Source organism: Streptomyces sp. NBC_01803, assembly GCF_035917415.1.
GTDB lineage: Bacteria > Actinomycetota > Actinomycetes > Streptomycetales > Streptomycetaceae > Streptomyces.
In genome coordinates this window covers 2,323,182-2,380,022 of record NZ_CP109073.1, presented here as the reverse complement: position 1 = coordinate 2,380,022, position 56,841 = coordinate 2,323,182, and the positions used below count along the sequence as shown (strand labels likewise).

Genomic DNA, 56,841 nt, shown 5'->3' with positions numbered 1-56,841 from the left:
ACGCGGGGGCGGCCGGCGCGCGAGCTGACGGTCAGTCCGCCTTGATCGCCGCCAGCATGTTGAGCCTGGCGGCGCGGCGGGCCGGCCAGAGGGCGGCGAGGACGCCGACCAGGGCGGCCAGGCCCAGGAAGATGACCATCCGGGTCCAGGGCACGACCAGCTCGAAGGACGGGATGCTCGAACCGAGCATCTCCCCGACCGCCCAGCCGAAGAACGTGCCCAGGCCGACGCCCAGCACGCCGCCGAACAGCGCGATCACCACGGACTCCAGCCGCACCATCCGCTTCGTCGACCTCCGCTCCAGGCCGATCGCCCGCAGCATGCCGATCTCCTGGCGGCGCTCGAACACCGACATCGCCAGGGTGTTGATGACGCCGAGGACGGCCACGATCACCGCCATCGCCAGTAGCCCGTAGACCATGTTCAGCAGCAGCGTGAAGAAGTAGGCGATGTCCTCGGAGATGTCGTCCTTGTCCTGCACCTGGATCGCCGGGTTGTCGCCCAGCAGCCGCTCCAGGCGCTCCTTCGTCGCGTCGCTCGCCCCATCCGCCGTGCGCAGCATGACCTGCACGTCCTCGACGCGCTCCATGTGCGGGTCGAGCGTGGCGCTGTCGATCATGATGCCGCTGATCATGAGGTTGCCCTCGTAGAGGCCGGACACGGTCAGCTCGCCGGTCTCGCCGTCCTCGAAGGTGACCGGGAACGTGGACCCCAGCCGCCAGCCGTGGTCCTCGGCGGTGTCGGTGTCCATCACCGCGTTCCCGCCGCTGAGGCCGTCGAAGGAGCCCTCGGTGAAGTCGAGGTCGGTCAGCTCGCCGATCGTCGCGCCGTTGACGCCCGTCAGGTCGACCGCGTCCGGGTCGTCCGCGACCAGCGCGGGGGACATCCGCAGCCCGGTGATCGCGGTGACCTCGGGCTGCTCGGACAGCGTCCGCTCGACTTCGGGGGAGAGCGGCCCGAAGTTGGCCAGCGACACCACGTAGTCCGAACGCAGCGACTCGGTGGCCATGTTGTCGATGGTCTTGGCCATCGAGTCGGCTATCACCGTGATGCCGGTGATCAGGGTCAGCCCGATCATCAGCGCCGAGGCGGTGGCGGCGGTGCGGCGCGGGTTGCGGACCGCGTTGAGCCTGGCGAGCCGGCCGGAGACGCCGAACAGGCGCAGCAGCGGGCTCGCCGCGGCGATGACCGGGCGGGACAGCAGCGGGGTGAGCACGAAGACGCCGATGACCAGCAGCCCGGCGCCGAGCCCCATGGTGGCGCCCTGGTCGTCGGTGCCGGTGCCGGCCACGACGAGGACGGCGCCCGCGGCGGCGAAGAGCGCTCCGATGGAGTTCCGCACGAGCATGCCGCGGGCGGTGGGGGCGGCGTGCATGCTGCTCATGGCCGCGACGGGCGGGATCTTCGCCCCCCGGCGGGCGGGCAGATAGGCGGCGAGCGTCGTCACCACGACGCCGACGAGCAGCGACGACACCACGGCCGGGGCCGAGATGATCAGTGGGCCGTCCGGGATGGTGAGGTCGAACGAGGTCATCAGCCCGCGCAGGCCCACCGCGATTCCGATGCCCGCCGCGAAGCCGGCGAGGCCCGCGACCGTGCCGACGGCCAGCGCCTCGACGAGCACCGACCGCGTCACCTGGGCGCGGCTGGCGCCGACCGCCCGCATCAACGCCAGCTCGCGGGTGCGCTGCGCGACGAGCATGGTGAACGTGTTGGCGATGATGAAGATGCCGACGAACAGGGCTATCCCGGCGAAGGCGAGCAGCGCGGTGCGCAGGCCGCTGGTGGCCTGCTCGATCTGGTCGGCCTGGTCCTCGGCGAGCTGCTCACCGGTGATGGCCTCGGCGTCGGCGGGCAGCAGCGGGGTGACGGCGTCCCGCAGCTCCCGCTGGGTGGTGCCGGACGCGGCCTCCAGCGTGATCTGCGTGTACTCGCCGGGCGCCGTGTACAGCTCCTGCGCGGTGGCCGTGTCGAACAGCAGCAGCGAGCCGCCCGCCGCCACCGCGCCGTCGTCGGTGGTGAAGACGCCGGTGATGGTCTCCTCGCGGACCGGGCCGTCCACCGAGACCCGGGCGGTGTCGCCCACCTCGTAGTCCGCGCGGTCGGCGGTCTTGGCGTCCACGGCGATCTCGCCGGCCCGCTCGGGGGCGCGGCCTTCGGTCATCGGGTACCGCTCGGCGTCGCCGTCGCTCTCCGCGTAGTAGTTGGCGCCGCTGGTGTCCCAGCCCGCGCCGACCAGGTCGCCGTCCTTGTCGGCCAGCGCGGCGAAGCCGGAGACCCGGCCGGTGGCCGTGGCGACGCCGGGCAGGACGGCGACCTGGTCCAGCAGCTCCTGGCGCAGGTCGGCGGCGTCGCCGGGGGCCGCCTCGGCGGCCTCGCTGTCGTCGTCCGGCTGGACGGCCAGGTCCACGTCGGTCAGGCCCTCCTCCGAGCTGTTCCGGAAGGCGTCGGAGAGGGTGGAGGTGAAGACGAGGGTGCCGGACACGAAGGCGACGCCGAGCAGCACGGCCAGGGTGGTCATCATCAGCCTGGCCTTGTGCGCGAGCACGTTGCGCAGGGCGGTTTTGAGCATGGCGGATCCAGACGGTGGGGGTGGGCGGAACGGAGGCGGGAGAAGTGGCGGCGATCGTGCGGACTAGCTCGTACGCCCGCCGACGTCGAACCGCTTCATGTGCTCCAGCACGCGCTCGGCGGTCGGCTCCGGCATGTCGTCCACGACGCGGCCGTCGGCGAGGAAGACGACGCGGTCGGCATAGGAGGCGGCGACCGGATCGTGGGTGACCATCACGACGGTCTGGCCCAGCTCGCGCACCGAGTTGCGCAGGAAGCCGAGGATCTCGGCGCCGGCCCGGGAGTCGAGATTGCCCGTGGGCTCGTCGCCGAAGATGATGTCGGGCCGCCCGGCGAGCGCTCGCGCGACGGCGACCCGCTGCTGCTGACCGCCGGAGAGCTCGGCGGGCCGGTGCTTGAGGCGGTCGGCGAGACCCACGGTCGAGATCACCGTGTCCAGCCACTCGGCGTCGGGCTTGCGGCCGGCTATGTCCATGGGCAGCCGGATGTTTTCGATGGCGCTGAGCGTGGGCAGCAGGTTGAACGCCTGGAAGATGAAGCCGATCCGGTCCCGGCGCAGCTTCGTCAGCTTCTTGTCGCTCAGGCCGGTCAGCTCGGTGTCGCCGATGCGCGCCGAGCCGCCGGAGACGGAGTCGAGACCGGCCATGCAGTGCATCAGCGTGGACTTGCCCGATCCCGAGGGGCCCATGATCGCCGTGAACTCGGACTGCCGGAACTCGACCGAGACCTGGTCGAGCGCGACGACCCGTGTCTCGCCCTCTCCATACACCTTGGTCAGGTCCGTGGCCTTGGCGGCGAATGTGGTGGAGGGGGCGGAGAGGGACACCGGTGAGCTCCTTTTTGTCGGGACGGTGAAGTACGTTCCCATCCTCAGCCAGCGTCCCGTCGCGGGGGATCCCTCCAGGTGCGGGTTCCGGGGAGTTCTTCAGGGGTACGGGTGGATGCCGCCCGTCATACCTGAGGATGAGGTCACCCCTGAGTGCCCGTGAGGCTGCGGAGGGTTGATTTGCGTCATTCCTCGGCCACGCCCCCGCGGCGGCCCGCCGCATGAAGCGGCCCGTGACAGGGCAGTAGCCACCTGATGAGTCGTCAGCGGCTCATAAAATCAGACAACGTCGGCTTGGGGTACCGCTGTTCGGCCGAATCGGCCGGATAAGCTCGTGAGTCGACACGGCGCGCCTGTGCGCCCGGCACGGCTTGGGATCTGTGCCCGGATGGTGGAAAGCAGACACGGCGAGCTTAAAACTCGCTGGCCTTCGGGCCGTGCCGGTTCAAGTCCGGCTCCGGGCACCCGAACCCCCAAGCCCCTGACCAGCGGCTTTGGTCGTTCTGAGGCGGCCCCTGGCCCGCTCGTGGGAGCAAAACGGGAGCAGATCTGCGCTAGCTTGCACACATGGCGTACGTAACCACGCTTAGAGACCAAAAGGGGCATGTCACTAGCTATCGGGTGAAGTGGCGTCTCGGAGGCGGCAGCGGCCCGGAGCATCCGCAGCAGGTGGAACGGTTCGACCCCGACGACGAGGGCAAGCGGGCCGCCGACCTCTTCTGTGAGGCGGTCAACGCTGCCGGGCAACAGTGGCCGCCCGGCTGGGTCAAGGGGCGCGGGCTCATCGAACCCGGACGCCGGCACCGACGGGCAGTACATCTTCCGGAACTTCGCGACCACGGCCATCAAGCATCGCACTGGCATCTCGGCGCAGTACCGGCACGACTGTCTGCGCGACCTCGCGCGGTACCTCCTGCCGACGTTCGCGAACTGCGACCTGAGCCGGCGCTGGGCCGAGACGAACGGCGATGCTGGCGCAGAGCCGTTCGACGACGTAGGAGGGCGGCGCCCTCCGTACAGCTCGACTGTCCACTCCAGCAGTTCGACGAGGACACGGTCCGGCAGCCGCAACCCCGCGTCGACGACCGTCGCGCCCTCCAGGTCGGCGGCGTGACGGTGCGCGAACTCGGGGTCCCCGAAGGTGGCTACGATTTCCCCGCCCAGAGCGACATTCCAGCGCGCGAACCGCTCGGCGGACTCCGGCAGCATGAGCTGTGCCAGGAACACACGGAGCGCCCCGACGGTTTGCCGCAGCCGGTCCGGATCTACGTTGGCGAGGTCGTCCACCTCAACGCCCAGGCCGCGCTGGGTCTCCTTCAACCGCTCATAGGCATCCAGAAACTCGTCGCCCATGACTTCGGGTTGGAACAACAGCTCAACGTTGTCACCGATCTCGGCGACGTGCGGCTCGGTACGGATCGCGAACGTTTTCCTCACGGGCGTGCCCTTGTCTCCCGCGCTTCGCCCGGCCCACAACCAGCGGCGTACCGGCAGGGTATCGGTGGCCAACGATCAGCAGCACCAAGGCACAGGACGGCGCCAAGAGCCTCAGTCGTCGAGGCGGTGGCCCGGAAGCCGATTGGTTCCGCGCGCCGGTTGGCGCGCGGTGGTAGTCGGTGGGCGGGCTGGGTCAGCGTTTGACGCGGGCACGGATGGCGAGGACTGCCAGGCCGAGGAGGACGGGTTCGACTAGGCGGGAGGTCATCTCCACGTACGTGCCTGCGGTGGTGAGGTCTTGGCCGCTGCTGCGGAAGACGGTGCTGTTGATCACCGTCCGCAGGGATTTCTCGAATCGATCGGTGCTGAGCCGCTGGTGGAGCGGGCCGATGGGGTTGACCGGGGCAGGTGTGTCGGTGGTCAAGGCGAGGCGTTGACCGGCCTCGACCTGGCGGCCGGTGGTCGTCGGCTTGGGGTCGTCGGCGGGGAGGCCCCACAGCATCATCACCGCCACAGTGACCGTCATGGCTGCACCCAGCCAGGCCAGGGCGCGCGAGGCGCGCAGGCCATAGCCGGAGACGGCCCAGTACAGGTGAAGCAGAAGACGTTCGGGCAGCGGAGTGCTGCCGTCGGGGTCGCGGTCATGGCGGCGCATCTCCATCTCGCCGTAGTAGAAGTCGGCGGCCCCGGGTTCGTTCTTCCCGTCCTCCAGCGCCTTGCGCAACTGCCGGTACAGCGCGGCGATCGACTCCGGCCCCGGGGTGCGTTGCAGGTCCGGGTGGTGTTCCCCGCTGCGCCACAGCCGGTCCGAGGACAAGCCGACGTTGGCACTCTGGCCGGAGACGGCCGCACGCCAGTGGTGCTCCTCGGCCAGGGTGCGGCGCCGCGACCAGCGCGCCGGCCACAGTCCCCGGCGGTGCCAGCCGACCGGCGGGCGGGCAAAACGGACTCGGCCGTCCAGTCGGAGCTGATCCAGATGCACCGCGCCGGCGAAATGGCACCCGGACAGGTCCACATCGGTCAGCGCCAAGTGCGCCGCGTCCACCCCGCTCAGCGAAGCGATCCGCACCCCCGGGTCTCTCCCCAGCAGCAGGTCCTCCGAGATCTCTTCAGTGCCTCGGCTGTTACTCGGGGGCGCGGGCTCGGCGGCCAGGGTTAGCGGGTACTCCAGCACCGCCCCGGCGAGGTCGACTTCCGCGTAGCGCAGCCGCAACGCCGCGGTGGACTCCCACCGTGTCCGCCGCAGCGACACATGACTTACGGCGATCTCCACCGTCACCGGCGCCCCGAACACCGCACCGTCCAAATTTACCGTCCCCCTGCACACCACCGGCCCAACCCGCTGAGCCACCTCAAACCGCGCTTGCCTGAACCGGGCGTCGCCGGAGAAAATCACCCCCCCGAACCCGGCGACGCCGGGGAAAATCACCCCCTCGAACCCGGCGCCGCCGGAGAAAGTCGCCCCCTCGAACCCGGCGCCGCCGGAGAAAGTCGCCCCCTCGAACCGGGCGTCGCCGGAGAAAATCACCCCCCCGAACCCGGCGTCGCCGGAGAAAGTCGCTGCCAAAAAAACGGCGCCGCCGGAGAAAATCACCTGCAAAAACGGGGCGCCGCCGGAGAAAGTCGCCCCATCGAACCGGGCGTCGCCGGAGAAAGTCACTGCCAAAAACCCGGCGCCGCCGGAGAAAATCACCCTATTGAACCAAGCGTCGCCGGAGAAAGTCACTACCGCAAACCCGGCGCCGCTGGAGAAAGTCGCCCCCTCGAACCGGGCGTCGCCGGAGAAAATCACCCCCTCGAACCCGGCAACGCCGGAGAAAGTCGCCCCATCGAACCGGGCGTCGCCGGAGAAAGTCACCTCCACAAACTCGGCGTCGCCCAAGAAAGTCGCCCCCTCGAACTTGCTGACACCGAGGTGGGGTCGGCCGGTGGCGGGGTCGCGAACCGCAGTAAGTAACTGGTCAAGGAGGTGGTCGGTGAAGGGCGTGCTGCGGTGGTCGATCTCGGCGCCCGGAGTGAGGCCGCCCAGGTAGGCGATACGGTCGGGCTCGTCCAGGTGGGCCAGGCAGGCGGTGTGGCCGGGCACGCGGACGCCTCGGCAGCCGATGAGATCGTCTGCGGTAGCCCCGTCGCCGCAGGGCGGCCACGGCGGCGGCGTGATCGGGAGGCCAGGGGTCGGGGAGGTCATGCCTCAAGGACGACTGAGCACCGGCCCGAGTTGCCCCGGGCGGCTCAGCGGTCGCGAGGACTCCCCTGCATGCTGCTGAAGGCCCCCGGCTGCTCGGGCCAGCAGCGTTGACCTACGCAAGAGCTGGGCGCCAGTGGTAGAAGGGCGCATGGACCTGATCTCCACCAACGTTGCCACCTCCGGGATGAGAGCGGCCAGCAGCGCGGCCCGGGTTCTCGCCAGCCGCTACCGACCCGTGGGCGTTCCCCGGATAGGCAGTAAGGAGGACCGGGCGGAGGCATACCGGCTGATGCTGGACGCCTCCACCCGGGCCTGGCAGACCGCCTACTTCGTGGCCGCGATGCGGACCCAGGGGCGGGCCGCCGAGCGGTTCGCCGTGGCCCGGCTTCCCCAGGCGTTCGACGCAGCCACGGAGCTGGTCTGCGCGCTCGGCCGCGTCCGGCTATGCGGCACAGTCCCGGTGATCCACGCGGCCGAGGAACTCGTCAAGGCGACCAGCGACCTCGACATGAACGCCCGCGGTGCCGCGTTCCAGGAGAAGTCCGACGTCGTCGTGGCCCGCCATCAGGCATTCGTGGACGCGTGCCGTGCCGACCTCGCGTACCGCGCCCGGAAGTGGTGGTGGCCCAGAAAGTCCAAGGAGCGCCAGAACAGGCGGCAACCCGCCCCGGAAGTGGCCGGATCACGGTGATCACCTGTGGTGGTCGACACATGACGTTACGGTGACCGCCATGGTCGAAGATTCTGATCTGCCGGACCGCCTGGAAGAGGCGGACCTGCCGGCTGTGCTGGGCCTGGTATTGACGCGCGCGGCGGAGGGTGGGGCGACGGTGATCCTCCGGGACGGGCAGCCGATCGCCGCAGTCATGTCCATGAACGACTTCGAGGCCGCGGAGGCGGAAGTCGACAGGCGGTTCGAGGCGCGGACCTACCCGCCCGACGACGGGACGCGGTACTCGCTGGAGGAACTGCTCGCCGAGCACGCCGAGGACGGCGAGTGAGTTACAAGGTCGAGATGACGTCCGGCGCCCGCCGCGATCTGAAGCGGCTGGACAAAAAGGCCCAGGGACAGATCCTCAACGCCATCGACGCGCTGGGCCGCGACCCCTTCGGCGCTGGCAACGACGTCAAGAAGATGGCCGGCACCTCCTCGACCTACCGGCTGCGCGTGGGGAACTTCCGCGTGATCTACGAGCTGAGCCAGCGGCACGTGAAGATCACAGTCATCGAGGTCGCGCACCGCCGCGAGGCATACCGCTGACCGAACCCCCGCTCAGCCTCAGCACAGTCCCGCTCTACGAACCGTCCCGCCCCGCCCCCGCGCGGAGCCCTGAACCCGGAGAGACGCCGTGAGACGGCACGATTCGAACCGGCCCTACCGCCGGGGACGGGCACCGATCCTCACCGGCATGAGGACTTCGAGGCGCCCTCCGACTTCTCCGGCCCGACGGACCGTCCGGTGGACTACCCGTTGCTGGGCCGACTGGTCGGCACGGCCTTCGACGGGTGCACCTCGTGCCAGGACCCGCTGCTCACGCTGCTGGTCGAGGATTCCGGAGCGGCTTCCCGGGGCGAGGAGAGTAGTTCGGCGAGAGCGGCAGTGCAGGTGGCCCGAGAGAGTGCGCACCGCGGTGAAGGGGACGGCGCGGGCGAGGAGGGGTGGGTGGGTGGCGCCGGCACCGGGCTATGGGCGCGGGAGGCGGTGACGGCCGCTACCGGCCGAGGCGCAGGGCCCGCGTCAGGAAGGGGTTGGGCCGGGTACCGGGATGGCGGACGTAGGCGGCGAAGACCGTGCGCCCGCCGACTTCAAACCGCAACGCCTGGCGCCGCCGGGGGCGGATGACGTGCGGTCGAGTGCCGTCCAGCACGTAGCGGGTCGCCGGGTGGTCGCAGACGATGATGCCGGTCAGGCCGGTAGGCCCTTCCTCCACCCGCCACGAGACGAAGGCGCCCATCCGGCCCGGAGCCTCGGCCTCGGCGATCCGCGCGGTGCGCTGCGTCCGCTCCCCCAGCCGACGGGCCGCGGCGCCGTTGCGCAGACGCAGAGCCCTCACGATCCGACCGGGGTCGATCCGTACCTCGACGCTCAAGGCGACCCCCAGGGACAGCGCCCGCCCCCGGGCAGGGCCACGGTCACGCGCTGCTCCAGACCGACACAGCCGCCGTCCGGGCCGACCGTGCGCTGCGCACCCATCACGAACCGGCGACCTCGCCGCCGGTTCGGCGCCGTGCCCGGCAGACAACACAACTGCGCGTTGTAGACCGGACCATGTCGATGTGGAGGACCTGCGCCGCCACCGACAGGTCGGTGCAGGAAGGCGGGCAGCCCTGTTCGGTGACCGTCGGGGTGCACCGCAGCAGCGTGACAACCATCTCCAGCGCGGTGATCGGCGGCGACATACAGCCGCGTTCGCCCTGCACGATCCGCGCCTCCGCAGGGAACTCGGCGTCCGTCGAGGCGTAGATCCGCGCCACCGACACCGTGAGCTGGCCGCCAGCCGCCTCGTCGCTGCACGGGTCGTCGCAGGTGTCCCACGCCGGCAGTCCGGGCACGACGCAGGCCCGGCAGGACGGGCAGCCAGGCTGGCCGGGGATCTCGACCGCGGTACGGTCCAGCGCGACGCACACGCAGCCCAGCACAGCTTCGGCCAGATCGTGAATCGCCAGCGGGGTCAGGGCCATTGCTGCACTCTCGGCCGCCGGAAATCCGGTGAGTAGACGCGGCTCGGGCTGGTCAGCCGGTACGGGTTCACCATCGCCAGCCACATGTCTGCCATGGGAAGCCCGGTGCGGCCCTCGCTGTAGATCAGCGTCGGGTCGGGCAACTCCATCTCCACGCCCTGGCGTACGAGACGGGTCAGGTTCCCGTTCGCCTTGCAGCCGCACGACGAGCCCGGCGAGCAGCCGCGCAACAGGTGACACGTCAGCTCGGACACGGCGGCGATGGCCGCCTCGTCGAGCGGCAGCCCCCACCGGTACGTCACCCCGAACGTCACCGGCTCGCTGGTCGGCGCTGTCATGTCCTGGCAGTCCGGCCAGCACTCGCCGTCGGTGCGCACCAACCAGCCCGGCACGTCGACCCGGTACTGCTCGGGCAGAAGAGTCTCGCCGTCAACCAGGACCTCCACGACGTCGTACACCGGGCGTGGCAGGGAGACCTCACACAGCTCGCCACACGAGCAGTCGCTCGCGCAGCCGCACACCGAGGCGTTTCGCCACGCCCCGTCAACGCCGATGTACGGGACCCACGGCCCGTTGGTCACCGGCCTGGAAGCTGACCACCGTGGACTCCAGGCAGGAGCGGCGGCACGGCCGCACGGTCACCGGGCACGGGCCCCAGCGGCGCCCGGACAGCCCCCATAGGGTGATCGACGCGACAAGCGTCCACCGTTCGACGTCGGCCGGTTCCACCCCTCGGGAACCTCGCAGCACAGCGAGGTGGGCCACGCCTCGCACGGCCCGAGCTGTAGTGGCATCAGCGCCTCCCGGGCAGCTCGTAGCGGCACGGCTCCGGGAACGACTTCCGGATGAACGCCCCGACATGCCCGTTGGCGAACGAGTCGGGCATCGTCGACAAGAACGGCGAGTCGATCGGGAACCTCGGCGCGCGGTGCAGAACTTGCACGTCCTCGATCCGTTCCCCACCCAGGCCCGAGAGGACGCCGTAGGGGCTGAGATCCTGGATGCGGCGGTAGACGGCTTCCTCGGCCAGGGGATCGAGGGCGGAGGTCGGCTCGTCGCAGATCGGGACCGGCGCGTTGCAGCCTCCGGCCGGGAGGTGCCCCCACCGGCCGGCTGCTGTGGGCCTCACCCGCGCTGGCGCGGAGCGGTCCACGACATCCGCGCCGTCCGCACCCACCGCATCATCGAGGCGCTGGCCAGCGTGAACCTCCGTGCTGGGCCGACAAGGCTTGTCGCGGAGCCGGCGGTACCGTCCGCGTGCCCTACTGGGGGCGGTGGGAAAGGCTTGTCAGCCGGACAGCAAGCCCACAACCGCTCCCACGCGAAGATCCGCGCACTGGGAGAACAAGCCGTCGCCACGCCGAAGTCCTGGCACCTCCTGCTGAAGCTGCGGTGCAGCACGCCCCGCATCACCGAGCTGATCAAAGCCGTCCTCACCCTCCACCTGATGACGACAGCCTGAGGCTGGAAAGAGTCAATATCTGATATGGGTCCGGGGCGGGGATAAATCCGTAAGTTCCTGGCGGCTTGCTCCACTCCGCTGACGCGCATGCGCCACACCGGCCACGCACTGAGCTGGTCGAAATAGCGACGGCGACACCAGGGCACCGCCCAATGCGGTCACTACCGCCGCCGCAGGCTGTCCTCGACCTCTCAGCCGTAGTACTTCGTGATTTTCGTGGGCGCCGCGTCTTCTTTGAGCCATGCGCGCCGAATATTGCCAGAAACCAGCGCGAACTCCTCCCAGCTCATCTCTGCACTCTCGTCTGCGGCTCCGTCCGCAGAGGGCTGCATCTCACCGTCCCGGAGGGAAAGCCGCAAGCCACCCGAAGGGTCACCTGTCGAATTTGCCGAGACGATAAACCCGTCGTCCGTATCAAGAACCATGAAGGCGAACCTCTCCCCGCCGTCCATGATAATTCGGTAAAGGTGGGCGTCTTCGGTGCTGCTGAGCAACTGAGCGTGGAACGACATCATCATCGCTAGGGCCTCCTCTTCATCGGCGCCGCTGGAACCCGGTCCCCTCGCGGGAGGGGGCCTCCCCATCCCAAGCGAGACCAGCGTCAATGGTCGCCGCGTGGGCTTCAGCATAGCTGGGGTTGCCTGTATCTCGCATATAGTTCGATTCGTACAATTCGTGCCTCAGTAAGGTGATGTCCTCGGGGTGCGGGTTTCCTTCTCGGAGGCGAAGCCACGCCTCGGCCATTCTGGGATTGGACTCAAACCTGGCCATTTCCGCCGGGATGCCATAGTCGACGTAGCTGTCCAATAGATGTTCCTCTTCGAATACGTGCGATTTGATTTGCGCTATCTCGTCACGCGTGAAACCGTACTCTGCCGCATGGGTGGCGATATCATCCACGTCGTCCGTCGAACGGATGGAGTCGTATGCCTCGTCGGCCCATGCTTCGTCGAAGTCATCCGCGTTACGCGGGGGACGGATTTCACCTCCGGTCTGCCGCCCCGGCACGAACGCGTCGTCGGCACCTCGGCGGAGGGCGTTGGCCATATCCCCGAGCCCGCCCCTCGCGAGTCCTCGGAGTCCTGCCGCGAGGCCGCCCAAGGTGGTCAGCCCCTTGGTGCCCGGAATGCAGTCGAGGGCTGCCTATCTGCGGCCGTACAGTATTTATATGAGGGAAATTCAGAATGAAGAAGCCGCGATTTACTGCCGCATCTCGAAGGCCGACGACGAAGACCAGACAGGCGTGGACAGGCAGGAAGAACTCTGCCGCGAAGTCGCGCAAAGGCTTGGTTTGCGCGTGGTGGACGTGTTCAAGGACAACAATCGTTCCGCGTGGCAGCGGAACCGTAAGCGACCGCGTTGGGAAAAGCTCCTCGCCGACATGGCAGAGGGCAAATACCGGCACGTGATCGTCTATCACCCCGACCGGCTGATGAGGCAGCCGCGCGACCTTGAGGAGCTGCTGTCCGTCGCGGACAACCAGCACATCACGCTGCACGGCCAGGCCAACCGCAGGGATCTGTCAGACCCCGATGACCGGTTCATCCTGCGTATCGAGGTGGCCCACGCCTGCCGTTCCTCAGACGACACCTCCCGCCGCGTGAAGGACGCCTACGCCGAGCGCCGCAGGGAGGGAAAGCCCCACACGGGAAGGCGCCAGTACGGATACACCCCCGACGGAATGACCATCATGGAGCACGAGGCGGAGATCATCCGGGATATCTTCCGCCTGTATCTCGACGGGAAGACCGCCACGGCGATATCCCGCATCCTGCACGAGCGGGGCGAGGTCACCGCCGAGGGGAAAGACTGGCAGCCATCGACCGTGCGCAACATGCTGGATTCCCGCCGTCTCGCGGGCATCATCAGCAAGCCCGGTGAACCCATCCGCATGGGAACGTGGCCGCCCGTCGTGGATATCGGCGTGTGGCAGGAAGCCCAGGAAAGGCGCGCCCACCGGGGACGGCAGGAAAAGCAGCGCTGCACCCGGAAGTACTTCTACACCCTGCGCGGAATCGTCACGTGCACCTGTGGTTCCCGCATGGGCGGCAGCAGCAGCACCCGCGACACGCACATCTACCGATGCGCCCGCTCGCACCGCAACGGCACCCAGCGCTGCCCGGTCACCGTGTCGGCCGAAGCGCTCGAACGGCTCATGCGCGATCTGGCGATCAGGGTTCTTGAAGGTCTGGACGTCTCCGGCCGCCCGATGTCCGTCACGCCCGTATCCAGGCTGGACGCCGACGCCGACGCGGCCGATCAGCAGCAGCTCACCGAGCTTGACGAGATGTGGACCGCCAAGGAGATCAGCACCCCGGAGTACCGGGCGATGCGCCGCACGATCAGCGACCGCATCAAGGCCCGCCAGCGCGTGACGATCACCCGCCCCGTCGTCGTCCTGGACGGCATCACCGGCCCCAACGCCCGCGCCGCATGGCAGGCCCTTGAAGACGCCGGAGACCACGAGCGGATCAACGCGATCTTCCAGCACCTGTACGCCGCCGTGATCATCAAGCCGCGCACCCGCATGGGCCGGGGACTTGACCTGAGGCGGATCGAGGTGGAACCGAACAACCTGCATCTCGCCGCCTGACTAACCGTCCGGACCACGGCCGAGGAGCCGCGCGAGCTGTTCCGCGCTCCTCGGTCCCAGGCGCTTCACGAACCGCGCCGCCTGCCAGTCCAGCCACTCATCCCGCGTCTGCGGAACAGGCTCCGCGCCCTCTTGATCGTCTTGCTGCTGTTGCTCATCCATGGCCGGGGCGCCCCGCCCGCCCACCCGCACACGGGTCCGCTCCGCTTACCGCCGCCCCGGATCTGCACCCTTCAGTTCGAGCCGCCCGCATGGTGGAGCCCTCGCAGAACCCGAAGACGCAGACATCACCGCTCCTCTCCGCACCCCGGACCCGGCCGGGAACCACGACCACGAACCGTCACGGCCGGCACGCCCCCACCATCACCGTCCGCAACCACAGCCACCAGCCCCCACGTCCGGGCGGACCACCACCCGCACAACGGCCAACTACCACAATGCGCCGCCATAACCGGCCAAACAACCGAATTCCCGAGCAGCCACCCCACACCAGCCCACCAGCCCGCCGGGCCATCGCTCAGCCGATCCGCCTTGTGTCCGCTCACCGCGCCAGGCCCTCACCGCCACCGGCCACCCCGCTCCACACCCGGCACGCAACCCGTCGAAGCCCAGGGCGGTCCAAAGTTTCTTTACTTACTCAAGGGCGCGTCCACCGACGCGCCGGGCGGCCCCCGTGCCGCCCTCGGCCGGGCATGCGGACCTTCGGCCGTTCCCGGCCGAGCGGCCCCGGGCCACCCCACACCAGACGCGCCCACCCCGCAGAACCCCAGACCGGCCACCCACGACGATCCAGCCGGACCAACCGCCACGGCCGACCCACACCCGGGCCACGCTCCCGCTCCCCGCCGACACGCCCCGCTCAACCCCGCGCCCCGACACACGCAAAGAGGCCCCGTCCATCCGGCGAGAGGAATGAAGCCCGGATGGACGGAGCCATGATGGTGTCCTCACCGCGCAACGCGCGGCACCCCAGTTAAGGGGCGGACCGGGGCGGGAGCACCCAAGCGCGTCCGCTCAGGCTGTGACACGTCTGCCACTACTCGGGGCTTGTCCGGTCGGGAACACCACCAGCCCGTGCGGCCAGAGGGGCCGTCAAGAACCTCTGTTCGGCCGCGCGGGAGTCGAGGAAACAGGCGACCGGCCACGGCCCGCGTCGGCACCGGCCGTCAGCCCCGGCAGCAACCGCGCCGACACCGCCACCACCCAGCCGACCGCCAACCGCACCACCCGCACCAGCAGCCCCCGCACACCCCCACGCGGCCGGGCATGAGCCCGAGGCGGGCGCTCGCCAGCAGGACGCCCCGCATCACCAGCCGGGACCACCGGGTCAACCCGCCAGTGCCGCTGCGACGTCACCAGGAACTGACCGTGATCTAACCCAAGCCGCAGCGCGTGATCCAGCGCCCACATCCCCACCGGCTTCTGATCGTTGTCCACCAGCGGCGAGGCTTCACCACACCACAGACACTCGGCACCATAGATGCCATCCGGCGCACCCTCCGCCCGCTCAGCACTCAGCACCCACTCAGCACCCCGGATCACCGCATGGCTCACGACAGCTCACCATCCGCAAGCCGCCCGCCCCGACTCTCCGCCACCCGCAACACAGTGCACAGGCACCGAGCGAGCTGCTTCGCCGCAAACCGCAGATCCTCCGCCGACGCCGCCGGATCATCCAGCTTCGGCCGGAAGTAACCCAGCACCTCGGCACCCGCCGCAAGCTGGACGGCCTCCGTCTGGTCGGCCAAAGACGCCAGCTCCCCGCCCTCACCCTCGGGTGAGAGATAGCAGGGACCGCCGTCCTCACCCGGCCACGGCAACAACCGCGCTCGGTTCGTCATGTCCCGTAGCTGTCCGAGGTGCGGACATGACTGCTGTTCAAAGCTGTCAGATGGCTGCATATCAGCCATGCCGCACTCCCGGCATGCCGATCACGGTCAGGGCGGAGCGCAGCGGCTCGGGATCGGTCAGGCAGTCGCCCACCGGGGCAAGCAGCCAGCGCGGCAGCGGCGCCGCCGTACTGTTCGCGGGCGGAACAGCGATGTGGCTGCCGATGCCCAGCACGGCCATGGCGGGAAGGTTCCAGTCGTCACCCAAGCCCGGCCCGATGAGCCAGAACCAGTTCACCGGCCCCTGAATCACAGGACCGGAAGCCCGGTTGAGCCGGGCCAGGACGAACGGCCCGTTCCGCTGCGGCACCCGCACCGCATCGAACCACTTCCCGCACGGCACCGCCTGCGTACCCTCCTCAGCCGAGGGCAGCCACTCGGGTGGCTCTGCGGCTGCGTGGTCCTTGCCGTTACTGTGATCCATGTCGGCGCTCCTTGTGGCGTTGGCCATTCCCCGGGCCGTCCCACCGGCTGCGGGGTCCACTTAGCGTGGCGGCTCGACTGCGGTAAGCGCGACGTCGTTCAAGGCGTCATTCCGGCGACATCAATGACGTCATTCCGGTGACATTTCTCCCACTAGGCGTCTACTGTGCCTTCCATGAGCGCAACACCCAACTCCTCACTCAGGGCCGTCCGCATGGGCCTGCTCATGAGTCAAGACGACTTCGCCAAGGCACTACGCGAGGCAGGCATCCCCGGAGCCTCCAAGCGCCTCGTGCAACGCTGGGAAGCGGGGACGACGTGCAACCCCCGCCCGGTCCACGCCCGCGCGCTGGAGCAAGTGACCGGTATCCCCATCGAAGCCCTCGGCTTCACAACCCCCGTCCCACTGGCCCGGGTAACCGACGACGAACACGGAGGACACGACGTCGAGACATCACCAGACGGCATCCCCGCCGCCACGCCACCAACCCCGGTAGCACAGCCCTCCGCCGCACCGCGCACCCACACCAACTACTCCGGCATCTGGCTCTCTCGCTACGAATACTTCAGCTCCGGACGCGACGAGAAGCACACCGGATTGCACCACGTGGTGATCCTCCAGCACGGCGACAAACTGACGGTCCGCAGCCTTCCCGGCTCCTCCGACTCCTCCCTGACGATCGACCTGCAAGTCGACGGCAAGGTCGCGACCGGCACTTGGTCAGAGCAGACCGCCACCGACGGCTACTACCAGGGCGCCCGCTACCACGGCGCCATACAGCTCGTGATTGAGCTGACCGATCGGAGGATGTCCGGCAAGTGGGTCGGCTTCGGCAAGGAATTCGACATCAACACCGGACCGTGGGAACTCGTCTTCCAGGACGCTTCAACTTCCAAGGTGGCGATGCAGAAGTACAACCGACCTCCCGCGGACTGACTCCTCCCGACACAACAAGCAGGAACGGAAAGGGCGTGCCGGGGCGGGCGGCCTCCGAGACTTTAGGCAGCCACCGGGGGGCGAGCCTCGAAGAGCGGGGGGCCCATCGGGCACAACACCGGGCAGGCCAAGGCTGCCCGATCCGCTGGCAAGCGTACGGCCCCCCGCTCTCTCGCCCCCCGGCAGCTCCCGCCCAAAGTCTCTCCGGCCACCCGCGTGACCACGCGCACGCCGATCCACCACACGGCCGCACCCCCTCTGACCAGCAGCGGAATCACTGTACGAAGAGGCATTGACAGCGGCGAAGGCGACGTCGAGGAGGGTGGCTTGTCCTCTGGCGTATTTGACGAGGGTGTCGGCCAGGACGATGAGGGCTGCGGCGAGGACGACCCAGGCGAGGGGGCCGCCGATGATCATCACGACGACGCCCAGGACGGCGACGACCAGCTTGCAGACCTCGACGATGGTGTCCCAGTTGTCGCGGACCCAGTCGATCGCCTGCTCCCACCAGCGCCGGTTGTGAATGCCGGCATCGGAGGCCGCGTCGATGTCACGGGCGCACTCCCGCGCGGCATCTTCGCGCATCTCCTGTGCCTGCCGGGCCAGTTCCTGCGCGGCCGACAGGGCCTCCTCCGCTGCGGACACCCGGTCCTGCGCCGCAGTGACAGCCGCCTGAGCGGCCTGATGGTCCCGTACCGCGCTACGGACATCCGACTCCGAGGGCGGCTCGGGCGTGCTCTCGCGCCGGGCCTGGTCCTGAAGCCGCTCGGCCTCGTCTCCCGCGCGGGACACCCAATCCTCGCCGTCGATCAACTGTGCCTGCGCGGCCCGCAGATCCGTCTGCGCGGCGATCGCCTGCTCCAGTGCCCGGTCGGCCAGGGCCTGGGCGTTCTCCAGCGTCGGCCAGTACCGTGCCAGTGCCTCGGCGGCCATATCGTAGGAGGTTTGAAATTTGGTCAGGTTTTCCGATACGCCGTCGAATTCGGTACGGAACGCATCTGCGGTCAGTCCGGCCCAGTCCAGTACTGCCCGGTCCGAGGCCATTCCCCGGATCTTCCCCAGCGCCTCACCGACATCGTCGGCGAACTCCTGTAACTCGTCCGCCAGTTCGCGAACTTCTTCCGGACGTCCAGGCGTCGGGTCCGCGTCCATGTCGACCGGCGACCAGTCGGAAGCACGCGCCACCTTCGCCCCCCGGCGTGATCAACTGACTACTCATCCGGGATAATACTCCTCCAGCGACGCGGAGAAGATGGTCGACAACTCGGTCGCCGCTGAGGTTCAACTGCCAGTATCGGCCTGAGCGTTCATCGAGGAGAATCATCCCGTCGGTAGTGTCGCAAGTGGTGACGTCACGGCGCAGCTTCACGCTGATGCTCTTTCAGGTGGCTGGGGTGGGGTGGGCTTCGAGGGCGCGCAGCCACTCCTCGACGGCCAGGGTGTACGCCAACTCGGGAACACCGCCGTTGAGCAGCGCGGGTGCGAGCAGGGCGCGGCGCAGCGGCGCGGGATCGATGAGACCCATGTTGGCCAGCCGGAAGTCCTCGGCCCAGCCGGCGAAGGTGCGACGCTGGGCGGCCAGCCCCGCGTGCCACTCGTCGCTGGAGCCGTCCTTGGTGGTGCGCGTCAGGATTCCCCGCTCAAGTCAGAGCTTGTACTGGTAGTGAATCCCGTCGGGGACGAACCCGCCATTCCCCATCGTCTCGTCGGCGAACCCGCCGACCTCGGCCAGCACCGGAGGCTCGTAGACCTCCGGCTCCTCGATACGCGGTTCCTGCTCCATGACAGCCACTCCCCTCGGGGGTGGACTACGGTATGCGTTGGAATGATTCCCCTGGGTAGTCGACTCCAAGCGTAAAGTAACTTATGTGAGTTATGGGTGAATCGTCGGCCAAGGTCCGAGCCAGAGCACCGGTTCACCCCCGCGGGCGCCGCGCCAGCCGCACCTCTGGTCCTGAGGAGGACTCAGGCGCCCACAGTTCGGTCGTCCCTCGAAGCCGAATCCCGGTGGCCACACGCGGCTGAACCAGCACGTGGTCGAGGGCGAGGGGCGGCGACGCATCGGCAGGGAGGGGGGACTTCCCGCCGGGGTGGCGCCGGGCCCCGCGCGTTCCTGTCGTCGCGGCCGGGGGAGCAGGAGAGCTGGGCAGACCACACCGCGCACCGACCCCGAACGGGCTTGAGTCGCGTAGTCCCTGGCCGCGGAAGATCACCCGGCGGTTACAGCCCTCCGGGTTTCGGGAGCTTTCGAGCCTCAAAACTCACCCCCGCCATGCTGATCTCTCAGCGAACCAGCGGCCTGCGAAACGCGCGGGCCCAGAGGGACGAGGCCCCAACAGGCTGTTGACAATCAACGTTAACTTGGTCGACAATCGACCAAACTGATTGGCCGCCCTCACTGCACTAGGAGGACTTGTGGGTATCGACATCAAGCCGAAGTTCGTCTCGTTCGACATGAACGGCACGCTGATCCAGTACCGGCAGGACGAGACGATCCGGAAGGTCCTCGGCGACCGGCTCCCGGCCGAGATCGTCGACGACTTCGAGCTCGCCGGGGAGCAGATCCGGTTCGACGAGTGCATGGGTGACTGGCGTCCCATGCACAAGGTCATCGAGGCAGCGCTGCGCCGCACCATGGCGAAGTTCGGCCTGGAGTACCGCGAGGGCGACGCACGCGCGGTCTACGACCAGATTCCCACGTGGGGGCCGTACCCGGGCGTGAGCGAGGCTTTGAGGCGCTTGGCGGAGGCGTACCCCCTGGTGATCTTGACCAACACCGACGACGCGCAGGCGCCGTCCCTCGTGGAGAACCTCCAAGCGCCGATCGAGGTCGTGATCACTTCCGAGCAGGCTCAGGCCTACAAGCCCAGGCTCCGTGCGTTTGAGTACATGCTGGACAAGCTGGGGGTGGCGCCCGACGAGATCGTGCACGTCTCCGCGAGTCCGCAGTATGACCACCGGGCGGCGTTCGACGCGGGCATCAAGAACAAGGTGTACCTGGACCGCGGATGGGAGCCGGACCAGCCGTGGCTGAGCTACACCCGGATCACCGACATCGCCGAGCTGCCGGTGCTCTTCGGCCTCCAACGTCCGTAACGGGGCCGAGGCGCTTGATCGTTCGGGCATGACCCAGAAATCAACCGTTCGGGATCCGCTCGCCGGCGTGTCGGCAGAGAGAGAAGGAAGTCGCTGTCGATCGCGCTGATGGCCTACAACGACCAGCCCGAGCTCGCCACGTCGCAGCCGTGATCCAGGACCAGGTGCGGCAGCTCGGCATCGAGGTCACGATCCGGGGCGGCGAGTACGCCGCACTGGAGCCCGACATGCTGTCGGGCAACTTCGACGCCGCGCTGCTGCGGACGGTTGCTCCAGTGTCTACGTGGCGGGTCAGCTGCTCTGCCAAGGACGGCAAGCTCCTCGGTCAGGGCACCCTGGGCCGGGACGTCGACCTTGAGACCGCGCGACGCCGGCGCGCCAGGCGGCCCCGAACGCGCTCGCTGTCGCCGCGGATGCGGTGGGCGGTCTGGACCGGTCCGGTCCGGATCGTGCAGATGCTGGTCAGCATCGCGTACCAGCCGTCGACGGCGGCCTCGGCATTCAGGACGTCCTGGTCGACGTGCCAGGCCAGGGCGGGGGCGTCGTGCTCGTCGGTGGTGATGGTCCAGCGCAGGCAGGCGGTGACGCGCCGCTTGGCGGCGGTGACCCCGGCCGGGGCCGTGACCCTCTCGCGGGTCTTGTCGTGCCGGCCGCCCGCCGACCGGCGAGCTTGTCCATCGCCTCCCTGGCCCGGGCCAGACGCTTCTCGCGGCTCTGAGCCGGCCCGCCGCGACGGCGGTGGAGTGGACCAGGATCCGGCGCACCCGGTGCACGGGATCTCGCGTGCGGGGCCCGGCCAGGGTGTGGACGTCCTCCAGTACCCGGTAGACCTCCGAGCGGCCTTGGACCACTTCACGGAGGCGGCATGACCTCATGCATGCCGGGGCGTGCGTTCCCCTTGATCTCCCGTCTGGGCTCGCAGCGCCGATTGGAAATGGGCAGCCAGTTCCTGGCGGAACGCGTCGGTGTCGCCTTCCAGGGCAACCGCGGCCAACCTCTCGTGCTCGACGGCCAATTCACGCGGGTCGCTGTAAGTGCGGTGATCGACGCTGAGGTAGAGGCGCAGCTTGGTCTCCCAACCATTCCAGAGACTCTGCAGGATGCCGTGCTCCGAGAGGTCGTAGAAGAGCCTGTGGAAGCGAAGGTGTGCGTCGATGCTGGCCGGGATGTCGTTCTTCTCAGTCGCCCGGTGGAGATCCTCGACGGTTTGCATCAACTGCGGCCGCTCAGGACCGCGCAGTGCTTCGGCTGAGAGCTCAGCGGCGTACGGCTCGACACGTAGACGGACTGAGGCGATTTCGGCGACCTCACGAGCGCTCACCTCTACGACGAACGCCCCACGGAAGGGGATCTTTACGATGAGCCCTTCCTCCTCCAGCTTGGTCAGCGCCTCGCGCAGCGGGGACCGGCTGATCCCGAGATCCGCGGCGATGTGTGCCTCGCGCAGCTGTCCACCAGGAGGTACGATCCCGTCGAGGATGGCGGCACGCAGTACGCGGTGGACGCCGTCCGGCGTCGTCCTCCGGTGCTCCAGCCACTCGAACTTGTGGTCCACCCCGTCGCCCTCCCTTGGTCGTTTGTCGACTATACCTCCGGGATGTCTGTCAGCACCTGGCGGTCCGTGGCTTGGCGGTGCCCAGGTGGTGTGGCGCGGCACCTTCGCGCCTCCGGGCGCCGACTGTTCGGCCTTCTTCGTCCAGTCGTACCAGGTCTTGCCGGAGACGCCGAACACCTGGCAGATCGGTGACGTCTCCGATCCTGGCGGCGTGCTCGATGAGCCACACCCGGCGGTCGTCCACCCCGTCCTCGTGGGTCACGGGATGGCTTGCTTTCCCTGGATCTCAGCGATCCAGAGACCGCCTCCGTGATCCACACCCGCACGGAGGCCGGTCGGGCCGGGTATCACCCAAGCCGTGATCCCCGAGCCCTGGACAACGTGGTGTCGGGCGACACGTCACGGGCGCGGCAGGCCGAGAAGGACGGGGAGGTCGGCGATGTCGGTGATCCGCTTGTAGCCGAGCCACGGGTGGTCCGGCTCGAAGCCGCGGTCCATGTACACCGTGTTCTTGATGCCCATGTCGGCCGCGGAGCGGAGGTCGTACTGCGGGCTCGCCGAGACGTGCACGATGTCGTCGGGTGCGACGCCGAGCTTGTCCAGCGTGTATTCAAACGCACGGAGCCGTGGCTTGTAGACGCCCATCTCCTCGGCGGTGATCACGACCTCGAAAGGGGCCTGGAGATTCTCCGCGAGGCGCTTCGCATGCACGTCGTCGGAGTTCGTCACGATCACCAGTGGGTACTCCTCAGCCAAGCGCCGCAGCGCCTCGCTGACGCCGGGGTACGGGCCCCACGTGGGGATCTCCTCGTACACCGCCTGACCATCGCCCTCACGGTATTCCAGGCCGAACCTGCGCATGGTCCGTTCCAGCGCGTTGGCGACGATCTGGTGGAACGGCTTGTACTCGCCCAGGCACTCGTCCATCCGGTACTGGGTGCCGGTCCGCAGGACCTCGTCGGCGAGCTCGGCCGGGAGCCGGTGGCCCAGGACCCGACGGATCACCTCATTGATACGGAAGTGGATCAGCGTCCCGTTCATGTCGAACGTGACGAACCTCGGCTTGTTCTCCCATTCCACGGTTCCTCCAGGTGCTGATCGAAGGCGGTCAGTCGCTGTCACTTGTCGATTGTCGACCATATGAATATAGTCGACGAGTGTCAACAGGCCCCGAACCTCCCCTCAGGGCCGCTCCGCCGGACATCAAGAAGGTTGTGAACGGTGTCCGGGGGGCGGCGAGCACACGTCCGACGGCGGACCTCGAAAGGGCCTGACCCACGTGCGTTCACAGCGGACGGCACCGGCAGGAGAGAGCAGCGACATGAAGTTCACCCCCTACTGGCTCGACACCGCTCCCGAGGGTCCGGACCGGTCCCGGACCGAGATCGGTGGGCATGTCGACGTGGCGATCATCGGGGCCGGCCTGACCGGCCTCTCCGCGGCACTGCACCTGGCGCGCAAGGGCGCGAACGTGCACGTCTTCGAGAAGGAGACGGTGGGATTCGGCGCATCGGGCCGCAACGGCGGCATGGCCACCATGGGCCTGTCGATCGGGATCCGGGACGCGGTCTCCCGCTACGGGTTCGACACCGCGAAGGCGTATCTGCTGGCTTACCATGACGCGGTCGACACCATCGAGAAGCTCGTCAACGACGAGGGTATCGACTGCGACTTCGCTCGTACGGGCAAGCTGATCCTGGCCTCCAAGCCGGCTCACGTCGAGGGTCTGCGCAAGACCCACGCCATCATGTCCGGCCGCCTCGGGGTCGAGACCCGGCTCATAGCCAAGAGCGAGATCCACTCGGAGATCGGCTCCGACCGCTTCCACGGCGGGATGGTCGACGCCAGGAGCGCAGGGCTGCATGTCGGCAAGTTCACCAAGGGGCTCGCCGAGGCGGCCGCGCGGATCGGCGTCATCATTCATGAGAAGGCAATGGTCGAGAAGGTCAGTCGACTGGACGGTACGCGGCACGAGCTGGTCACTCCGCGAGGGACCGTCCAGGCCGACCAGGTGCTGGTCGCGACCAGCGGCTACACCAGCAGGCCGTTCCGCTGGCATCAGGTCAGGATCGCGCCCCTCGGCAGCTTCATCATCGTGACCGAACCGCTGGGCAAGGACGTCTGCGACATGCTGCTGCCGAATCGGCGGATGGCATCGAACACCTTGAACCTGCTGAACTACTTCCGGATCACTCCGGACGAGCGGCTGCTGTTCGGTGGTCGCGCCCGGTTCGCCATGTCCAACCAGCAGTCGGACGCGAAGAGCGGGCGCATCCTGCGAAAGGCGATGACCGAGATCTTCCCGCAGCTCACGAACACGCGCGTCGACTACTGCTGGGGCGGCCTGGTCGATATGAGCATGGACCGAATGGTGCACGCCGGCGAGCAGAACGGATTGTTCTACTCGCTCGGCTACTCCGGCCACGGCGTCCAGATGGCCACGCACATGGGCAAGCAGATGGCCGACTACATGAACGGCACGCCGACCGCCAACCCCTGGCGCGACCTGCCCTTCAGACGGATCCCGGGACACTTCGGCCCGCCCTGGTTCCTGCCCTTCGCGGGCGGCTACTACAAGTTCAAGGACCTCATCAAGTAGGCGTGGGACAGAAATGCTGAGCAGATGGGCGGTGGACGTATGACGGCCCCCTCGCACCCCGGGTGTACGTCTCGCGATCACACCCGGTCTGCGGGTGGAGACCGGCCCGGGATCGACGGGCCCTTACGCTACGACGCCTCCAACTACCCTCTGCTGTCACGGCCGTGGCCTTCCCGCGCACCACCGACCACGTGGTCGGTGGTGCTGCCGCGTCGACCAAGTCATCGACCCGGGCCGGGACGAGGCGTGGCACGTGGAGCGGGCTCGCGGAGGTCACCGCCCCAGGCGGCCGGCCGCCAGGCCGAGAGGTGTGCCGGTGTCGTCGATCCAGTCGCCCATCTCCTGCCGGGCGGTCAGCTCGGCGTGAACGGGGATCTCCACGCCGTCCACGTCGAGCGTGGCGGGACCGGTGTCGGTGCCGAGAAGTCTCTCCACGTCCCCAAGTAAGCGGGAGGTCACGTCTGCCGTCGGCAGCACAACGGCCCTTGAATCCGCCGCGAAGGTGAGGCCGCTCGCTGTCCCCCCGACCGTGGCGAGGGGTACCGTCCTGTGTGCTACCGCAGGACGAACATGGAGACCATCATGTCCGACGGCATGCCCCCGCACATCACCGTATCCGGACAGTCGGTGATGTGACGATGAATGAGACAGAGAGCATCGGTCAGCGGATGCGCGCCGCACGGCTCCGGCTCGGGCTCACCCAGGCCGACGTCGCCAACGCCCTCGGCCGAACTCAGGGATGGGTGTCGAAAGCCGAGAAGGGGCTCATCGAGCTGGACCGCACCAGCGTCATCAACGCCGTCGCCGGCGTGCTGCACATCCACCCCAACGAGCTGATCGACCGTCCCTACCGCGGGGGTGCCGCGGCGGCGAATCAGTGGGAGGTTTCGGCGGCGGCGATCATAAGGGAGCTGCGTCGCTACGACCTGGCGCCGATTTTCGATGGGCAACCCAGGCCGTCGCAGTCGCTGTGGGCGCGCACCGCCCAGCTTCACGAACTGCGGGACAACGCACAGAACACCAAGATCCTGGCCGTGCTGCCCGATCTGCTGCGGGAGGCCCGCGCGCTGGCTGAGGTCTCCTCCGGCCACGAGCGCGAAGAGGCGTGGGCGATCTACGCGATCGCCTGCAAGTTCGGGCACACGTCCGCGCACGCCTTGGGGCACCCGGAACTGGTCGCCATTACCTGCGAGCGGGCCGCTTGGGCGGCCGAGCGGTCTGGTGACGCCCTGATGCCGGCGGTGGCCGACTGGATGCGGGTGTGGGACATGTGGGCGACCGCCGACTGGTCCGACGCTGTCGCTCTGTCCGACAAGGCGCTGCTCACTATCGAGCCCGAGTACCGCCGTGGCGATCCCCTCGCCGTGCGGGCCTGGGGCGCCCTGCACCTCCGTGCGGCGGTCTCCGCCGCACGCGGTGCGCGCGAGGCGGAAGCACGGCACCGTATCGACCAGGCTTGTGAGGCCGCTGAGCTGGCTGCGGGTCACCAGCCGCAGTTCGACCGGCACAGCCTCACTTTCAGCGCCGCGAATGTGTCCATCCACGGTGTCAACGTGGAACTGGAGATGAGCCATCAGGACGAGGCGCTGCGGCTCCACGAACAGATGGACAAGAGGGCCGTCCTCGCATTGCCGAAGTCACGGCGCGGCCACTACCAACTCGACTTGGCGCGGGCATATCTGTGGACAGGGCAGCGGGAACAGGCCCTGAAGGAACTGGAGAAGGCCGAGGCGACCGCGCCGCAGCTCATCCGGAACCACCCGATCGCTCGGGCGACGCTGCGCAGGATCAGGAGCGGCGAGCGGACCAGCTTGTCCGAGTCGCTCCGACGGATGTCGGGCCGCTTCCGGCTGGACGACTGATTTCCACGGCCTGACCAGCGGGTATTCCCGCGATTCATACTGCGCTGTCACAGGCACCCTACGTTCAGTCATCGTCACAATCCCGATGACTCCGGAGGTGCCTGGTGCTACCCGACTGGCTGCCGGTAGGCGGCCCCGCTGTTTACGTGCAGTGCGGCCTGTGGTTCGACGCGGTCGTGGTGGCGAGCTACGAGGGTGTTCGTGTCGTCGACGGGCTGCGAGAGCGCTCCGGGGCCGCTGTCGACGACCGCGCGCGGGCCAGGCTCGTATGGCTGGTCGAGCCTGGCTCGACAGCGACCTGGGCCACGATGGCGGGCGTCACCGTGCAGCGGACCGGGGCCCTGCTCGTACCGCCTGCGCACACGCCGGTCGGCGCGCCGTTGCGCTGGTGGGTCCCGCCGGCGGGGGACTGCCTCACCCATCCCGACCTGCTGCACGAGACGCTGGCCCTGGTCATCACCGGAGGCCCGCCGACCTACCGATACCTCAGCCCTGACTGCCATCTGGGCGAGTGCTGGGCCTGCCGTCATGGAGACCCGCCGCCACCCCCACATCGCGACAGCTCCGTGCGCGCCGAAGCCTGCGCACACGCCTGCCACGCGACAGAGGGGGCCGTGCGGTGACCGACCCGACCACCGCCGCGCCGCTGGCCGTTCTGCTGCGCCGCGCGCCGCACGTGTACCTGACCGAGGGACAGGCGCTCGGCACGCACTGCGGCCTGTGCGGCCGGTACATCGTCGGCCCCGCCTGCCGCGCGGGCACCGTCGCACGGCAGGTACACGGCCGCCTCCACATCCACCAGGTGTGGCGCTGCGGCACGGACTGCCCGCCCAAGCCCGCCACGGCTGCCCCGCGGCCGACGGCCGCCACCTAGACCCTGCGCCGGCCCGGCGTGGAGCGCCCCTCCTCAGCCCCTGGGGTGGCCTGCGCCGGCCCGGGCCGGCGCAGGCCCCCGCCCGCCTCCTGGCACCACCCACCCCTGCGCGGGGGCGGGCACCCACCACACATCCACGACCTACGAGGAGGACCCATGCCCGGTGCCGACGAGATGGATGACGACGAGTTCTTCGCCACTGTGCGAGGGCTCGGCGCCGCCACGAACGCGGCGCACGACCAGTCGCTATCCCAGGAGGCCCGCGACCTGACGGCCGATCTCGGCGGAGTCGCGGCCGACCGCCTCCGGGGCAACGACGAGTAGGCCGCCTGCCCGGGCTTCGTGAGCGGCCCGGGCAGGCACCCGCTCCGGCGGTGGCTGCCATACCGGCCGCCGGAGCACCGCCCCGGCCGCCCTGCCTACCCCCCAGGCGGCCGGGGCCACTGCGGCAGCAACTGCTGCGGGCTGATGGCAAGGGCGTCCGCGAGGACCAGCAGCGTGTCGAGGAGCGGCGTCACCGAACCCGTCTCGATACGGCTGATCGGCTTGAAGTCCACGCCGGCCAACTCGTCACGTTCGGGCTGGCTGAGGTTCCGGTACTCGCGCGCCTCTCGCAGTCGGCGGCCGACCTCCAGGCGCCGGCGCAGCACCGGCGGGGAGCGGGGCGCGGGCGTCAGACACCCGTCCACGTGAGCGGAGCAAGATCGCCAATCCCCTGCCTTCCGTGGGTCCCGGGCGGCCGGACGCTGTTGGTGGGCGCAGCGGGTGGCGCGGGCCGTGGCGGCCCGATGGCCGGGCGCACACGGTTTCCAGCACCATGACGCCCGCACCGCACGACGCCGACTCCGCGTCGCTGATCGCTCCAGCGGTACCGGCTGGGCCGCCGCGATGGCCGGGTTCCTCACGGCCCGGCCCGCCCGTCGACGGCCCCCACCGACGGACCTGCACGGAGCTGCTGATCGCCGTTCGCGCCGATCAGAGGGTGTAGGTGTAGGGCATCGGCGAGACCGCCGTCGCGCCCGTGACGGTACTCACCACGACGGACACGGCGCCGGGTGCGTGGGCGGGGGTGATGGCCTGGATCTTGACGTCCGACATGATCCGGAACACGGCCGGGCTGCCCCCGAAGGTGACGGAGCTGACCCGGGAGAAGCCGGTGCCGGCGATGTTCACCGGCCTGCTACCGATCTGTGGTCCGGAGACGGGACTGATGCCCGTGATCGAGAGGGTGGTGAGATAGGTGTAGTCCAGAGTGTTCGAGACACCGCCGTGGGTGGTCAGATGGACGGGGACGACGCGGGCGGTGGCCGATGCCGGAACGAAGGCGGTGACCACGGAGTCCGATACCGCGGTGGGGACGACCGCTGTGGTGCCGAACCACACTTCCTCGATCCCGGACAGCCATTTGCCGGTGATGGTGACCTGTCCGCCTCCCAGGACGGATCCCAAGGACGGGGTGAGGGCCGTCATCGCGGGATAGTGGTGGTAGTAGAAGCGACCGACGACCGCGCGTCCGCCGCTCGCGGTCACCGTGACGGGCACCGACGCACCGGCCCGGGCAGGGGTGACAGCGGTGATCCGTGTGTCGCTGACGACCGTGAAGTGCTTGGCCCGCCTGATGCCGAAATGGACGGACGAGGTGCCCGTGAAGCCGATGCCGACGATGGTCACCGTCTTCCCCCCGCTGTGCCGGCCATGGTTGGGGGAGATGCTCGTCAGGCGCCTCAGCGCGGCGACCGTGCCGTTCGACCTGTTGGTGACGTAGATCCGGCTGCTGTCCGGGGTGACGGCCGGCCAGAAGGCGCCGGCGAAGCCTGGCAGGTTGTGGGTGACCATGTCGGTGGACGGATTGATCACCGTCAGCGTGTTGGCACCGGTCTTCGTGACGTAGAGCAGGGTCCCGTCGGGGGAGACCGCCACATTCTGCGGCGGGGTGGCGACGTCGATGGTGCCGGTGACGGTGGCGGTGGCGGTGGAGATGACGCTGACGGTGCCGGAGGTGGAATTGGCCACGTAGACGCGACCGCCATCAGGGACGACTGCCAGACCGCGCGGGGCGGCGAGCCCGGGGACCGTGGCGACGACGGTGGCGGTGGTGGTGTCGATGACGCTGACGGTGCCGGAACCGGCATTCGTCACATAGACGCGCCCGCCGTCGGGACTTACGGCTACGCACTCCGGAGCGCTGCCCACCGGGACCGTGGCGACGACGGTGGCGGTGGTGGTGTCGATGACGCTGACGGTGCCGGAGGTGGAATTGGCCACGTAGACGCGACCGCCATCAGGGACGACTGCCAGACCGCGCGGGGCGGCGAGCCCGGGGACCGTGGCGACGACGGTGGCGGTGGTGGTGTCGATGACGCTGACGGTGCCGGAACCGGCATTCGTCACATAGACGCGCCCGCCATCAGGACCGACCGCCACTCCCCACGGAACGTTCCCGACGGCGACGCTTCCGGTGAGGGAGTTGGCGGCAACGTCGATGACGCCGAGCGTGCCGACGCCGGAGTGCGCCACATAGGCCCGCAGCCCGTCTGGCCGCAGCGCCATGCCGAGGGGCACGGCACCGACGCCGATGGTGCGGACTTCGTCGCGTGGCAAGGGGGGCAGGGCCGCTGTCGTCTGGGGCATCGTGGAATTCCTCTCGCCCACCGTTGTGCTCTCGTCATCTCTGACAGCGTGTCACCGGACGATCGCCGGGAAAAGGGCGGATTCGGAACCGATCGTGGTACGTCGATTGGTACTTCTTATTTTCCTATGTGTCACATACGACTCAACGCGCTTCTCCTCGTGCTGATTCTCGATTGCTTCAATCGATCACAGCGGAGTGTTCCGGGGGTGGCCTGCCTTCTCCGCGCACGGTTCAAAGCATCCACAGGCGAAGGAGAATGCATCGTGGTAACGCTCAACCCCAACCAAGGCCCCGCCTCGGGCGGCAACAGCGTCATCATCACCGGCACCGGGTTCACCGGTGCCACCAGCGTGAAATTCGGCTCCAAGTCGGCCAGTTTCACCGTTGACAGCAGCACGCAGATCACGGCGATCGCTCCCTCGAACGCGAACGCGGTCCAGGTCACGGTCACCACTCCCGGCGGTACCAGCGCGCCGGTGTGGTACTACTACATTCTTCCCCCACTGAAATGGAGTCTCAGCAGTGCCTCGGGGCCGCTCACCGGTGCGACGACCTCGATCATCGGCTCCAATCTGACGACCGCCTCCTCGGTGTCCTTCGGTTCCAATGCGGCGGTCCCCACGGTGGTCAATGACAGCCGGCTGGATGTGAATGTCCCGACCGCGGCGACCGCGGGCACCGTCGCCGTCTCGATCACGACCGCCGGAGGGACGACCAACGGGCTCACCTTCACCTACGTGGCACCGCCCACCGTCGTCGGCATGACGCCCACATCCGGCCCCGACTACGGCGGCACCGCTTCCACCATCACCGGCACCAACCTCAGTGATGTGCTCGACGTGTCGTACGGTCCCGACCCGGCCGTCTTCCTCGTCGTCGACGACTCGACGCTCATCGCCTACTCTCCCGGCGGCACCGGGACGGTCACCGTGACCGTGACCAGCGTGGGCGGCGTCGATGCCTCGCAGACCTTCACCTACGCGGTCACCCCCGGCTAGCCACCGGTTCCGCCGGCGGGTTCGCCCATCCCCGCTCGCCGGCCGGCGCGCCGACGAGCGGGGGCGAACCGCGGTCGGTATGCCGTCGACGCCGTTCCCGCGCGAGCCGGGAGTGCGGTGCGGCGTCGACGGCTCTGTCCATGGCGGCACTCGCGTGACGAGCCACTGACCGCGGCCGGGTATTTTCAGGGCCGATGCCGGGGCGCCGGAGCGGAAGACCGACCTGTCCTCGGTCGGCGGTGAACTCCCGGTCGGGCAGGGCCTGTCCGGTCATCGGAATACACCGCTCATTACTCAGTTCCGGGGGCGGTGGGCGGTGACAAACCATCCGGAGACCACCCCACGCCACCCCTGGTTTTTCTTCACCACATCCCGCTCGCAAGAGACTTCCTCGGCGCCATGCCTCGGACGTCGCATCGCAAAGGCGCACTTTTCACGCTACGTGAACGGAACGCGCTGCGGGCGCACGTAACTCAAGCCGAAACGACCTCGCGCCCTCCGTGTGCTACGCCGAGTTTCAGCCCGACAACTGTTGTTCGTATCGGATTACTTCGTCGGCCGGAGTGCGCTGAATCGATTTTTGCGGCATGCCCGCGGCAATGCCGTAACGATTCTCCGCCGCCACGCCTCACCAGCTTTCCCAGTGATTCGACGGGAAGGCGGATTGCGGCGACTCCGAGCTGCCTCGTGGACACGGATGCCGCAACAGACCGGTCTTCGGGGAGCGTTGAGAGGAGGCGCCGTTCCCCCAGGATCCACGGGGGCCTGGCGTCCCAGCCACCCGGGTCTTTCCCTCTTGGTCTTTCCACACGCCCCCGCGCCGGACTTGCTCGGGCGTGGCCGGATGCTGTGGGGCGCGCGGGTACAACCAGGGCGCAGAACGACCCTTCGCTCGATATCCCCGTCCGCTCACCACTAGGCGCCGTTGCCATCCACGGAAAAGAGAGAATGATCTATCAAGGATCTTTGTCACAGGAAGAGTACCTGAAGACACTGGACATGCGTTTCAGATCTGCGACGGGATACCGCGATCTCCCACGGCACGATCGAAAGGAACGAAGATCATGGCCGCGCGCCCCCTCCTCTCACGTCAACCGAATGCACGACTGGACGCGCTGATCCAGGAGGCAAGATACTCAAACGCGGGGCTCGCCCGTCGCGTCAACATGCGCGGAGCGAAGCTGGGACTCGATCTGCGCTATGACAAGACTTCGGTGAGCCGCTGGGTCCGGGGGCAGCGTCCGCGGGGCAAGGCCGCGATGCTCATCGCCGAAGTGCTCAGCGAGAGACTCGAGCGTACCGTATCACTCGAGGACATTGGCATGGCCTTCGGCCGGAATCCTGTCAACGGAACGGGGCTGCACTTCGCTCCGAGCATCCCCCAGGCGGTGGAGAACTGTCTCGAGCTGTGGGCCGCCGACGCCGATCCGCGCGGACCCCTGGTGAGGACCGTGGTATCCGTTTCCTCGATGATCGGCCCGAGCCGCGACTGGCTGATCGCTCCACCTGATTCCCAGGTGACGCGGGGCGAAGGGTCGCGAGTTGTCGGGGCGGACGTCGAAGCCGTGCGGGCGACGCAACGCGCACTCGCTGAACTCGACCACAAGTTCGGGGCCGGGCATGTGCGCCATATCGCCGTGCACTATCTCAACAGCTTTGTCTCCGGACTGATTCAGGGCGCCTACACGGAGGCCATCGGGCGTGGCCTTTTCGGTGCGGTGGCCCAGTTCACCAAGTTCACCGGAGACCTGGCGGTGGACATCGACCGCCCGGGGCTCGCCCAGCGCTACTACATCCAGGCCCTGCGGCTGAGCCAGATGGCGAACGACCGCCGCTTCGGCGCCCACATCCTGGCCGACGGCATGAGCCGCCTGGCTCCCGAGTTCGGGCATCCGCAGGAAGTCGTCCAACTCGCCCTGACCGCCCGCGGGGGGGTGCGGGAGTCAGCGACGTCCCGCATGCGGGCCCTGTTCCATGCCGCGGAGGCCCGCGGCCACGCGCTGATGGGCGATGTCGTGGCGTGCGAAGCCGCCTTGTCAAAGGCCCTGGAGGCCATGGAGCAGATCCGGGGCGACACGGATCCGGAGTGGGGTATCGGTTTCGATCGCACCGCGCTGGCCGAGGAGTTCGCGCACTGCTATCGCGATCTCCGGCTGCCCGAGCAGTCGGTCCGCTGGGCCGAGGAGGCATTGGCGGGGCAGCCCGACAGCCGGGTGCGCAGGCGGACCATCGATCTGCTGTTGCTGGCCACGGCCTGGGTCGAACTCGGTGAGACCGAGCGGGCCTGCCACACGGCGACCATGGCCGTAGAGCTCATGGAGGGACTCCGCTCCCACCTGGCCGACCGCTCTCTGTGCGACTTCCGCCGCAGGCTGGTCGCACGCGGAGGGGACGCGGCCGTCAAGGAATTCAACGGTCGCCTCTCGGCGCGCGGGTCGGTGGACGCCGGGCGGTGACGACCGATGGGGCCACCCGGCCCGCCCGCCATGCCGCTCTCGCCGCCTTCGACGGTCCACCGCCGGCCCCGCTCTCCAGCGCGGGAGCGCGGGAGCACGGCCGAGCGCGCGCAGACGTCTCCCCGGACAGGTCCCGTCCGTCCTCTGCCCGTAAGGCCGAGCAGAGGACGGTGATCCCGTCCGGAGAGGCCGCGGTTCCCGGTCAGTTCAGACAGTTCGGAACGGGGTCGGGACTGCCGGCGCAGTTCGTCGGGTCGTTGCCGAACACCGGGCTGAGCAACAGGCCGACGTCACCGCCGTCGTTGGAGATGCCGCCCGGGGCGGTGTCGGCGTGGTTGCTCTCCACCGTGCTGAGCGTCAGGTCGACCGAGCCACCCACCGTGGCCAGGCCGGCGCCGGACCCTCCGTCCCCGAGAGCGGAGTTGGAGCCGATGCCGCTCACCTCGACCAGCACGACACCGTACTCGTTGAACAGACCGCCGCCCAGCGCGTCGGTGCCGGTCACGCTGTTGTGGTCGATCGACGACGCGCGCACCTTCACGGTGCCGGTGCTGGCGACGCCGCCGCCCGCGTATTCCGCCGAGTTGGCGGTGACCCTGCTCCCGACGTCGATGACGAGGTCGCCGTAGTTGGCGATCCCGCCGCCCCAGCCGGCCGTGTTGCTGCTGACCTGCGTGGCGTTGAGGGTGAGGTCCCCCTCGTTCAGGATGCCGCCACCGTCGCCCTCGGTCGAGCCGCCCTTGATGGTGAGCGCCGAGAGGATCAGCTCCCCCTCGGGCGCCACCTGAAGGATGCGGAAATCGTCGGCGGAGGGTGACCGCGCGATCGTGGTGCCGGCGCCCAGCAGCGTGATGTCGGAGGTGATCACGGGTAGCCCATTCCCGCTGTCCTCGTTGTCATCGGTCAGGGTGTACGTGCAGCCGGCAGCGAGCAGTAGCTCTCCGCCCCCCTCGTCGTTGGCCGTTTCGATCGCCGCCACCAGGGCCGAGGTGGAGCACGGGACGATGGCGATCGGCTGCGCGGCGGCCGGCGAGGCCCCTACCAGTGCCACGCCCATGGCACCAACCGCACCGAGCGCGCCGAGTGTACAGGTTCTGCGAGAATTCATGTCTTCTCTCCTCCAGCGAGCAAGCACTCACACGAGCACTGAATGATCGAGGCTTACCAGGGACGGAATTTCCCCGCATGCCTCATCCTCATTCAAGCAATGAGATGGGGGATCCGGAAGGCGCAAGAATGACCGGCGGAGGCATTGGGCGGCACAGTGGGGCGCTTCATACGAAAGTAAAAGCGCGGCCCTTTCCCCGGGCGCGCACCCTTTTCCGCTCAGCCGTGTCGAAAAGGCCCGGACGGCGCTTCGTGCGCCGCCCGGGCCGGTGAGGGCGACCGGTGACGGAATTCCCGCGCCACCCTCCGTCAAGGCTGGACTGGTAGGCATCAACCCAGGTCAAGCCCCATTTTCTCCGCCACCCCCGCAGCGAGTGCGCCCAGTGTCGGATGCTGCCACACGAAGTTTCCGGCGAGCTGGATACCGAGTTCCGCTTCAAGCCTGACTCGCACCTCCGTGGCGAGGAGAGAATCGAATCCCAGCCGTTTGAGTGGCGTCTGGGGGTCGACCACGGCGCCTCCGAGGCGAAGCACCCGGCGGATATGTCCGGCCAGGAACGTTTCCAGCTCGGTGCGCCGGGCGGGCCCAGCCGGAAGGGAGTCGAGACGGGTCCGGATGTCCCCCGGCCCGCTGGATTCCCTGGTCGTGGGGACTTTGTCCCGGGATGCGCCCGAGAGAATGCCCCGGAAAAAGGGAGAGTGTCGTCCGGACGCGGGAATCCAGGTCTCGGGCTCGCCGGGGATGACGCCGGTGCACACCCGGCGATGCGCCAGGAGATCGCGCAGCACGGCAAGTCCCCGAGCCGTCGGGATCGTCGCGTAGCCGCGGTCGGCGAAGTCGGTCGCGACGCCGGTCTCGCCCCATGGCCCCCAGTTGACGGAGAGGGTTCGCAGCCCGCGCACCGAGCGCCAGGCGGCGAAGCCGTCCAGCCAGGCGTTGGCCGCGGCGTACGCGGCCTGGCCGGGATTGCCCACGAGCGAGGCCAGGGAGGAGAAGACGACGAACCAGTCCAGGGACTGTTTCGCCGTGGCTTCGTGCAGCCGCCATGCGCCGACGACCTTGGGCGCCCACACACGTCTCAGTTGATCCTCCCGGACGGTGGTGACAGCGGCGTCCTGGAGGACCATCGCGCAATGAACCACCCCGCGCAGGGGCCACTTGCGGGTGGCGGCGGCCGACAACAGCCGCTCCGCCGTGACCGGATCGGCGATGTCCCCGAGGACCACGGTCACCTTGGTGCCTCCCGCGGCCAGCTTGGCGAGTACCTGCGCGGCCCCGGGCTTGGGAGGGGTTCGCCCGTTGAGGAGGAGATGACCGGCTCCCTGGGAGGCGAGCCACTGGGCGACAGCCAGGCCGAGTCCGCCCAGGCCGCCCGTGACGATATAGGCGCCGTTCTTCCTGACGATGACCGGCCCATCGGGCAGGACGGCCTTGGCGCGCCCGCGGCTGGGGACCGTGAGCGCCAGCTTGCCGATGTGACGGGCGCCCGCCATCGTCCGGAAGGCGTCGGTCGCGGCCTCGAGCGGGTACGGGGTGCAGCGCGGCGGCTTCAGCCTCCCTGCCCCGATCTCCTCGACGACCTCCCGCAGCATCTCGGCGACGTCTCCCGGACGTGACCGCAGAAGCCCGATCAGGTCCACCGGGCGGAACGTCACGTTGTGCCGCAAAGGCGCCATGCCGAGCGCGGTATCGGCCATGATGTCGCGCACGCCGAGCTCGACGAAGCGGCCGAAGGGACGCAGCGTCTCCAGACCGGCCCGGATCGCCGGCCCGGCCAGGGAGTTCAGCACGACATCGACGCCTTCGCCTCCCGTGGCCTCGCGGGCCAGCTCGCGGAAGCCGAGGGTCCGGGAATCCATGACGTGACTGATCCGCATGCCGCGCAGAAGCCGCCGTTTCTCCTCGTTGCCGGCGGTCGCGAGAACCTCCGCGCCGAGTCGGCGCGCGACGGCGATGGCGGCCAGGCCGGTCCCCCCGGTGGCCGAGTGGATCAGCACGCGCTCTCCGGGGGCGACGCGGGCCACGTGGCGGAGCGCGTACCAGGCGGTGAGGAACGCGATCGGCAGCCCGGCGGCACTGACCGGGTCGAGCTTGCCGGGAATCCGCGCGACGCCCGCGACGGACACGGTGACGAAGGAGCCGAAGGCACCGCCGCCGGGATCGACGGCCAGCACCATGTCATCGGGGCGGAAATCCCGGACGCCGGGGCCGACGCGGGTCACCGCCCCGGCGCACTCGAAGCCGATCCGGTAGCGCACGTCGTCTTCTCCCGGCAGGAGGCCCGAGGCGGTGAGGACGTCACGGAAGTTGAGCCCGGCGGCGGCCACCCGTACCTCGACCTCGCCCGGCCCCGGGGCCCGGCGCCCGGTCGCCGTAAGTTCCAGGCTCTCAAGATCACCCGGCGTGCCGATCCGCAGCCGGAAACCGTCCGCGCCGTACCGCACGGTGCGGGTGGCCGCGGCGGCCCACTCGGCGTCCGTCAGCGGGGCCTCGGCCAGCGCGGCCGCGTAACGGCTTTCCCCGCGCAGGGCCACCTCGTCCTCCGGCAGGTCGGCGAGGAGTTCGCCGGCCGCCCCCTCGAACCTCGCGTCATCCGCGTCCGCGTCCAGCAGGGTGGCCCGCATCTCCGGATGCTCGAACGCCAGCACCCGGACCACCCCCCGCAACGTACTGGTGCTGGGGTCCTCCCGGTCACCGGTCCGCACGTACCGGTCACCACGGGTGATCGCGTACAGGCGCGGAGGGTGGGCCGGAAACTCGGCGAGGGCCCGTGCGGCGGCGAGGAGACAGCGGGCGTTCCGCAGCCCGGCCGACGGAGCGGTGTCCCCGGGGCGGTGCTCGCACAGCACGGCCACGGCCCGGACCGGAGACACCGCGCCCAGTCGGTCGCCGAACTGCTCCGTGAGGGACTCCAGCCGGGTTTCGGCCGCGTCGACGGCCCAGAGCTGAGCCTGTCCTCCCGCGGCCCGGACGGCGTCGGCCATGCTCCCGCCGGAGCCGTCCTCCGCGCCGATGACCACCACCCCGCCGGCGGGCTGCGGGGACACCGGCTCCGGACGCGGCGCCCGGCGCCAGTCGATCCGCAGGAGCCATCCGTCCGGAGCCCGGTCGGGTGTGTCCGGCACCGTGTGGCGGGCGAACCGCAGTCCCTCGACGGTGAGCACGGGCGTTCCCGCCTCGTTGAGCAGACGGGCGTCTCCCACGAGCGTGTCCCCTGTCAGCTCGCGGATCTGGGCGTGACAGTGGCGTGCCGTCGCTGGATCGCCGAGCACCCGCACGGACCGCATCGACACGGGCAGGATCAGCGAACGGGCGTCCCCGACGCGCTCCTCCGTCTCGGTCACTCCCGCTGCGACCAGTTGGGCGCACAGATCGAGGAGAACGGGATGCGCCCGGAGAGCGAGCCCGGCCGCCCGCGCCGGCGCGGGCAGCTCCACCCGGGCCCACAGGCTGCTGCCGTCCGTCGAGACGCGCAACTCGGTGATCCCGGTGAAGGCGGGCCCGTGGGTGAGTCCTCGTTGCCGGAGTCGCGCGTAGAACGCGTCGGGGCTGACCCCGCGGGTATGCCGCGCCGACATGCCGGCCGAAGGCACCGGTTCGAGGCGCGCCGGGCGGGACAGTCGCCGGACGGATGCCTCGGCCTGTCGCACCCAGTCGCCCTCGGGTCCACGGGTGTGGATCTGGCACTTCGCCGTGTCCGGGTCGGTCCGCGTCATCGTGGTGGTGATCTCGGTCCGCTCGGTCAGCCGGGTCAGTTCCAGGAACCGGATGTCGGTCACCTCCACCTCTTCGGCCGCGGCGCCGAAGAGCTCACAGGCGCACGTCAACGCCAGGGCACAGTGGGCCGCCCCGGGCAGGACGGGCGCCGCGTGCACCTCGTGGTCCGCCAGCCAGGGCACCGCCGCCGTGCCGGAATCGCCTTGCCAACTGTGGCGGACCTGATCACCGGGCACCTCCGTGTGGACTCCGGGCAGCGGGGGCCGGTCCGGCGGGGCGGCGGGTCCGCTGCCGGGCGGACCGGGAAGTGCGGTCTCCACCCAGTGGCGTTTGCGGTCGTAGGTGATGGTGGGCACGTCGGCGAGTTCGGCGTCCGCGTAGAGCACCGACCAGTCGACCGATCCCCCCGCACAGTGCAGCGCCGCCAACTGTGTGCGGAAGGTCGCGAGTTCGTCCTCGTCTCGGTGCAGGGTGGGCAGGACGGCCGGGTCCGTCACCAGACCGGAGAGGCTCCGCGTGACAGCGTGGAGGACTACCGGGTGTGGCGAGATCTCCGTGTACACCAGATGGCGGTCGGCCGCCGCGGCGGCCACGGCGGCGGCGAACCGCACCGGTCGGCGAAGGTTCGCGCACCAGTACGCGGCGTCGAAGGCGGGCGGATGCCCCGGCTCGTCCAGCACGGTGGTGTAGAACGGCACGTCCGGCCGTCCCGGGGTCAGGTCCGCCAGCGCGGTCTCCAGTTCGGGCAGCACGGGGTCGATCAGCGGCGAGTGCGAGGCGGCGTCCACCGCGATGAGGGAGGTCGGCACACCGCGCCGCTCCCACCCGGTGACAAGCCGCCGGACCTGTTCCGCGTCGCCGGACACCACCGTGGAATCGGGTGCCGCGATCACGGCGACGGCGACCGACCCCGTCAGGTCGGCTCGGCGCAGCTCGGACGCGACGATCTCGGCGCTCAGGGACACGGTCGCCATCGCCCCGCGCCCGGCCGTTCGATCCAGCAGGACGGACCTGCGGCAGATGACGCGTACCCCGTCCGCCAGGGACAGGGCGCCGGCCACCACCGCGGCGGCCACCTCGCCCATTGAATGACCGATGACCCCGGCCGGTTCAACCCCGTGGGCACGCCAGGTGGCGGCGAGCGCCGTCTGCAGGGCGAACAGCACCGGCTGTACCCGGCCGCACCCTTCCAGCGCCTCACCGCTGCTCAGGGCCTCCAGGACGGAGAATCCCGACTCGGCGGCGATGAGCGGATCGACCTCCGCCAGGGTCGCCGCGAACGCCGGTTCCGCGGTCAGCAAACCGCGTCCCATCCCCGCCCACTGGGAACCCTGCCCGGAGAACACCCATACGGGGCGACGGGAGACCGCGGCTCCCACGGAGCCCGTCACCACCTCGGGCCCCGGCTGCCCGACGGCGAACGACCGCAGCGCGTCGACGAGCCGCCCGCGCGACGCCGCCACCACCCCCAGACGCCCACGGCCACCTCCGCGGCGCAGCGCGAGGGTGTGTGCGACATCCCGCAGCGGGACGTCCGCCCCGTCCGTCTCCAGCCAGTCCGCCAGGCGTCCGGCCGCCGTGGGCAGCGCGGCCGGAGACCCGGCCGGCACCAGGACCACGACGGGCGTGGCCGGCCGCCGGGAACCTGCGCCCGGACGGGCGCCCGCCCGGCGCGCAGCGGTCCCGGTCGGTGCCTGTTCGAGGATCACGTGCGCGTTCGTCCCGGAGAAGCCGAAGGAAGAGACGGCGGCAAGACGGGACCCGCCCCGGACGGGCCAGCGCTCCAGCCCGGTCGGCACGAAGAAACGGGTGCCCTCGGGCTTGATCGCCGGATGCCAGGCGGAGAAGTGCAGATTGGGCGGGACGAAGCCATGCCGGAGGGAGGAAACGGCCTTGATCAGACCGGTGATCCCCGCGGCCGGCTCCAGATGCCCCAGATTGGTCTTCACCGACGTCAGCGCACACCGGTCCCGGCCCTCGCCGTACACCCGTGCCAGGCTGGCGAACTCGGTCGGGTCACCCACCGGCGTCCCCGTGCCGTGGGTTTCGATCATCGCCACATCGCGCGGATCGACCCCCGCGCGGCCGAGCGCGTCCTCGTACACGGCCTGCTGGGCGTCGGCCGACGGCGCGGCGAGCCCCTCGGAGGAGCCGTCCTGGTTCACCGCCGAACCACGCACCACGGCCAGCACCCGGTCACCGTCCCGCACGGCGTCGGCGAGGAGCTTGAGCACCACCGCGCCGCACCCCTCACCGCGGACGAAGCCGTCGGCGGCGGCGTCGAAGGTGTGGCAGCGGCCCGTGGCGGAGAGCATGCCCATCCGGGCGAACGACCGTGAGGTCCTGGGCTGGAGAATGAGTGTCACGCCGGACGCGACGGCGACGGCGCACTCGTCCGAGCGCAGCGCCTGGCATGCCAGGTGCAGGGCGACCAGGGAGGAGGAACACGCCGTGTCCAGGGCTACGGACGGTCCTCTCAATCCCAGCAGGTAGGAGATCCGGCCCGGCGCCACGCAGTGGCCGTTCGTCAGGATCGAGCCCTCCAGCTCGCTGTCGTGCCCGGCGAGGCGGTCCATGTAGTCGGTGTAGCTCATTCCGGTGAAGATCCCGGTCGCGGTACCGTCGAGCAGGTCCGGCGACAGCCCCGCGTGCTCCAACGCCTCCCACACCACTTCCAGCAGAAGCCGGTGCTGCGGGTCCAGGACGGCGGCCTCGTGCCCCGACACTCCGAAGAACTGCGCGTCGAAGCCCGAGACATCGCGGAGAAAACCGCCTCTGGAGGGCACGCCCCCCTCGGTCCACGCCGCGCCGTCCCGGGAGAGCAGCTTCCTCCGCTCGGGTGGGGGCGGCCCGACGGCCTCCCGCCCGTCCACCACTAACCGCCAGAGGTCGCCCGGGGAGTGGATGTCCCCGGGAAGCCGGCACCCCATGCCGATGACGGCGATGGCGTCACTGGGGCTGGTGGGCACTGCGGGCTTGTCCGGGCTCATCCGGGGCTCCTCGCGTCTGGTGATGGTCGCCCGGTGCGGGCGCGGTGTCGGGACGGAGCCGGTCAGCGGGCGTCCCGGCTGCCCAGCAAAAGGGCGTTCTTCACCCCGCCGAGCTGGTAGCTGAAGCTGAGCGCGTAGTCGAAATCGAGGGGCCGGGTACGCGCTCCGGGCAGCGGGTCGAACGGCAGACCGGCGAGGGGCTCCTCACAGTTGGCGGTGGGACAGACCTCGCCGCGCTCGATCATCAGCAGGGTCAGGGCGACCCCCAGGCAGCCGGCCGGCGCGCCGTTGTGGCCGAAGCAGCCCTCCTGCGAGGTCATGATCAGCCCCGAGGACTCCCCGTACAGCGCGCTGATCGCGTTCGCCTCGAAGGCGGTCACCACCGAATTGCCGTCGCTGCCGCCGTGCACGTACGGGATCTGCTCCGGGCGCCAGCGGTCCCCCAGGCACCGTCGAACGGCGTTCACCAGCTCGGTGCCGCTCTCGTCGCACGCCAGCGGATTGGCCAGCCCGTCCCGGGTCATGCCGCTGGAGAGGACCTGGCCGTAGGCATGGGCGCCTCGCCGGTCCGCGTGCTCGCGGCTCTCCAGGATCACGGTCGCCGACCCCTCGCCGTGGTTGATGCTCACCGCCCGTCGGTCGTAGGGGCGCATGAGCGATTCGAACGACGGGAGGGCTTCGGGCATGTCGTCGGTGCGCACCGCTTCGTAAGCCCGCTGTCCGCCACGCAGGAGCTCCTGGATGTTCTGGATGAGGTCCCACCGGAAGACGTCCACCCCGGTAACGGCCGCCATGTCGACCTCGCCCAGTGCGATGAGCCGCCGGGCGTTGGCGATCTGTACCGCGGAGGACGCGCAGCCGCACGAGACGGTGAAGCACGGCCCGCTCGACGAGGTCACCGCTCCCTGAACGAGCGCGACATCCGAGGGGGTGACGGCCTGTTCGGCGGCCACGAACAGTTCCATGGCCTCCGACGGATCGATGCGTTGGGGGTCGGCGTGCAGCACCGACAGGTAACTATCAATATTGGCGTCCACTCCTCCGCGCCCGACCAGAATGGCGGCCTCTCGCAACGCGCCGTCACGGAGTGCCAGTCCGGCGTCATCGCATGCCTCGGCGAGGGACACGAGGCCGAATCGGTGCGCGTTGGTGTAATGCCGCGAGAAGAATTCGGGAACGTCCGGAAGACGCTCGTCGAACATGGCTGGAGAAAGGTCCACCGAGCCGTAATAAATCTGATCACGCAGCAGGCAGGTACTCCCCGTCGAGGAAACCGCCCAGAGATCGTCCGCCGTGAAAGTGGGCCGGAGACGCCCGGGCAGACAGAACCCCATTCCGGTGACCACTACGTCCCGGTGGGATCTCGCTTCATCCATCACATTCATCCTCCCGGTCTATTCTGCGATACGGGTCCGGCGGCTCCAACGGTAGACGGCCGCCTGCCTGCCGGAGATTTCTGCATATTCCTCGCACGGCTCGAAGTGTTCATAACCGTCACCGTGCTGGATCTTCACTGTTTTTTGGCCTTCCGGAGGGGCCGGGCAAACGCGCGGCACCTCGTACGGCCCGCCGACTATGATGACCAGATCCGATTCCTGCATTCTTCGCCTCACCACCGGAGAGCCACTCCGGGGAATCTTCGCTGAGTTTTCCGAGTTGATCGAGGAAGCCTTGCCACTCCGTACCGGGTCAGATCTCCGGCGGCGCGACGCGGACGTATGTCAGCGGCGCGCTCGTCCCTCCTGGTGTAACGACCGAGACGGCCGTGGGGCCGGGCGCCCCGGGGGGGACCACGGCGGTGACCGCCGTGTCGGAGATGACGGTGAACGCGGCGGGTGTCGTGCCGAACAGGACCGACGTCGTCTGGCCCAGCCCGGAGCCGGTCAGCGTCACCGTGGTCCCCCCGGCGGCCGGGCCCGCGTCGGGAACGAGAGCGGTGACCACGGGCGCCGCGACGTAGAGGTAGGGCACACCGCCGCTCGTCCCCGCGGCGGTCGTCACGGAGACCTGAACGGCTCCGGGGGTCCCCGGCGGGACGACGGCCGTCGCGAGCGTGTCGGAGACCACCGTGAAGGAGGCGGCGGGGACGCCGCCGAACGTCACCGCGGTGGCCCCGCTCAGTCCCGTGCCGGTCAGCGTGACCGTGTTGCCACCGCCGACCGGGCCGGAGGAGGGGCTGATCCCCGTCAGGACGGGCGCGGCCACGTAGTAGTACAGGACTCCCGGGGCACTGACGCCGCCCGGCGTGGTGACCCTCACCTCGGCGGCCCCGGCGGTGCCCGGTGGCACCACGGCCGTGATCTGGGTGGACGAGACGACGGTGAACGACACGGCGGGGACGCCGCCGAACGTCACCGCGGTGGCGCCCGTGAGGTTGGTGCCGGTCAGCGTGACCGTGTTGCCACCGCCGACCGGGCCGGAGGAGGGGCTGATCCCCGTCAGGACGGGCGCGGCCACGTAGTAGTACAGGACTCCCGGGGCACTGACGCCGCCCGGCGTGGTGACCCTCACCTCGGCGGCCCCGGCGGTGCCCGGTGGCACCACGGCCGTGATCTGGGTGGACGAGACGACGGTGAACGACACGGCGGGGACGCCGCCGAACGTCACCGCGGTGGCGCCCGTGAGGTTGGTGCCGGTCAGCGTGACCGTGTTGCCACCGCCGACCGGGCCGGAGGAGGGGCTGATCCCCGTCAGGACGGGCGCGGCCACGTAGTAGTACAGGACTCCCGGGGCACTGACGCCGCCCGGCGTGGTGACCCTCACCTCGGCGGCCCCGGCGGTGCCCGGTGGCACCACGGCCGTGATCTGGGTGGACGAGACGACGGTGAACGACACGGCGGGGACGCCGCCGAACGTCACCGCGGTGGCGCCCGTGAGGTTCGTGCCGGTCAGCGTGACCGTGTTGCCACCGCCGACCGGGCCGGAGGAGGGGCTGATCCCCGTCAGGACGGGTACGGCGGGCACGGCGGTGTAGGAGTAGGGGCGGGCGTTGCTCGTGCCGGCGGGTGTGGTGACCGTGACCTGGACGGTACCGGTGCCCGGCGGCACCACGGCTGTGATTTGCGTGGACGAGACGACGGTGAAGGACAGCGCCGGCGTGGCGCCGAAACGCACGGCCGTGGCCCCGAGGAAGTTCGTGCCGGTCAGCGTGACCGTGTTGCCACCGGACGCCGGACCCGAGTTCGGGTTGAGCGAGGTCAACGTGGGGGCCGGGGTGGTGACATATCCGTAGCTGACGTACTGAGGACTGGTGCCGGCGGGTGTGGTGACCGTGACCTGGACGGTACCGGTGCCCGGCGGCACCACGGCTGTGATTTGCGTGGACGAGACGACGGTGAAGGACAGCGCCGGCGTGGCGCCGAAACGCACGGCCGTGGCCCCGAGGAAGTTCGTGCCGGTCAGCGTGACCGTGTTGCCACCGGACGCCGGACCCGAGTTCGGCACGACAGACGTCACGGTGGGGGCGTTCCCCGATGGCGGATGAGGGGACGGGGAGACTGGGGAATCGGTCATGACTGTGGTTCTCCTTTGGGGGAAAGCCCCGGCCGGCGGGGGCTGGAACCGGCCGGGGCTCGTCGGACGGCGTCTTCCTACGTCTACGCCCGGGGCCGCGTCAGATGCCGGGGCCCGCGACGTAGGTGAAGGCGCCGACGGCGGTGGCGGAGCCACCGTCGTTGGTCACCACGACATCAACGGCTCCCGCGGCGCCGGGCGGCGTGACCGCGGCGATGGCCGTGTCCGAGACGACCGCGAACGGCGCCGGAGTCCCGTCGAAGGTGACGGATTCGGTGCTGGCGAGATTGGTCCCCGTGATCGTCACGGCCGTACCGCCGGACGTGGGCCCGGAGGTGGGGACGAGGGCAGTCACCGTGGGGTCGTCCACATAGGTGTAGGTGAAGCCGTTGTTGACGCCACCGGTCGTGGTGACACTGACTGGCACCGGCCCGGCCGCCGCGCCGACGGGCACGGTCACGGTGAGCTGGCTGTCGCTGACCACGGTGGGCGTGGCCGTGTTGCCGCCGAAGCTCACGCTGGTCGCCGAGGACAGCCCCGTACCGGTGATGGTCACGGTGTTCCCACCGGCCGTCGGGCCGGACAGGGCACTCAGCGCGGTCTTGAACGGAGCGCCCACGTAGTAGAAGGACAGCGGGTTGCTCGTACCTCCCGGCGTTGTGACCGTGACATCGACGACGCCGGTGCCGGACGGGGAGATGACGGTGACCGAGGTCGGGGTGTTGGCCGTGATCGTCGCCAGCTTGTCGCCGAAGTGGACAGCGCTGGCGTTGGCCAGGTTGGTCCCCGTAATGGTGACGGTGGTGCCACCGCCGGTCGATCCTGAGTTGGGGGAAATAGGCATGAGATCTCCTTGTTGTGTCTTTGTGTCGCGTGGTGTCGTCGCTTGTGCTGGGTCGGCCGTCAGCCGGAGCAACCGGGCACGCTGCCCGCGGGGGCGCAGTTGTCCGGGGAGTTGCCGCTCACGGTGGTGAGGAACAGGCTCACCGACCCGGAGTTTTCATAGATGCCGCCTCCTGTGTCGGCCCGGTTGCCGGAGACGTCGCTGGCGTTCAGCGAGACGGTGCCCCGATCGGTATAGATGCCGCCGCCCGCCACCGCCGTGTTGTTCGTCACCGAGCTGGAGAGCACCGACACGGAGCCTCCGAAATTGGCGATCCCGCCGCCCGGGTACGGTTCAACAGCGCTGCCCCCGCTGACGGTCACACCGACCAGCGTCAAATCGCCGTCAGCACCGGGGACGTTCACCCCGCCGTCCACCTCGAGAATCCTGAAATCAGGGGCGGACGGGTCACGGACGATGGTCACCCCGATTCCCAGGAGGGTGATCGGAGTGGTGATAGGCGGCAGACCCACTGCCCCGTTTCCCGCGTCACCATGGGCGCTGGTGAGCCTGTAGGTGCAGAAAGGCGCCAGGGCCAGAGTGTCCCCACCCTCGGCGTTCGCCATATTGATGGCGGTGACGAGAGAGGACTCGCTGCAGAGCACCGGAATCTGGGCCTGGGCCGTTTGAGGAACGGCCAGCAGGCCGAGGGTGAACACTGAGACAGCGGTGAGGGGAAGCGGGATTCGGGGAATTCGCATGACGCCTCCGCACGAGGGTCATGAGCCGCGTCAGCCGGTGTCCGCTGGGGACACCGGCTGACGGTCCATTTCCTCCTCGGGGGTGCCCATACGGTCGCCGCAGAGCGGACGAACCGCCATTCCCCCGGGGAGGATGGGCGGCCCACCGGATTGGACTTTTCCAGTAATCCACATGGGCTATCAAGCCCGCAAGAGCGCAAATACCGCACCACCCGATCGACGGAGCGTACGAATTCCACACGTACCACCGGATGAACGCCGGTGAGACGCCGCCGCACACTCCGTACCGGAGGGGCGACGCAAGCCCGTCGGGGTGCCTTCTCCCCCTCGGCTTATGACTCAGGTGGGTTGATCACCGCGTAGGGATCGCGCCGGTGAAGTGCTTTTGCCGGGGTCGACATCGCACATCGGGAGCGGCGGACAGCGGAGCTCCCGACTCCCGGTCTGCTCCGCCCGGTGGTGTCCGAGCGCCGCCGGGGGCGCACCACCGCGCGGCGTCAGCAGCCGCCTTCGCTCTCGGCTCGGGCGTCGTCGAACAGTCCGGCGCCGCCCCCGCACACCGGGGGCCTCAGCGGCGCCCTCGCCGGCGTGGTCACGTGCGTCACGGCCCTGCCCGGCCTGATCAGCACGGGCCTGACCGCGCTCGGCGGGCCGATTCTCCAGGTCAGCGCATCACCGCAGGTCAGGGGGTGCCGATTCCATTTCAGGTCCGGCTCCGGGCACCCCGTCCCCCACGCTGTGACCGGCGGGGGCGACTGAGGGAACACTTCGGCTCTTCCGCTCGTTCTCATGAGTGCACTACCGTGCGGTCTTTGCTTACGCATTACTCTGGTGGTCAAGGTCGCGCCGTGCGGCCATGGAGGAGTGAGATGAGGAGCAGCAACCCGGTCTTCACGCGTCGGGGGTTCAGTCGGGACGGTGGCTACGCCGGCTTCAACGCCGGACCTCAGCCGCAGACCGGGACTCCGTACGCGGGCAGCCCGACCAACCCGTACGCGCAGCCGGGTAACCCCTATGCGCAGCCGCAGGCGGGCCCGCAGGGCGGATTCACGCCGCCGAGCGCTCCCGCGCGCGCCGATGTGATGACGATCGACAGTGTCGTCTCCCGCACCGCGCTCACCCTGGGCACTGTGGTCGCCACCGCGACGGCGGCGTGGATCGCCGACCTGCCGCTCGGTGTCGCGGTCGCGGCAGCCCTGGTCGCGCTGGTCCTGGCGCTGTGGCAGAGCTTCAAGCGTCAGCCGTCCCCCGCCCTGATCCTCGGGTACGCCGCGTTCGAGGGCCTCTTCCTGGGCTCCGTGAGCAACGCGATCAACCAGGGTGCGCCCGGTGCGGCCATGCAGGCCGTGATCGGCACCATGGCCGTGTTCGCCGGCGTGCTCTTCATGTACAAGCAGCGGATCATCCGGGTCACCGCCCGGTTCACCCAGTTCGTGCTGGCCGCTCTCGTCGGATTCGTCCTCCTCTCCATGGTGAACCTGGTCGTGGCCCTCATCGGCGACGGCAACGGGCTCGGCCTGCGGGACGGCGGCCTCGGCGTCGCGTTCGGCGTCCTGGGCATCCTGATCGGCGCCGCGGTGCTCGCCCTGGACTTCAAGCAGGTCGAGGACGGCATCGCCTACGGCGCCCCGGAGAGCGAGTCGTGGCTGGCGGCCTTCGGCCTGACCCTCACCCTGGTGTGGATCTACATGGAGTTCCTGCGCATCATCGCCATCCTGCAAGGCGACTGAGGCCGGTGACGGCGCCCTGAGGCGCCGGACGCCGCACCCACGAGAAGGGCCCCGGCGGGACGATCGTCCCGCCGGGGCCCTCGTGCGTGTCCGCGGTCCCGAGTCGCCGCCACCGCCCGGGCGCTCAGGCCCGCCGCAGCAGCTCCAGCGCCTCGGCCAGCTCGCGCCGGGCGGCCTCCTCGTCCGATGTCGTGCCGATCGCCCGCGCCAAATCGTGCCCGGCGACCGCCACCTGGTCCCCGACGACCCACACCCCGGCGTCCGGCATCACGCGCGACGCCCCGAACGGGCCGTCGAGCCGGTGCGCGCCCCGGACCAGGGCCCTGGCCACCTCAAGGCCCGCCGCCCCGGCTCCGCGCCGCAGACGGCTCTCGGACAGCGCGCGCAGCCGTTCCGCGAACGCCTCCACGGCCGCGTCCAGCTCGCCGGTGTCCACCTCGGCCATTCCGCCCGTCCCGCCTTCCGTCAGCTCGCCCGGTCCGTCACTCGCTCAGATGGGAGGATGCCACCACGCGGTCGGCCAGCAGATAGACGCTGTCCGACCCGCAGGAGAACGTCAGCGCGTAGGCGCCGGACACTCCCGAGCCGCCCATCAGCACCGGCTGCTGCCCGGCCCGCACCGCCGCGGCGAGCCGCTCGGCCGCCTCCTGGTGGCTGGGCGAGAGACACAGCGTGGTCCCGTCGGCGAAGAGGAAGACGTCCAGCGTGCCCAGCGGCCCCTGGCGCACGTCGGCCAGCGGAATCCTGGCCTCGGCCAGCCGCGCGAGCCGGTCCGTGGTGCGCCGGTGCTCGTCGCGCGCGGAGCGGTCGGCGGCGGCCCGGTCGATCGGCTCGCCGGAGAGCGTGAAGCCCGGGTGCGAGGGGTGGCGGCGCCGGGCCGCCGCCAGCTCGGCCGATTCCCCGCTCTCGGCGGAGCTCTCCGCGCCCAGCTCGGCCCCGGCTCCCGCGCCGGCCTCGGTCGGCGCGGCGCCGCTCTCCGCGTCGTCGCCCGGCTGGCGGGCCATGAGCACGCCGCCGTCCCGGCCGGTCCCGCCCGCCGGGAAGCCCGAATCGCTCAGCAGATACCGCTCCAGCAGGGCGTCGAGCAGCTCCTCGTCGGCCTCCGCCACCTCGTACCCGAAGCCCCGGCCGCCCAGAAGGGCGGCCGGGCCGTCGTCCTCGCGGGCGTCCTGCTCCGCCCAGTACGCGCGGGCCTCGGCCAGCTCGCGCTCCCGCTCGTCGGCCAGGGCGGCGGAGACGGCGCAGCGGATCTCCTCGGCGGGGACCGGCCGGGCCGCGGGCACCGTGCGTCCGGCCAGCTCGGCGCGGAGCGCGGCGACTTCCGCCCGCAGGCCGCGGGCGGTGTGCAGGGCTCCGGTGCCCAGGGCAACGGCGGTGCCTGCGGCCATCAGCAGGATGACGGATATGGCGCTCACGGACTCGCTCCCAGTGCTCTCGGTCCCTGACTTCTTATCTCAGGTTTCCGGGGCGCGGCCACGGCGTGCAGTGCGAAACGTCATGAATAGGACGGGACTTTGGTCCAAAACGCGCCCCCCACACCTCGCTGACCTGCGGTTTCGCGGAGAGATCCGACACGGATCACATCCCGGGGCCGCTTCGGTATCGCCCGTATATACCAAGTGACGCAGGCCACTTCCGCACCATGAGCACCCTATGTCACCTTCAGCTCAGTCGCTCCAGGATCATGGCCATACCCTGGCCACCGCCGACGCACATGGTCTCCAGGGCGAACTGCTTGTCGTGCCACCGCAACGAGTTGATGAGCGTAGTCGCGATTCGGGCGCCCGTCATGCCGAACGGGTGGCCGACCGCGATGGCGCCGCCGTTCACGTTCAGCCGGTCGACGTCAATGCCCAGGTCACGGTAGGAGGGGATGACCTGAGCGGCGAACGCCTCGTTGATCTCGACCAGATCGATGTCGTCGATGGTCATCCCGGCGCGGGCCAGCGCCTGTTGCGACGCGGCGACCGGGCCGTAGCCCATGATCTCGGGCGACAGGCCGGAGACGCCGGTGGCCACGATCCGCGCCAGCGGCGTCAGGCCCAACTCCCGGGCCTTGGTGTCCGACATGACGACCAGCGCGGCGGCACCGTCGTTCAGCGGGCAGGCGTTGCCCGCCGTGACCATGCCGTCGGGGCGGAAGACGGGCTTCAGACCGGCCACGCCGTCCATCGTGACGCCGGGGCGGGGGCCGTCGTCCGCGCTGACGACCGAGCCGTCCGGCAACGTCACCGGGGTGATCTCGCGCTGCCAGAAGCCGTCGGCGATGGCCTTCTCGGCGAGGTTCTGCGAGCGGACGGCGAACTCATCCATGTCCTGCCGGGTGACGCCCTTGATACGGGCCAGGTTCTCCGCGGTCTGGCCCATCGAGATGTAGATGTCCGGCAGCTCGCCGTCCTGGCGCGGGTCGTGCCAGCCCTCCCCGGCCGTCTCGGCGCGCTGGGCGGTGCGGGTCTCGGCCGTCCCGAAGAGCGGGTTGTGGGTGCCCTCCATGTTGTCCGAGGTGCCGTTGACGCTGCGGGAGACCATCTCGACGCCGGCCGAGATGAAGACGTCGCCCTCGCCGGCCTTGATCGCGTGGAACGCCATCCGCGTGGTCTGGAGCGAGGACGAGCAGTACCGCGTGACCGTACAGCCCGGGAGCTGGTCCAGGCCGAGTTGGACGGCGACGACGCGGCCGAGGTTGTGGCCCTGCTCGCCGCCCGGCAGGCCGCAGCCCAGCATCAGGTCGTCGATGTCGGCCGGGTCGAGGCCGGGGACCTGGTCGAGCGCGGCCTGCACGATCGTCGCGGTCAGGTCGTCGGGGCGCAGGTCCTTCAGCGACCCCTTGAAGGCGCGGCCGATCGGTGAACGGGCGGCGGAGACGATCACTGCTTCGGGCACGGGGGACCTCCAGGCGGCTGCTGCTCGGACGAGCTCTCGTCGCGAAATTACCCGCTGGTAGCGGTGTGTGTCACCTGCACGGGAACGTGATCCTGGTCCTGCTCCGGCAGCGGGCGGCGCCGCCGGCGGCTGAGCAGCGCCCATGGCGCGCGCCGGCCCACGGCCCGCGCCGCGCTGACCTCCGTGCCACCCTCCGCCGCGGCCTTGACCGCCGCGTCCGCCACGGGCAGCAGCCGCTCCCTGCGGCGGGCCTCCGCGCGCTCCTCCTCCGGCCACGTGCCGAGCGTGGCGCACAGCGTGGGCAGGATCGCCATGGCGGCCGTCGCGTATCCCTCGGCCGAGGGATGGTAGCGGTCGGGGCCGAACAGCTCGCGCGGGTTGGCGGCGAACTCCGGTCCCAGGAGCGTGCCCAGCGACACCGTCCGGCCGCCCAACTCCACCACCGCGATCGTCTGGGCCGCCGCGAGCTGCCGGCACAGCCGGCGCGCGATCCAGCGCAGGGGCTGCCCGACCGGCTCGACCGAGCCCAGGTCGGGACAGGTGGCCACGATCACCTGGCAGCCGGCCGTGCGCAGCCGGGCCACCGCGTCCGACAGGTGCTTGACCGAACGGGCCGGCGGGACCCGGCCGGTGATGTCGTTGGCGCCGATCATGATGACGCAGGCGTCGGGAACCGGCGCCCGGCCCGGCTCGGTCAGCAGCAGCGAGACCTGCCGTTCGAGATCGGCCGATCTGGCGCCCGAGAGCGCCACACTGTGCAACTCGACCGGGCGCTCGGAGGCCGCCGCGAGCCCCGAGGCCAGCAGCGCGCCCGGCGTCTGCCCGGCGCTCCGCACGCCGAGCCCGGCGGCCGTCGAGTCGCCCAGCATGGCCAGCCGCCACGGCGCCCGGCGGCCGGCGGCGAACGCCGTCCCGTACAGGCCCTCGGCGACCGGCGGCTCGGTGTCCTGCCCGTGGCCCACCCGCCGCCTCGCATACCGCATCTCGGTCAGGACCAGGCCGGCCGCCGCGCCTCCCACCAGACTGATCCCACCACCGCCGAACGCCGCCGCGGTCGCGATCCTCCGTGCCACTCTCGCCCTCGACATGGCCGCTCCCGACTTGCCTCCGACTCACCGCCGGACCGGATCTTCACTTGAGTGGTGCCCAACGCGAGCTACCGCGCAACGCAATAGGCTGCGGGGAGAGGGCGGAGGAACCCGCCCCTGACATGCGGAGACCCAGGTGCAGTATCACGAGTCGATGATCGATCTTGTCGGCAACACCCCACTGGTGCGGCTGACCGAGGTCACGGCCGGTATCGCGGCCACCGTGCTGGCCAAGGTGGAGTACTTCAACCCGGGCGGCTCGGTGAAGGACCGGATCGCGCTGCGGATGATCGAGGCGGCCGAGCGGTCCGGGGAGCTGGGGCCCGGCGGTGTGATCGTCGAGCCGACGTCCGGCAACACCGGGGTCGGCCTGGCGATCGTGGCCCAACAGAAGGGCTACCGCTGCGTCTTCGTCTGCCCGGACAAGGTCTCCGCGGACAAGATCAACGTGATGCGCGCCTACGGCGCCGAGGTCGTCGTCTGCCCCACGGCCGTCGACCCCGAACACCCCGACTCGTATTACAACGTCTCCGACCGGCTGGTCCGCGAGACGCCGGGGGCGTGGAAGCCCGACCAGTACAGCAACCCGAACAACGCGCTCTCCCACTACGAGACCACCGGCCCCGAGACCTGGCGGCAGACCGACGGGCGGCTGACGCACTTCGTCGCCGGCGTCGGCACCGGCGGCACCATCACCGGTACCGGCCGCTATCTGAAGGAGGTCAGCGGCGGGCGGGTGCGAGTCGTCGGCGCCGACCCCGAGGGCTCGGTGTACTCCGGCGGCTCCGGCCGCCCGTATCTGGTGGAGGGCGTCGGCGAGGACTTCTGGCCCGAGGCGTACGACCGGGACATCGCGGACGAGATCGTCGCGGTCTCCGACAAGGAGTCCTTCCAGATGACGCGGCGGCTGGCCCGCGAGGAAGGGCTGCTGGTCGGCGGCTCCTGCGGGATGGCGGTCGCCGCCGCCCTGACGGTGGCGCGGCGGCTGGGCCCGGAGGACGTGGTGGTGGTGCTGCTCCCGGACGGCGGGCGCGGCTACCTCAGCAAGATCTTCAACGACGAGTGGATGGCCGACTACGGCTTCCTGGAGGGCGGCGAGCCCCAGACGCGGGTGGCCGACGTGCTGCGGAGCAAGGACGGCGGCATGCCGTCCCTGGTGCACATGCACCCCGACGAGACGGTGGGCGAGGCGATCGAGGTGCTGCGCGAGTACGGCGTCTCGCAGATGCCGGTGGTCAAGCCGGGCGCCGGGCACCCGGACGTGATGGCGGCCGAGATCGTCGGCTCGGTGGTCGAACGCGAGCTGCTCGACGCCCTGTTCACGCAGAAGGCGGCGCTGGCGGACCGGCTGGAGCAGCACATGACCACGCCGCTGCCGCATGTGGGCTCCGGGGAGCCGGTGGGCGACCTGATGGCCGTGCTGCGGGACGCGGACGCGGCGGTGGTACTGGTGGAGGGCAAGCCGACCGGGGTGGTCAGCCGGCAGGACCTGCTGGCTTTCCTGGCGGGCGGGGTCGGCGAGAAGTGACAGGTCAGGTGGCCGGACGCGACCTGGTTGGGCAAGAGATCCCGAAGTGTCACGGCTGGGCAACGCGACGTTAACACCGGTCCGGCAGAGTTCTGGATGTCGGCACCAAGGACCTCCGGAGCGGCTCCCGGACCTCCCTGGTCGCCCGGACGCGAGGCCCCGACCCGGCCCGTGTCCCCGCGGGGACCGCCGTCGTCCCGCCCCTGGTGTTCACACCGGGGTGCGGCGGTCCCCGCCAATTCTTTCCCGGCTGCCCCCCGGCCGCCCCAGGCCGTCTCTGTGCCGCCTCATTCCCAGTCGTTCGGGCGGGTCTCGCGGTTGAACAGCTTCCCGCCCGCGTAGCAGGCGTTGACGCCCACGATGCCGATCCAGCAGATCAGCATCCCGGCCAGGCCCGTCTGCACGGCGGCGATGGCGGACAGCGGGATCGCCAGCACCAGCGAGAGCGCGGCGAGGCCGAACGCGGCGCCCGGCCCGTGGCTCTCCGAGCCGCCCGGCGACGCCGGACGGCCGCCGCGCGCGATGACCATCTGTTGCTCGGCGAGCTGACGGCGCACGCGCTTGTCCACGCTGGCGTCGATGCGCTGCTCGACCTTCTCCAGGAACGAGTCGATCAGCTCCGACTCGTAGGTCTCCCCGAGCTCCTTGCGGGTCTGCACAGCGGCGTCAAGATCCCGCCTGAGGTCGGAGTCGTGGTTCAGCTCCGGGTCACGGCCACTCATCATGCCCCTCACCGTACGGCGGCCTCCGGCCTTCGGCACTAGGGGTAACCCCCCAATCGGTCCCCGCCGTCCCCGCCGTGCTCCGCGATCAGCTCGGCCAGGGTCGGCGGGCGGCGGAGCGTGGTGAACGCGACCTCGCCGTCCGTCCCCTCCGCCTCGTCCACCCGTGCAGCCGTAGACGCCGGGCCGCAGGAGCGCGAGGGCCGGCCTTCGTGGCGAAGGTGTGCGGCACCGGCTGGCCGCGCGCGAGGACCGCGTCGAAGGCAGCATGGAGGGAGATGGCGGCTTCCCGTACGCCGCGCAGGTCGAGCGGGGCGGCCAGCGGGTGGTTGTCGGTGCGGAGACGGCGGGCCACGAGGGCCCGGACGGCCGCGTCACGGCGGGTGGACAGCACCATGCACCGCCAAGCCAAGCACGGGCGGCGGAGAACGGCGGAGGACCCGTGACCGGGTTGACGAGGCGGACGGCGCGGGGCGGACGGGACGGACTGGGTCGGCGGGTCGGCGGGTCGGCTGGGTGGCTGGGCTGACGGGGTCGGCGGGGTGCGCTGGGTGGGCTGGGTGGACTGGGTCGGCGGGGCGGACCGGGCCGAAGGGTGGACTGGGCTGACGGGGTCGGCGGGTGGGCTGGGTGGATGGGGTCGGCGGGGTGCGCTGGGGCGGCGGGGTGGGCTGGGCGGACGGAGTCGGCGGGGCGGACGGGGGCGGCGGGGTGGACTGGGCGGACGGAGTCGGCGGGGCGGACGGGGGCGGCGGGGTGGACTGGGCGGACTGGGCTGACGGGGGCGGCTGGGCTGGCGGGGTCGGCGGGGGTGGACCGGACGCGACCGGGGACGCCCGGTGGATACGGTGGCCGGGATGACGTGCGTGACGGCCGGCTCGCGGGTACTCGCACCGGGCGGGTGCCCGTCCCCGTCCCGGCGGGCGGCGTGCTCATCGAGGGAGTGGAGGTCCTGGTGTGTCCCTGACCGCGCAGATCTACTGGGCCGAGCACGCCTGGTTCCATGACACCGTCGAGCCCGGGGTGCTGATCAGGACCGCCGCCACCGGCCGCGTCACCGACGTGCGCGCCGGGGTGGAGCGGCCCCCTGCGGGGGCCGTCGCGTTGCGGGGGCTGACCCTGCCCGGGTTCGCCAACGCCCACAGCCACTGCTTCCACCGCGCGCTGCGCTCCAGTGTCCAGATCGGCAGCGGCACCTTCTGGACCTGGCGCAGCTCCATGTACGCGCTCTCCCAGGACCTCACTCCGGACTCCTACTTCGAGCTCGCGCGCGCCGTCTACGCCGAGATGGCGCTGGTGGGCATCACCTGCGTCGGGGAGTTCCACTATCTGCACCACGACCGCGGCGGCGCCCGGTACGGCGACCCCAACGCCATGGGCCGGGCCCTGATCGCCGCCGCGGCGGCGGCCGGCGTCCGCATCACGCTCCTCGACACCTGCTACCTGTCCGCCGGCTTCGGCGAGCTGCCGGACCACGCGCAGCTCCGCTTCTCCGACGGCACCGCCGACGCCTGGGCCGAGCGCGCCGCCGCGCTGCGCGGCGACGACACCTCCCGGGTCGGCGCCGCCGTCCACTCGGTGCGGGCCGTGCCCGCCGACGCGCTCGCCACCGTCGCCGCTTGGGCCGCCGACCGGGACGCCGTGCTCCACGTCCACCTGTCCGAGCAGCCCCGGGAGAACGACGACTGCCGCCGCGTCCACGGCCGCACCCCCGCCCGCCTCCTCGCGGACCACGGGGTGCTCGGCCCCCGTACCACGGCCGTGCACGCCACGCACCTCACCGACGACGACATCGGCCTGCTCGGCGGCACCGGCACCGCCGCCTGCCTGTGCCCCACCACCGAACGCGACCTCGCCGACGGCATCGGCCCCGCCGCCCGGCTGCGCGGCGCGGGCAGCCCGCTGTGCCTGGGCAGCGACAGCCACGCCGTCATCGACATGCTGGCCGAGGCCCGCGCCCTGGAGATGCACGAACGCCTCAGCAGCCGCGTCCGTGGCCACTTCACCGCCGCCCAGCTCCTGCGCGCCGCCGGCGAGAGCGGCCACGCCGCGCTCGGCTGGCCGGAGGCCGGCCGCCTGGAGCCGGGCGGCCTCGCGGACTTCACCACCGTCGCCCTGGACTCCGTCCGCACCGCCGGACCGCCGCCCCGGCTGGCGGCCGAGGCCGCCGTGTTCGCCGCGACCGGCGCCGATGTGCGGCACACGGTCGTCGGCGGGCGGCACATCGTGCGCGACGGCGTCCACCAGCTCGTCCCCGACGTCCCGCACGCCCTGTCCCGGGCGATCGGCGCCCTCGGCTCGGTCGGCTAGAACGGGCGCCCGGCCTGGCGTGGCGGCCCGAGCAGCGCGCCCAGGGCCATCACGCCGTAGCCGGCGACCGCGACCCACGGGCCGGCCGAGACGTCGAAGCTGTCCAGCTCGCTCATGTCGATGAGCGAGGTGGCGACGACGATCGTCGACACCAGGCCGAAAACGCTCAGCACGACGGCCGCCCCGCGCAGCACCGCCCGCTGTCCGGGGCCCGGGTGCGGCCAGGTCGCCAGGGTCGCGGTCAGCGCGGCGCCGAAGGCGGTCATCCAGGTCAGATAGCGCAGGTAGGCGTGCTCGTACCCGCCGATCATGTCCCGCGCCTCCTCGGGGTAGTACGCCCCGGCGACCCCGTTGAGCGCGGCGGAGTCCGTTCCGCCGTAGCCGTCGTCCCAGGTCAGCCAGTCCAGCACGGCCATGCCCAGGCCCAGGGCCAGCAGTCCGGCCAGCACGATGATCAGGCCAAGGGCGGGCCCGGCCGTCGGCGGCAGCGCGGAGGACGGTGGCGGGGGCAGCGGGTAGGCGCTGGGGTAGTGCGGCGGTCCGAAGCCCGGGTTGCCCGGCTGCGTGGGATAGCCCATGTCCGCAGGG

Annotated in this window: 53 protein-coding genes, 1 tRNA gene and 1 pseudogene (1 of these 55 cut by a window edge); 21 read left to right on the top strand and 34 right to left on the bottom strand. The window is 70.1% G+C overall.

Going from position 1 to position 56,841, the window contains the following annotated elements; translation table 11 throughout:
- A protein-coding gene (locus OIE51_RS10290) for a cyclopropane-fatty-acyl-phospholipid synthase family protein (protein ID WP_326597138.1) crosses the window boundary here: on the top strand, window positions 1-28 show its final stretch. The gene continues 1,274 nt to the left of window position 1, outside the view; 28 of the gene's 1,302 nt are visible here — the last part of the coding sequence; its start codon lies off the left edge, out of view; its stop codon occupies window positions 26-28.
- A gap of 3 nt (window positions 29-31) precedes the next feature.
- Here the strand turns inward: OIE51_RS10290 and OIE51_RS10285 are convergent, their stop codons facing one another.
- Together OIE51_RS10285 and OIE51_RS10280 are read right to left on the bottom strand one after the other, a co-directional pair.
- Complete coding sequence (locus OIE51_RS10285) at window positions 32-2,572, bottom strand: ABC transporter permease (RefSeq protein WP_326597137.1); 2,541 nt, start codon at window positions 2,570-2,572, stop codon at window positions 32-34.
- A 63-nt stretch (window positions 2,573-2,635) separates the two neighbouring features.
- Window positions 2,636-3,397 carry an ABC transporter ATP-binding protein gene (locus OIE51_RS10280; protein ID WP_442811896.1) on the bottom strand — a complete coding sequence of 254 codons (762 nt, stop codon included), beginning with the start codon at window positions 3,395-3,397 and terminating at the stop codon, window positions 2,636-2,638.
- Window positions 3,398-3,779: 382 nt separating this feature from the next.
- Between OIE51_RS10280 and OIE51_RS10275 the strand changes: the two genes are divergently transcribed.
- Window positions 3,780-3,861 (top strand) — tRNA-Leu (locus OIE51_RS10275).
- A 646-nt stretch (window positions 3,862-4,507) separates the two neighbouring features.
- Window positions 4,508-5,038, top strand: a complete 531-nt coding sequence (locus OIE51_RS10270; RefSeq protein ID WP_326597134.1) for a hypothetical protein — start codon at window positions 4,508-4,510, stop codon at window positions 5,036-5,038.
- Here the strand turns inward: OIE51_RS10270 and OIE51_RS10265 are convergent.
- Entirely contained in the window at window positions 5,028-6,920 is a 1,893-nt protein-coding gene (locus OIE51_RS10265; protein ID WP_326597132.1) for a pentapeptide repeat-containing protein, read from the bottom strand. The genes OIE51_RS10270 and OIE51_RS10265 overlap by 11 nt on opposite strands.
- A gap of 250 nt (window positions 6,921-7,170) precedes the next feature.
- Here OIE51_RS10265 and OIE51_RS10260 point away from each other — a divergent pair, with 250 nt between their 5' ends.
- Genes OIE51_RS10260 through OIE51_RS10250 form a run of 3 tightly spaced genes read left to right on the top strand, consistent with a single transcriptional unit; the run spans window position 7,171 to window position 8,283 of the window.
- Window positions 7,171-7,713 (top strand): hypothetical protein, encoded by a 543-nt coding sequence (locus OIE51_RS10260; protein WP_326597130.1) that lies wholly within the window; start codon window positions 7,171-7,173, stop codon window positions 7,711-7,713.
- A 40-nt stretch (window positions 7,714-7,753) separates the two neighbouring features.
- Window positions 7,754-8,023 (top strand): prevent-host-death protein, encoded by a 270-nt coding sequence (locus tag OIE51_RS10255; protein ID WP_326597128.1) that lies wholly within the window; start codon window positions 7,754-7,756, stop codon window positions 8,021-8,023.
- Window positions 8,020-8,283 (top strand): type II toxin-antitoxin system RelE family toxin, encoded by a 264-nt coding sequence (locus tag OIE51_RS10250; RefSeq protein ID WP_326597127.1) that lies wholly within the window; start codon window positions 8,020-8,022, stop codon window positions 8,281-8,283. The genes OIE51_RS10255 and OIE51_RS10250 overlap by 4 nt, the downstream gene beginning before the upstream one ends.
- Before the next feature lie 451 nt (window positions 8,284-8,734).
- Here OIE51_RS10250 and OIE51_RS10245 read toward each other — a convergent pair whose 3' ends face one another.
- From OIE51_RS10245 to OIE51_RS10230, 4 genes are all read right to left on the bottom strand, one after another.
- Window positions 8,735-9,076, bottom strand: coding sequence for a hypothetical protein (locus OIE51_RS10245; protein WP_326597126.1), 342 nt, complete (start codon window positions 9,074-9,076; stop codon window positions 8,735-8,737).
- Window positions 9,077-9,215: 139 nt separating this feature from the next.
- On the bottom strand, window positions 9,216-9,704 hold the full coding sequence (locus OIE51_RS10240) for a hypothetical protein (RefSeq protein WP_326597125.1): 489 nt from the start codon (window positions 9,702-9,704) through the stop codon (window positions 9,216-9,218).
- Window positions 9,695-10,285 carry a hypothetical protein gene (locus OIE51_RS10235; RefSeq protein WP_326597123.1) on the bottom strand — a complete coding sequence of 197 codons (591 nt, stop codon included), beginning with the start codon at window positions 10,283-10,285 and terminating at the stop codon, window positions 9,695-9,697. The genes OIE51_RS10240 and OIE51_RS10235 overlap by 10 nt, the downstream gene beginning before the upstream one ends.
- A gap of 212 nt (window positions 10,286-10,497) precedes the next feature.
- Window positions 10,498-10,833, bottom strand: a complete 336-nt coding sequence (locus OIE51_RS10230; RefSeq protein WP_326597121.1) for a hypothetical protein — start codon at window positions 10,831-10,833, stop codon at window positions 10,498-10,500.
- Between OIE51_RS10230 and OIE51_RS10225 the strand changes: the two are divergent.
- A pseudogene (locus OIE51_RS10225) lies at window positions 10,806-11,166 on the top strand (transposase family protein); the annotation flags it as partial. The gene OIE51_RS10230 and the pseudogene OIE51_RS10225 sit on opposite strands and share 28 nt — an antisense overlap.
- A gap of 191 nt (window positions 11,167-11,357) precedes the next feature.
- On the opposite strand, the gene OIE51_RS10220 reads toward OIE51_RS10225, so the two are convergent.
- Window positions 11,358-11,684 carry a hypothetical protein gene (locus tag OIE51_RS10220; protein WP_326597119.1) on the bottom strand — a complete coding sequence of 109 codons (327 nt, stop codon included), beginning with the start codon at window positions 11,682-11,684 and terminating at the stop codon, window positions 11,358-11,360.
- A gap of 16 nt (window positions 11,685-11,700) precedes the next feature.
- Window positions 11,701-12,213, bottom strand: coding sequence for a hypothetical protein (locus OIE51_RS10215; RefSeq protein WP_326597117.1), 513 nt, complete (start codon window positions 12,211-12,213; stop codon window positions 11,701-11,703).
- A 121-nt stretch (window positions 12,214-12,334) separates the two neighbouring features.
- On the opposite strand from OIE51_RS10215, the gene OIE51_RS10210 reads away from it, so the two are divergent.
- Window positions 12,335-13,759: a recombinase family protein gene (locus OIE51_RS10210; protein WP_326597115.1), complete on the top strand. Its 1,425-nt coding sequence runs from the start codon at window positions 12,335-12,337 to the stop codon at window positions 13,757-13,759.
- A 1,092-nt stretch (window positions 13,760-14,851) separates the two neighbouring features.
- Here the strand turns inward: OIE51_RS10210 and OIE51_RS10205 are convergent.
- From OIE51_RS10205 to OIE51_RS10195, 3 genes are read right to left on the bottom strand one after another with little or no spacing between them, the layout of a single operon-like run.
- Complete coding sequence (locus OIE51_RS10205; protein ID WP_326597114.1) at window positions 14,852-15,313, bottom strand: DUF7848 domain-containing protein; 462 nt, start codon at window positions 15,311-15,313, stop codon at window positions 14,852-14,854.
- Window positions 15,310-15,669, bottom strand: coding sequence for a hypothetical protein (locus OIE51_RS10200; RefSeq protein WP_326597113.1), 360 nt, complete (start codon window positions 15,667-15,669; stop codon window positions 15,310-15,312). Before OIE51_RS10200 ends, OIE51_RS10205 begins: the two co-directional genes overlap by 4 nt.
- On the bottom strand, window positions 15,662-16,072 hold the full coding sequence (locus OIE51_RS10195) for a hypothetical protein (protein WP_326597111.1): 411 nt from the start codon (window positions 16,070-16,072) through the stop codon (window positions 15,662-15,664). The genes OIE51_RS10200 and OIE51_RS10195 overlap by 8 nt, the downstream gene beginning before the upstream one ends.
- A 174-nt stretch (window positions 16,073-16,246) precedes the next feature.
- Here OIE51_RS10195 and OIE51_RS10190 point away from each other — a divergent pair, with 174 nt between their 5' ends.
- Entirely contained in the window at window positions 16,247-17,008 is a 762-nt protein-coding gene (locus tag OIE51_RS10190) for a helix-turn-helix domain-containing protein (protein ID WP_326597110.1), read from the top strand.
- On the opposite strand, the gene OIE51_RS10185 is transcribed toward OIE51_RS10190, so the two are convergent.
- The 3 genes from OIE51_RS10185 to OIE51_RS10175 form a co-directional block, all read right to left on the bottom strand.
- Window positions 16,958-18,160 carry a WXG100 family type VII secretion target gene (locus OIE51_RS10185; RefSeq protein WP_326597108.1) on the bottom strand — a complete coding sequence of 401 codons (1,203 nt, stop codon included), beginning with the start codon at window positions 18,158-18,160 and terminating at the stop codon, window positions 16,958-16,960. The two genes, OIE51_RS10190 and OIE51_RS10185, sit on opposite strands and share 51 nt — an antisense overlap.
- Before the next feature lie 229 nt (window positions 18,161-18,389).
- Window positions 18,390-18,533 (bottom strand): hypothetical protein, encoded by a 144-nt coding sequence (locus tag OIE51_RS10180; RefSeq protein WP_326597106.1) that lies wholly within the window; start codon window positions 18,531-18,533, stop codon window positions 18,390-18,392.
- 120 nt (window positions 18,534-18,653) lie between these two features.
- Window positions 18,654-18,791, bottom strand: a complete 138-nt coding sequence (locus OIE51_RS10175; protein WP_326597104.1) for a lasso RiPP family leader peptide-containing protein — start codon at window positions 18,789-18,791, stop codon at window positions 18,654-18,656.
- Between the two features lie 632 nt (window positions 18,792-19,423).
- On the opposite strand from OIE51_RS10175, the gene OIE51_RS10170 reads away from it, so the two are divergent.
- Complete coding sequence (locus OIE51_RS10170) at window positions 19,424-20,104, top strand: haloacid dehalogenase type II (RefSeq protein ID WP_326597103.1); 681 nt, start codon at window positions 19,424-19,426, stop codon at window positions 20,102-20,104.
- Window positions 20,105-20,253: 149 nt separating this feature from the next.
- Window positions 20,254-20,973 carry a hypothetical protein gene (locus OIE51_RS10165; RefSeq protein WP_326597102.1) on the top strand — a complete coding sequence of 240 codons (720 nt, stop codon included), beginning with the start codon at window positions 20,254-20,256 and terminating at the stop codon, window positions 20,971-20,973.
- A gap of 2 nt (window positions 20,974-20,975) precedes the next feature.
- Here the strand turns inward: OIE51_RS10165 and OIE51_RS10160 are convergent, their stop codons facing one another.
- Both OIE51_RS10160 and OIE51_RS10155 read right to left on the bottom strand, forming a co-directional pair.
- Window positions 20,976-21,659 (bottom strand): GntR family transcriptional regulator, encoded by a 684-nt coding sequence (locus OIE51_RS10160; RefSeq protein WP_326597101.1) that lies wholly within the window; start codon window positions 21,657-21,659, stop codon window positions 20,976-20,978.
- A gap of 399 nt (window positions 21,660-22,058) precedes the next feature.
- On the bottom strand, window positions 22,059-22,739 hold the full coding sequence (locus OIE51_RS10155; protein ID WP_326597099.1) for a haloacid dehalogenase type II: 681 nt from the start codon (window positions 22,737-22,739) through the stop codon (window positions 22,059-22,061).
- A gap of 241 nt (window positions 22,740-22,980) precedes the next feature.
- On the opposite strand from OIE51_RS10155, the gene OIE51_RS10150 reads away from it, so the two are divergent.
- Entirely contained in the window at window positions 22,981-24,258 is a 1,278-nt protein-coding gene (locus OIE51_RS10150; protein WP_326597097.1) for an NAD(P)/FAD-dependent oxidoreductase, read from the top strand.
- A gap of 273 nt (window positions 24,259-24,531) precedes the next feature.
- Here the strand turns inward: OIE51_RS10150 and OIE51_RS10145 are convergent, their stop codons facing one another.
- A complete protein-coding gene (locus tag OIE51_RS10145) occupies window positions 24,532-24,693 on the bottom strand; it encodes a hypothetical protein (protein ID WP_326597096.1) in 162 nt (53 codons plus the stop codon).
- A 203-nt stretch (window positions 24,694-24,896) separates the two neighbouring features.
- On the opposite strand from OIE51_RS10145, the gene OIE51_RS10140 reads away from it, so the two are divergent.
- The 4 genes from OIE51_RS10140 (at window position 24,897) to OIE51_RS10125 (ending at window position 27,318) form a co-directional block, all read left to right on the top strand.
- Window positions 24,897-26,120, top strand: coding sequence for a helix-turn-helix domain-containing protein (locus OIE51_RS10140; RefSeq protein ID WP_326597094.1), 1,224 nt, complete (start codon window positions 24,897-24,899; stop codon window positions 26,118-26,120).
- Window positions 26,121-26,224: 104 nt separating this feature from the next.
- Window positions 26,225-26,743, top strand: coding sequence for a hypothetical protein (locus tag OIE51_RS10135; protein ID WP_326597092.1), 519 nt, complete (start codon window positions 26,225-26,227; stop codon window positions 26,741-26,743).
- Entirely contained in the window at window positions 26,740-26,994 is a 255-nt protein-coding gene (locus OIE51_RS10130; protein ID WP_326597091.1) for a hypothetical protein, read from the top strand. Before OIE51_RS10135 ends, OIE51_RS10130 begins: the two co-directional genes overlap by 4 nt.
- Window positions 26,995-27,150: 156 nt before the next feature.
- Window positions 27,151-27,318, top strand: a complete 168-nt coding sequence (locus tag OIE51_RS10125) for a hypothetical protein (RefSeq protein ID WP_326597089.1) — start codon at window positions 27,151-27,153, stop codon at window positions 27,316-27,318.
- 95 nt (window positions 27,319-27,413) lie between these two features.
- Here the strand turns inward: OIE51_RS10125 and OIE51_RS10120 are convergent, their stop codons facing one another.
- Together OIE51_RS10120 and OIE51_RS10115 are read right to left on the bottom strand one after the other, a co-directional pair.
- A complete protein-coding gene (locus OIE51_RS10120; RefSeq protein WP_326597088.1) occupies window positions 27,414-27,683 on the bottom strand; it encodes a helix-turn-helix domain-containing protein in 270 nt (89 codons plus the stop codon).
- Window positions 27,684-27,969: 286 nt separating this feature from the next.
- The gene (locus tag OIE51_RS10115) at window positions 27,970-29,625 is read right to left on the bottom strand and encodes an IPT/TIG domain-containing protein (protein WP_326597086.1); all 1,656 of its coding nucleotides are present in this window, start codon (window positions 29,623-29,625) and stop codon (window positions 27,970-27,972) included.
- Window positions 29,626-29,784: 159 nt separating this feature from the next.
- Here OIE51_RS10115 and OIE51_RS10110 point away from each other — a divergent pair, with 159 nt between their 5' ends.
- Complete coding sequence (locus OIE51_RS10110; RefSeq protein ID WP_326597084.1) at window positions 29,785-30,624, top strand: IPT/TIG domain-containing protein; 840 nt, start codon at window positions 29,785-29,787, stop codon at window positions 30,622-30,624.
- A 1,064-nt stretch (window positions 30,625-31,688) separates the two neighbouring features.
- Window positions 31,689-33,080 carry a transcriptional regulator gene (locus tag OIE51_RS10105; protein WP_326597083.1) on the top strand — a complete coding sequence of 464 codons (1,392 nt, stop codon included), beginning with the start codon at window positions 31,689-31,691 and terminating at the stop codon, window positions 33,078-33,080.
- Between the two features lie 202 nt (window positions 33,081-33,282).
- Here the strand turns inward: OIE51_RS10105 and OIE51_RS10100 are convergent, their stop codons facing one another.
- The 7 genes from OIE51_RS10100 to OIE51_RS10070 form a co-directional block, all read right to left on the bottom strand.
- Window positions 33,283-34,188, bottom strand: coding sequence for a hypothetical protein (locus OIE51_RS10100; protein WP_326597081.1), 906 nt, complete (start codon window positions 34,186-34,188; stop codon window positions 33,283-33,285).
- 329 nt (window positions 34,189-34,517) lie between these two features.
- On the bottom strand, window positions 34,518-40,895 hold the full coding sequence (locus OIE51_RS10095; protein WP_326597079.1) for a type I polyketide synthase: 6,378 nt from the start codon (window positions 40,893-40,895) through the stop codon (window positions 34,518-34,520).
- 62 nt (window positions 40,896-40,957) lie between these two features.
- On the bottom strand, window positions 40,958-42,271 hold the full coding sequence (locus tag OIE51_RS10090) for a beta-ketoacyl synthase N-terminal-like domain-containing protein (protein ID WP_326597078.1): 1,314 nt from the start codon (window positions 42,269-42,271) through the stop codon (window positions 40,958-40,960).
- A gap of 18 nt (window positions 42,272-42,289) precedes the next feature.
- Window positions 42,290-42,496, bottom strand: coding sequence for a DUF5988 family protein (locus OIE51_RS10085; protein ID WP_326597077.1), 207 nt, complete (start codon window positions 42,494-42,496; stop codon window positions 42,290-42,292).
- 88 nt (window positions 42,497-42,584) lie between these two features.
- Window positions 42,585-44,408, bottom strand: a complete 1,824-nt coding sequence (locus OIE51_RS10080; RefSeq protein WP_326597075.1) for a beta strand repeat-containing protein — start codon at window positions 44,406-44,408, stop codon at window positions 42,585-42,587.
- 100 nt (window positions 44,409-44,508) lie between these two features.
- Window positions 44,509-45,252 carry an IPT/TIG domain-containing protein gene (locus OIE51_RS10075; RefSeq protein ID WP_326597073.1) on the bottom strand — a complete coding sequence of 248 codons (744 nt, stop codon included), beginning with the start codon at window positions 45,250-45,252 and terminating at the stop codon, window positions 44,509-44,511.
- 59 nt (window positions 45,253-45,311) lie between these two features.
- Window positions 45,312-45,992 carry a hypothetical protein gene (locus OIE51_RS10070; RefSeq protein WP_326597071.1) on the bottom strand — a complete coding sequence of 227 codons (681 nt, stop codon included), beginning with the start codon at window positions 45,990-45,992 and terminating at the stop codon, window positions 45,312-45,314.
- A gap of 869 nt (window positions 45,993-46,861) precedes the next feature.
- Between OIE51_RS10070 and OIE51_RS10065 the strand changes: the two genes are divergently transcribed.
- Window positions 46,862-47,722 carry a Bax inhibitor-1/YccA family protein gene (locus tag OIE51_RS10065; protein WP_326597069.1) on the top strand — a complete coding sequence of 287 codons (861 nt, stop codon included), beginning with the start codon at window positions 46,862-46,864 and terminating at the stop codon, window positions 47,720-47,722.
- A gap of 124 nt (window positions 47,723-47,846) precedes the next feature.
- Here the strand turns inward: OIE51_RS10065 and OIE51_RS10060 are convergent, their stop codons facing one another.
- The 4 genes from OIE51_RS10060 to OIE51_RS10045 form a co-directional block, all read right to left on the bottom strand.
- Window positions 47,847-48,167, bottom strand: coding sequence for a hypothetical protein (locus OIE51_RS10060; RefSeq protein ID WP_326597068.1), 321 nt, complete (start codon window positions 48,165-48,167; stop codon window positions 47,847-47,849).
- 37 nt (window positions 48,168-48,204) lie between these two features.
- Window positions 48,205-49,137, bottom strand: a complete 933-nt coding sequence (locus tag OIE51_RS10055; RefSeq protein WP_326597066.1) for a hypothetical protein — start codon at window positions 49,135-49,137, stop codon at window positions 48,205-48,207.
- 247 nt (window positions 49,138-49,384) lie between these two features.
- Window positions 49,385-50,605, bottom strand: coding sequence for an acetyl-CoA C-acetyltransferase (locus OIE51_RS10050; RefSeq protein WP_326597064.1), 1,221 nt, complete (start codon window positions 50,603-50,605; stop codon window positions 49,385-49,387).
- A gap of 47 nt (window positions 50,606-50,652) precedes the next feature.
- Window positions 50,653-51,693: an SGNH/GDSL hydrolase family protein gene (locus tag OIE51_RS10045; RefSeq protein ID WP_326597062.1), complete on the bottom strand. Its 1,041-nt coding sequence runs from the start codon at window positions 51,691-51,693 to the stop codon at window positions 50,653-50,655.
- A 136-nt stretch (window positions 51,694-51,829) separates the two neighbouring features.
- Between OIE51_RS10045 and OIE51_RS10040 the strand changes: the two genes are divergently transcribed.
- Window positions 51,830-53,221 (top strand): cystathionine beta-synthase, encoded by a 1,392-nt coding sequence (locus OIE51_RS10040; protein WP_326597060.1) that lies wholly within the window; start codon window positions 51,830-51,832, stop codon window positions 53,219-53,221.
- Between the two features lie 287 nt (window positions 53,222-53,508).
- On the opposite strand, the gene OIE51_RS10035 is transcribed toward OIE51_RS10040, so the two are convergent.
- The gene (locus tag OIE51_RS10035; protein WP_326600587.1) at window positions 53,509-53,943 is read right to left on the bottom strand and encodes a hypothetical protein; all 435 of its coding nucleotides are present in this window, start codon (window positions 53,941-53,943) and stop codon (window positions 53,509-53,511) included.
- 38 nt (window positions 53,944-53,981) lie between these two features.
- A complete protein-coding gene (locus OIE51_RS10030; protein ID WP_326597058.1) occupies window positions 53,982-54,107 on the bottom strand; it encodes a hypothetical protein in 126 nt (41 codons plus the stop codon).
- A gap of 793 nt (window positions 54,108-54,900) precedes the next feature.
- On the opposite strand from OIE51_RS10030, the gene OIE51_RS10025 reads away from it, so the two are divergent.
- Complete coding sequence (locus OIE51_RS10025) at window positions 54,901-56,253, top strand: formimidoylglutamate deiminase (protein WP_326597056.1); 1,353 nt, start codon at window positions 54,901-54,903, stop codon at window positions 56,251-56,253.
- On the opposite strand, the gene OIE51_RS10020 is transcribed toward OIE51_RS10025, so the two are convergent.
- Window positions 56,250-56,831: a hypothetical protein gene (locus tag OIE51_RS10020; RefSeq protein ID WP_326597054.1), complete on the bottom strand. Its 582-nt coding sequence runs from the start codon at window positions 56,829-56,831 to the stop codon at window positions 56,250-56,252. The genes OIE51_RS10025 and OIE51_RS10020 overlap by 4 nt on opposite strands.
- Window positions 56,832-56,841 lie beyond the last annotated feature (10 nt).

Coding starts and splice junctions, on each gene's coding strand:
- OIE51_RS10285 (WP_326597137.1), bottom strand. CDS start 2,572: ATGCTCAAAACCGCCCTGCGCAACGTGCTCGCGCACAAGGCCAGGCTG.
- OIE51_RS10260 (WP_326597130.1), top strand. CDS start 7,171: ATGGACCTGATCTCCACCAACGTTGCCACCTCCGGGATGAGAGCGGCC.
- OIE51_RS10255 (WP_326597128.1), top strand. CDS start 7,754: ATGGTCGAAGATTCTGATCTGCCGGACCGCCTGGAAGAGGCGGACCTG.
- OIE51_RS10240 (WP_326597125.1), bottom strand. CDS start 9,704: ATGGCCCTGACCCCGCTGGCGATTCACGATCTGGCCGAAGCTGTGCTG.
- OIE51_RS10220 (WP_326597119.1), bottom strand. CDS start 11,684: ATGATGATGTCGTTCCACGCTCAGTTGCTCAGCAGCACCGAAGACGCC.
- OIE51_RS10215 (WP_326597117.1), bottom strand. CDS start 12,213: ATGGCCAACGCCCTCCGCCGAGGTGCCGACGACGCGTTCGTGCCGGGG.
- OIE51_RS10210 (WP_326597115.1), top strand. CDS start 12,335: ATGAGGGAAATTCAGAATGAAGAAGCCGCGATTTACTGCCGCATCTCG.
- OIE51_RS10200 (WP_326597113.1), bottom strand. CDS start 15,669: ATGGCTGATATGCAGCCATCTGACAGCTTTGAACAGCAGTCATGTCCG.
- OIE51_RS10195 (WP_326597111.1), bottom strand. CDS start 16,072: ATGGATCACAGTAACGGCAAGGACCACGCAGCCGCAGAGCCACCCGAG.
- OIE51_RS10190 (WP_326597110.1), top strand. CDS start 16,247: ATGAGCGCAACACCCAACTCCTCACTCAGGGCCGTCCGCATGGGCCTG.
- OIE51_RS10185 (WP_326597108.1), bottom strand. CDS start 18,160: ATGGACGCGGACCCGACGCCTGGACGTCCGGAAGAAGTTCGCGAACTG.
- OIE51_RS10180 (WP_326597106.1), bottom strand. CDS start 18,533: ATGGGTCTCATCGATCCCGCGCCGCTGCGCCGCGCCCTGCTCGCACCC.
- OIE51_RS10175 (WP_326597104.1), bottom strand. CDS start 18,791: ATGGAGCAGGAACCGCGTATCGAGGAGCCGGAGGTCTACGAGCCTCCG.
- OIE51_RS10150 (WP_326597097.1), top strand. CDS start 22,981: ATGAAGTTCACCCCCTACTGGCTCGACACCGCTCCCGAGGGTCCGGAC.
- OIE51_RS10140 (WP_326597094.1), top strand. CDS start 24,897: ATGAATGAGACAGAGAGCATCGGTCAGCGGATGCGCGCCGCACGGCTC.
- OIE51_RS10125 (WP_326597089.1), top strand. CDS start 27,151: ATGCCCGGTGCCGACGAGATGGATGACGACGAGTTCTTCGCCACTGTG.
- OIE51_RS10115 (WP_326597086.1), bottom strand. CDS start 29,625: ATGCCCCAGACGACAGCGGCCCTGCCCCCCTTGCCACGCGACGAAGTC.
- OIE51_RS10105 (WP_326597083.1), top strand. CDS start 31,689: ATGGCCGCGCGCCCCCTCCTCTCACGTCAACCGAATGCACGACTGGAC.
- OIE51_RS10100 (WP_326597081.1), bottom strand. CDS start 34,188: ATGAATTCTCGCAGAACCTGTACACTCGGCGCGCTCGGTGCGGTTGGT.
- OIE51_RS10095 (WP_326597079.1), bottom strand. CDS start 40,895: ATGAGCCCGGACAAGCCCGCAGTGCCCACCAGCCCCAGTGACGCCATC.
- OIE51_RS10090 (WP_326597078.1), bottom strand. CDS start 42,271: ATGGATGAAGCGAGATCCCACCGGGACGTAGTGGTCACCGGAATGGGG.
- OIE51_RS10085 (WP_326597077.1), bottom strand. CDS start 42,496: ATGCAGGAATCGGATCTGGTCATCATAGTCGGCGGGCCGTACGAGGTG.
- OIE51_RS10080 (WP_326597075.1), bottom strand. CDS start 44,408: ATGACCGATTCCCCAGTCTCCCCGTCCCCTCATCCGCCATCGGGGAAC.
- OIE51_RS10075 (WP_326597073.1), bottom strand. CDS start 45,252: ATGCCTATTTCCCCCAACTCAGGATCGACCGGCGGTGGCACCACCGTC.
- OIE51_RS10070 (WP_326597071.1), bottom strand. CDS start 45,992: ATGCGAATTCCCCGAATCCCGCTTCCCCTCACCGCTGTCTCAGTGTTC.
- OIE51_RS10065 (WP_326597069.1), top strand. CDS start 46,862: ATGAGGAGCAGCAACCCGGTCTTCACGCGTCGGGGGTTCAGTCGGGAC.
- OIE51_RS10060 (WP_326597068.1), bottom strand. CDS start 48,167: ATGGCCGAGGTGGACACCGGCGAGCTGGACGCGGCCGTGGAGGCGTTC.
- OIE51_RS10045 (WP_326597062.1), bottom strand. CDS start 51,693: ATGTCGAGGGCGAGAGTGGCACGGAGGATCGCGACCGCGGCGGCGTTC.
- OIE51_RS10035 (WP_326600587.1), bottom strand. CDS start 53,943: ATGAGTGGCCGTGACCCGGAGCTGAACCACGACTCCGACCTCAGGCGG.
- OIE51_RS10020 (WP_326597054.1), bottom strand. CDS start 56,831: ATGGGCTATCCCACGCAGCCGGGCAACCCGGGCTTCGGACCGCCGCAC.